The organism is Kocuria gwangalliensis (assembly GCF_039544365.1).
GTDB lineage: Bacteria > Actinomycetota > Actinomycetes > Actinomycetales > Micrococcaceae > Kocuria > Kocuria gwangalliensis.
The window spans coordinates 1-57,671 of record NZ_BAABLN010000010.1 but is presented as its reverse complement, the minus strand read 5'-3'; the positions used below and the strand labels follow the sequence as shown (position 1 = coordinate 57,671).

At 63.8% G+C, this 57,671-nt stretch carries 47 protein-coding genes, 1 pseudogene and 1 riboswitch (1 of these 49 running past the window's edge); of the genes and pseudogenes, 17 read left to right on the top strand and 31 right to left on the bottom strand.

The annotated features are described in order from the left end of the window. Nucleotides 1-697, bottom strand: partial view of a serine--tRNA ligase gene (serS, locus tag ABEA06_RS05285; protein ID WP_345310823.1) — the 5' portion only. The gene continues 608 nt to the left of window position 1, outside the view; the window shows 697 of its 1,305 coding nt (coding positions 1-697); its start codon is at nt 695-697; its stop codon lies off the left edge, out of view. 127 nt (nt 698-824) lie between these two features. On the opposite strand from serS, the gene ABEA06_RS05280 reads away from it, so the two are divergent. Beyond that, nucleotides 825-1,817, top strand: a complete 993-nt coding sequence (locus tag ABEA06_RS05280) for a diacylglycerol/lipid kinase family protein (RefSeq protein ID WP_303383204.1) — start codon at nt 825-827, stop codon at nt 1,815-1,817. Nucleotides 1,818-1,941: 124 nt separating this feature from the next. On the opposite strand, the gene ABEA06_RS05275 is transcribed toward ABEA06_RS05280, so the two are convergent. From ABEA06_RS05275 to ABEA06_RS05260, 4 genes are read right to left on the bottom strand one after another with little or no spacing between them, the layout of a single operon-like run. Then, nucleotides 1,942-3,336 carry a GntP family permease gene (locus ABEA06_RS05275; protein WP_345310822.1) on the bottom strand — a complete coding sequence of 465 codons (1,395 nt, stop codon included), beginning with the start codon at nt 3,334-3,336 and terminating at the stop codon, nt 1,942-1,944. Further along, nucleotides 3,326-4,345: a prephenate dehydratase gene (gene pheA / locus ABEA06_RS05270; protein ID WP_345310821.1), complete on the bottom strand. Its 1,020-nt coding sequence runs from the start codon at nt 4,343-4,345 to the stop codon at nt 3,326-3,328. Before pheA ends, ABEA06_RS05275 begins: the two co-directional genes overlap by 11 nt. Continuing rightward, nucleotides 4,342-4,677, bottom strand: coding sequence for a rhodanese-like domain-containing protein (locus tag ABEA06_RS05265; RefSeq protein WP_303383799.1), 336 nt, complete (start codon nt 4,675-4,677; stop codon nt 4,342-4,344). The genes pheA and ABEA06_RS05265 overlap by 4 nt, the downstream gene beginning before the upstream one ends. 43 nt (nt 4,678-4,720) lie before the next feature. Then, nucleotides 4,721-4,927 (bottom strand): hypothetical protein, encoded by a 207-nt coding sequence (locus ABEA06_RS05260; RefSeq protein ID WP_345310820.1) that lies wholly within the window; start codon nt 4,925-4,927, stop codon nt 4,721-4,723. A gap of 235 nt (nt 4,928-5,162) precedes the next feature. Between ABEA06_RS05260 and ABEA06_RS05255 the strand changes: the two genes are divergently transcribed. The 3 genes from ABEA06_RS05255 to ABEA06_RS05245 all read left to right on the top strand — a co-directional run bounded on the left by ABEA06_RS05255 (nt 5,163) and on the right by ABEA06_RS05245 (nt 10,303). Further along, on the top strand, nt 5,163-6,839 hold the full coding sequence (locus ABEA06_RS05255) for an amidohydrolase (RefSeq protein ID WP_345310819.1): 1,677 nt from the start codon (nt 5,163-5,165) through the stop codon (nt 6,837-6,839). 95 nt (nt 6,840-6,934) lie between these two features. Further along, nucleotides 6,935-8,581 (top strand): thiamine pyrophosphate-binding protein, encoded by a 1,647-nt coding sequence (locus ABEA06_RS05250; RefSeq protein ID WP_345310818.1) that lies wholly within the window; start codon nt 6,935-6,937, stop codon nt 8,579-8,581. Nucleotides 8,582-8,671: 90 nt separating this feature from the next. Next, nucleotides 8,672-10,303: an amidohydrolase gene (locus ABEA06_RS05245; protein ID WP_345310817.1), complete on the top strand. Its 1,632-nt coding sequence runs from the start codon at nt 8,672-8,674 to the stop codon at nt 10,301-10,303. Here the strand turns inward: ABEA06_RS05245 and ABEA06_RS05240 are convergent. Together ABEA06_RS05240 and ABEA06_RS05235 are read right to left on the bottom strand one after the other, a co-directional pair. Next, a complete protein-coding gene (locus tag ABEA06_RS05240) occupies nt 10,296-11,336 on the bottom strand; it encodes an Lrp/AsnC family transcriptional regulator (protein WP_345310816.1) in 1,041 nt (346 codons plus the stop codon). The genes ABEA06_RS05245 and ABEA06_RS05240 overlap by 8 nt on opposite strands. 133 nt (nt 11,337-11,469) lie before the next feature. Next, the gene (locus ABEA06_RS05235; RefSeq protein ID WP_345310815.1) at nt 11,470-12,849 is read right to left on the bottom strand and encodes an NAD-dependent succinate-semialdehyde dehydrogenase; all 1,380 of its coding nucleotides are present in this window, start codon (nt 12,847-12,849) and stop codon (nt 11,470-11,472) included. Between the two features lie 527 nt (nt 12,850-13,376). On the opposite strand from ABEA06_RS05235, the gene ABEA06_RS05230 reads away from it, so the two are divergent. The 6 genes from ABEA06_RS05230 to pgm all read left to right on the top strand — a co-directional run bounded on the left by ABEA06_RS05230 (nt 13,377) and on the right by pgm (nt 22,833). Continuing rightward, nucleotides 13,377-14,804, top strand: coding sequence for an APC family permease (locus ABEA06_RS05230; RefSeq protein ID WP_345310814.1), 1,428 nt, complete (start codon nt 13,377-13,379; stop codon nt 14,802-14,804). A 105-nt stretch (nt 14,805-14,909) separates the two neighbouring features. Then, entirely contained in the window at nt 14,910-16,385 is a 1,476-nt protein-coding gene (locus ABEA06_RS05225; RefSeq protein ID WP_345310813.1) for an NAD-dependent succinate-semialdehyde dehydrogenase, read from the top strand. 44 nt (nt 16,386-16,429) lie between these two features. After that, nucleotides 16,430-17,773 (top strand): 4-aminobutyrate--2-oxoglutarate transaminase, encoded by a 1,344-nt coding sequence (gene gabT, locus ABEA06_RS05220; protein WP_345310812.1) that lies wholly within the window; start codon nt 16,430-16,432, stop codon nt 17,771-17,773. 369 nt (nt 17,774-18,142) lie between these two features. After that, entirely contained in the window at nt 18,143-19,519 is a 1,377-nt protein-coding gene (locus tag ABEA06_RS05215) for an amino acid permease (RefSeq protein ID WP_345310811.1), read from the top strand. A 104-nt stretch (nt 19,520-19,623) separates the two neighbouring features. Beyond that, nucleotides 19,624-21,132 (top strand): amidase, encoded by a 1,509-nt coding sequence (locus ABEA06_RS05210; protein WP_345310810.1) that lies wholly within the window; start codon nt 19,624-19,626, stop codon nt 21,130-21,132. 66 nt (nt 21,133-21,198) lie between these two features. Then, nucleotides 21,199-22,833: a phosphoglucomutase (alpha-D-glucose-1,6-bisphosphate-dependent) gene (gene pgm, locus ABEA06_RS05205; protein WP_345310809.1), complete on the top strand. Its 1,635-nt coding sequence runs from the start codon at nt 21,199-21,201 to the stop codon at nt 22,831-22,833. 87 nt (nt 22,834-22,920) lie between these two features. On the opposite strand, the gene ABEA06_RS05200 is transcribed toward pgm, so the two are convergent. The 7 genes from ABEA06_RS05200 to ABEA06_RS05170 form a co-directional block, all read right to left on the bottom strand. After that, on the bottom strand, nt 22,921-23,463 hold the full coding sequence (locus ABEA06_RS05200; protein ID WP_345310808.1) for a hypothetical protein: 543 nt from the start codon (nt 23,461-23,463) through the stop codon (nt 22,921-22,923). 546 nt (nt 23,464-24,009) lie between these two features. Further along, nucleotides 24,010-24,969: an Abi family protein gene (locus tag ABEA06_RS05195; protein WP_345310807.1), complete on the bottom strand. Its 960-nt coding sequence runs from the start codon at nt 24,967-24,969 to the stop codon at nt 24,010-24,012. A 175-nt stretch (nt 24,970-25,144) separates the two neighbouring features. Beyond that, the gene (locus ABEA06_RS05190) at nt 25,145-29,236 is read right to left on the bottom strand and encodes a type ISP restriction/modification enzyme (protein ID WP_345310806.1); all 4,092 of its coding nucleotides are present in this window, start codon (nt 29,234-29,236) and stop codon (nt 25,145-25,147) included. Beyond that, on the bottom strand, nt 29,176-29,979 hold the full coding sequence (locus tag ABEA06_RS05185; protein ID WP_345310805.1) for a restriction endonuclease: 804 nt from the start codon (nt 29,977-29,979) through the stop codon (nt 29,176-29,178). The genes ABEA06_RS05190 and ABEA06_RS05185 overlap by 61 nt, the downstream gene beginning before the upstream one ends. A 61-nt stretch (nt 29,980-30,040) precedes the next feature. Further along, nucleotides 30,041-30,568 carry a DUF4411 family protein gene (locus tag ABEA06_RS05180; RefSeq protein WP_345310804.1) on the bottom strand — a complete coding sequence of 176 codons (528 nt, stop codon included), beginning with the start codon at nt 30,566-30,568 and terminating at the stop codon, nt 30,041-30,043. After that, nucleotides 30,569-31,732 carry an ImmA/IrrE family metallo-endopeptidase gene (locus tag ABEA06_RS05175; RefSeq protein WP_345310803.1) on the bottom strand — a complete coding sequence of 388 codons (1,164 nt, stop codon included), beginning with the start codon at nt 31,730-31,732 and terminating at the stop codon, nt 30,569-30,571. A gap of 242 nt (nt 31,733-31,974) precedes the next feature. Beyond that, a complete protein-coding gene (locus tag ABEA06_RS05170) occupies nt 31,975-32,655 on the bottom strand; it encodes a metal-dependent transcriptional regulator (RefSeq protein ID WP_345310802.1) in 681 nt (226 codons plus the stop codon). 171 nt (nt 32,656-32,826) lie between these two features. Here ABEA06_RS05170 and ABEA06_RS05165 point away from each other — a divergent pair, with 171 nt between their 5' ends. Continuing rightward, complete coding sequence (locus ABEA06_RS05165) at nt 32,827-34,140, top strand: uracil-xanthine permease family protein (protein WP_345310884.1); 1,314 nt, start codon at nt 32,827-32,829, stop codon at nt 34,138-34,140. Between the two features lie 62 nt (nt 34,141-34,202). Here ABEA06_RS05165 and ABEA06_RS05160 read toward each other — a convergent pair whose 3' ends face one another. The 12 genes from ABEA06_RS05160 to ABEA06_RS05105 all read right to left on the bottom strand — a co-directional run bounded on the left by ABEA06_RS05160 (nt 34,203) and on the right by ABEA06_RS05105 (nt 46,326). After that, nucleotides 34,203-34,676, bottom strand: a complete 474-nt coding sequence (locus ABEA06_RS05160) for a type II toxin-antitoxin system RelE family toxin (protein ID WP_345310801.1) — start codon at nt 34,674-34,676, stop codon at nt 34,203-34,205. A gap of 95 nt (nt 34,677-34,771) precedes the next feature. Then, nucleotides 34,772-35,080, bottom strand: a complete 309-nt coding sequence (locus ABEA06_RS05155; RefSeq protein WP_303383119.1) for a type II toxin-antitoxin system Phd/YefM family antitoxin — start codon at nt 35,078-35,080, stop codon at nt 34,772-34,774. A 62-nt stretch (nt 35,081-35,142) separates the two neighbouring features. Further along, nucleotides 35,143-36,183, bottom strand: a complete 1,041-nt coding sequence (locus ABEA06_RS05150) for an enoyl-CoA hydratase/isomerase family protein (RefSeq protein ID WP_345310800.1) — start codon at nt 36,181-36,183, stop codon at nt 35,143-35,145. Between the two features lie 34 nt (nt 36,184-36,217). Beyond that, on the bottom strand, nt 36,218-37,381 hold the full coding sequence (locus ABEA06_RS05145) for a serine hydrolase domain-containing protein (RefSeq protein WP_345310799.1): 1,164 nt from the start codon (nt 37,379-37,381) through the stop codon (nt 36,218-36,220). A 24-nt stretch (nt 37,382-37,405) separates the two neighbouring features. Continuing rightward, nucleotides 37,406-39,151, bottom strand: coding sequence for an ABC transporter ATP-binding protein (locus tag ABEA06_RS05140; RefSeq protein ID WP_345310798.1), 1,746 nt, complete (start codon nt 39,149-39,151; stop codon nt 37,406-37,408). Beyond that, the gene (locus ABEA06_RS05135) at nt 39,152-40,093 is read right to left on the bottom strand and encodes an ABC transporter permease (RefSeq protein WP_345310797.1); all 942 of its coding nucleotides are present in this window, start codon (nt 40,091-40,093) and stop codon (nt 39,152-39,154) included. Then, entirely contained in the window at nt 40,090-41,037 is a 948-nt protein-coding gene (locus tag ABEA06_RS05130; protein ID WP_425559498.1) for an ABC transporter permease, read from the bottom strand. Before ABEA06_RS05130 ends, ABEA06_RS05135 begins: the two co-directional genes overlap by 4 nt. Before the next feature lie 12 nt (nt 41,038-41,049). Beyond that, nucleotides 41,050-42,687, bottom strand: a complete 1,638-nt coding sequence (locus tag ABEA06_RS05125; RefSeq protein WP_345310795.1) for an ABC transporter substrate-binding protein — start codon at nt 42,685-42,687, stop codon at nt 41,050-41,052. Between the two features lie 329 nt (nt 42,688-43,016). After that, complete coding sequence (locus ABEA06_RS05120; protein WP_312396065.1) at nt 43,017-43,874, bottom strand: glycerophosphodiester phosphodiesterase family protein; 858 nt, start codon at nt 43,872-43,874, stop codon at nt 43,017-43,019. A 35-nt stretch (nt 43,875-43,909) separates the two neighbouring features. Next, nucleotides 43,910-44,704, bottom strand: a complete 795-nt coding sequence (locus ABEA06_RS05115; RefSeq protein WP_345310794.1) for an HAD family hydrolase — start codon at nt 44,702-44,704, stop codon at nt 43,910-43,912. 52 nt (nt 44,705-44,756) lie between these two features. Beyond that, complete coding sequence (locus ABEA06_RS05110; RefSeq protein ID WP_345310793.1) at nt 44,757-45,278, bottom strand: YbhB/YbcL family Raf kinase inhibitor-like protein; 522 nt, start codon at nt 45,276-45,278, stop codon at nt 44,757-44,759. A 118-nt stretch (nt 45,279-45,396) separates the two neighbouring features. After that, on the bottom strand, nt 45,397-46,326 hold the full coding sequence (locus ABEA06_RS05105; RefSeq protein ID WP_312396070.1) for a carbohydrate kinase family protein: 930 nt from the start codon (nt 46,324-46,326) through the stop codon (nt 45,397-45,399). A 214-nt stretch (nt 46,327-46,540) separates the two neighbouring features. On the opposite strand from ABEA06_RS05105, the gene ABEA06_RS05100 reads away from it, so the two are divergent. Continuing rightward, nucleotides 46,541-47,956 carry a glyceraldehyde-3-phosphate dehydrogenase gene (locus ABEA06_RS05100; protein ID WP_345310792.1) on the top strand — a complete coding sequence of 472 codons (1,416 nt, stop codon included), beginning with the start codon at nt 46,541-46,543 and terminating at the stop codon, nt 47,954-47,956. Here ABEA06_RS05100 and ABEA06_RS14550 read toward each other — a convergent pair. From ABEA06_RS14550 to ABEA06_RS05080, 5 genes are all read right to left on the bottom strand, one after another. Further along, complete coding sequence (locus ABEA06_RS14550; RefSeq protein ID WP_425559496.1) at nt 47,841-48,464, bottom strand: GNAT family N-acetyltransferase; 624 nt, start codon at nt 48,462-48,464, stop codon at nt 47,841-47,843. The two genes, ABEA06_RS05100 and ABEA06_RS14550, sit on opposite strands and share 116 nt — an antisense overlap. Nucleotides 48,465-48,621: 157 nt before the next feature. Then, entirely contained in the window at nt 48,622-49,905 is a 1,284-nt protein-coding gene (locus tag ABEA06_RS05095; RefSeq protein WP_303382544.1) for an acyl-CoA dehydrogenase family protein, read from the bottom strand. Nucleotides 49,906-50,007: 102 nt separating this feature from the next. Continuing rightward, a riboswitch (SAM riboswitch) is annotated at nt 50,008-50,099 on the bottom strand. A 52-nt stretch (nt 50,100-50,151) separates the two neighbouring features. Beyond that, on the bottom strand, nt 50,152-51,480 hold the full coding sequence (locus tag ABEA06_RS05090) for a M18 family aminopeptidase (RefSeq protein ID WP_303382543.1): 1,329 nt from the start codon (nt 51,478-51,480) through the stop codon (nt 50,152-50,154). Nucleotides 51,481-51,490: 10 nt separating this feature from the next. Beyond that, a complete protein-coding gene (locus tag ABEA06_RS05085) occupies nt 51,491-52,267 on the bottom strand; it encodes a CPBP family intramembrane glutamic endopeptidase (protein WP_425559497.1) in 777 nt (258 codons plus the stop codon). 394 nt (nt 52,268-52,661) lie between these two features. After that, on the bottom strand, nt 52,662-53,396 hold the full coding sequence (locus ABEA06_RS05080) for a glutamine amidotransferase (protein WP_345310790.1): 735 nt from the start codon (nt 53,394-53,396) through the stop codon (nt 52,662-52,664). A 199-nt stretch (nt 53,397-53,595) separates the two neighbouring features. Between ABEA06_RS05080 and uraD the strand changes: the two genes are divergently transcribed. From uraD to ABEA06_RS05055, 5 genes and pseudogenes are all read left to right on the top strand, one after another. Continuing rightward, nucleotides 53,596-54,090: a 2-oxo-4-hydroxy-4-carboxy-5-ureidoimidazoline decarboxylase gene (uraD, locus tag ABEA06_RS05075; protein ID WP_345310789.1), complete on the top strand. Its 495-nt coding sequence runs from the start codon at nt 53,596-53,598 to the stop codon at nt 54,088-54,090. Beyond that, nucleotides 54,087-54,413 carry a hydroxyisourate hydrolase gene (gene uraH, locus ABEA06_RS05070; RefSeq protein WP_259912729.1) on the top strand — a complete coding sequence of 109 codons (327 nt, stop codon included), beginning with the start codon at nt 54,087-54,089 and terminating at the stop codon, nt 54,411-54,413. Before uraD ends, uraH begins: the two co-directional genes overlap by 4 nt. Before the next feature lie 76 nt (nt 54,414-54,489). Beyond that, nucleotides 54,490-55,374, top strand: a complete 885-nt coding sequence (gene pucL, locus ABEA06_RS05065; protein WP_345310788.1) for a factor-independent urate hydroxylase — start codon at nt 54,490-54,492, stop codon at nt 55,372-55,374. An 86-nt stretch (nt 55,375-55,460) separates the two neighbouring features. Beyond that, nucleotides 55,461-57,011, top strand: coding sequence for a nucleobase:cation symporter-2 family protein (locus ABEA06_RS05060; RefSeq protein ID WP_345310787.1), 1,551 nt, complete (start codon nt 55,461-55,463; stop codon nt 57,009-57,011). Nucleotides 57,012-57,162: 151 nt separating this feature from the next. Further along, nucleotides 57,163-57,671 (top strand): annotated as a pseudogene (locus ABEA06_RS05055) (pyruvate dehydrogenase (acetyl-transferring), homodimeric type); the annotation flags it as partial.

Sequence of the window (57,671 nt, the reverse complement as noted above, 5' to 3'; positions counted from 1 at the left end):
CCTCGGAGGTGCCGACCAGGTACAGGTCGTCCTTCTCCACCCGGTAGATTTCGTCATCGTGTTCCACGTCGAAACCGGTGCCGCTCATGACCTCCGGACGCACCAGGTTGGGCGTGGTCATGGGAATGAAACCGTTGTCCAGAGCCAGGTCCTGGGCCGCGAGCAACAACGCGTTCTCCAAGCGGGCGATGTCACGCTTGAGGAAGTAGAACCGGGACCCGGAGACCTTGGCACCGCGTTCCATGTCGATCCCGTCGAGCAGTTCGGCGATTTCCAGATGGTCCTTGGGTTCGAAACCCTCGGCCCCGAAATCACGCGGCGTGCCCTCGGTCCGCAGCACCGTGAAGTCCTCCTCACCACCGGAAGGTACCCCCTCTTCCACCAGGTTGGGCAGCTGAGCGAGCAGTGCCTGCTGAGTCTGCTGGGCGGCGTCGGCGGTGGCCTGGGTGGCCTTCACATCCGCAGCGAGCTGCTTGACCTGGCTGAGCAATGCCTGCTTTTCCTCGCTCTGTGCCTTGGCGACCTTCTTGCCGAACGCATTTTGCTCCGCGCGGAGGTTCTCGAACTCGGTGATGGCCGTGCGGCGCTGGGCGTCGGCGTCGAGAATTCGATCCACCAGGCTCTCGTCCGCCTCTCGGGCTTTTTGGGAAGCACGGAACAGGTCGGGGTGGGCGCGCAGCTCATTGATATCGATCACCGTTCCAGGGTAGCGAACGGGGCAGACTAACGCGGAACCCGCTGCCGCACGTGGCTCACGTCAAGCTGGCGACCGTAGACTACCCCTGGTAAACAGGTGACCGTTCCTCCTACCGAGAAAGACTCCCGTGCGCACCAATTCTCTGGTGCCGCAGCGTGTTGCTGTGGTGCTCAACCCGATCAAGCTCCAAGCCGATGAGGCCCGCGACGCCGTGATCCTGGCGTGCCGCAAGGGTGGCTGGTCCGATCCCGAGTTCTATCTGACCGAAGTGGACGACTCGGGGTACTCCATGGCCCGGCGCGCCGTCGAGGACGGCGCGGACGTGGTCCTTGCCGCAGGCGGCGACGGCACCGTGCGAGCCGTGGCCGAAACGCTGGCCGGGACCGATACCGCCCTGGGGCTCGTTCCCCTAGGCACCGGCAACCTGCTGGCCCGCAACTTGGGTGCCAATTTGGCCGATCCGCGCCAGTGCGTGGACGTGGCCTTGTTCGGTTCCGAAAAATCCATCGACACGGTGTCCTTCAACGTGGAACGCGAGGACGGCACCACGGACAAGAACCGTTTCTTGGTCATGGGCGGCGGTGGCTTCGATGCACAGATCATGGCCGACACCAAGGACGACCTCAAGGACATGGTCGGCTGGATTGCCTATGGTGAGGCCGGCGCCCGCCACCTCTTCAACCGGCCCGGTTGGGCCCGCTTCCGGGTGGACGGCGGCGAATGGGAATCCGCGCGTTCTCGCTCGGTGATGGTGTGCAACTGCGGTGAGCTCACGGGTGGCATGGTGCTGGTTCCGGATGCCAAATTGGACGACGGTGTGCTGGACCTGGTGGTCATGAGCCCCCGCAGCATGCTCGGTTGGGCCCGGATGGCCGCCAAGGTGCTTCTGCGCCACACCCACGACCTGCCCGTCATCGACTTCCACCGCGGCAAGCACGTGCGCGCGGAATTCTGGGACGCCACAGAATCCCAGATCGACGGCGATTCCCTGGGCAAGATCACGGCTTTCGAGTCAGAGGTGTTCCCCAGCTCCCTGCGCGTGCGCGTGGCCCCCTCCATGGCCGACCTGGACGAACCCGAGGCCCCGGTCATCAACGCCGCGGATCCGGACAAGATCTAACGCTGCCGCTCCCGCGACTCGAACGTCACAATGGACGACGCCGCCGCATTCCCCACTTCTGGCACCCGGACCGGGGCTGTAAGAGTAAGGGACGCGGCGGCGTCGTCATCGGTGGGGCCGCAGGCTAGGCGGCTCCGGCCAGGCCGAAGATCACGGCGGCGATCGAGAAGCCCACCACACCGATGATGGTTTCCAGGACCGTCCAGGTCTTGAACGTGGTCTTGACATCCATTTCCAGGAAGCGGCCGACCAGCCAGAAGCCGGAGTCGTTCACGTGGGACAGCACCACGGAACCAGCGGCCACGGCAACCACCATGGCGGCCAGCTGCAAGGCGTTGTAGTCACCGGCAAGCACCGCGGGAGCCACCAGGCCGGCCGCGGTGGTCAATGCCACGGTGGCCGAGCCCTGGGCCACGCGCAAGACGGCGGCAATGACGAAGCCGGCCAGGATCACGGGGATACCCACATCGGACAGCACATTCTCCAGGGCGTCACCGATACCCGAGGTACGCAGCACCCCGCCGAACATGCCACCGGCGCCGGTGATCAGAATGACCGAGCAGACCGGGCCGAGTGCCGATTCGAAGGTCTTCTCAATGGCCGATCCGCTCATGCCGCGAACCTTGCCGATGGTCAGCGCGGCAATGATCAACGTGATCGTCAGCGCAATGGGAGTCTCACCCAGGGCACGCAGTAACTCGTACCAGCCCTGACCCGCGGTCTCTTCCGACACCGCCCCGGACTTGGCCAGGGTACCCAGGCCGGTGTTGAGGAAGATCAACAGCATGGGCAGCAACAGGAGCATGACGACCAGACCGACCGACGGCGGGTTCTTCACGTTCTCGGCCTCACCCAGGATGCTGGGTACCGGAAGGTTGATCTTGCGCCCCATGACCTTGCCGAACAAGTAAGACGAGAGGTACCAGGACGGGATGGCGCACACCAGGCCGACCAGGATGATGTACCCGACGTTCGCTTCGAAGAAGGTCGCGGCGGTCACCGGGCCCGGGTGGGGCGGCAGGAACACGTGCATCACAGAGAACGCACCCACGGCCGGCAGCGCGTAGGTCAACACGCTTCCGCCCAGCCGACGCGCCACGGAGAAGACCACCGGGAGCATGACCACCAGGCCGGCATCGAAAAAGATCGGGAAGCCGAACAGCAAGGACGCCACACCCAGGGCGAGCGGGGCACGCTTCTCACCGAAGATCCCGATGAGCTTGTCGGCGAGCACCTGAGCGCCCCCGGAGGTTTCGAGCAAACGGCCGAGCATGGCGCCCAGACCCACGAGCAGGGCCACGCTGGCCAGGGTGTTGCCAAAACCGTAGAGCAGCACCGGAACCACTTCACCGGTGGGGATTCCGGTGGCGAAAGCGGTCAGCGCGGAAATGATGATGAGTGCGAGGAACGCGTGAACTCGCAGTTTGATGATGAGCACCAACAACACGGCGATCGCCGCGGCCGCGATCAACAGCAATGGGCCCGCTGTGAGTGTTTGACTCCAGCCTTCAATTTCCACGGGGTAATTGTCCTCTCAAGTGGTCGACCCAGGAACGGGCCTGAATAAATGCGGCATCCGAGTGCTGTTTGGAAACCTCGATGACTCGCTGATCTGCTCGCGGATAGGAACCCAAGAACCGAGTGCGCGGGCACATGCGGCGCACTCCCATCAAGGCGTCTGCCACGCGGTCATCGTAAATATGACCGTCGACATCCACGCTGAAGAAGTAGTCACCCAGGTGGCTTCCGGTGGGCCGCGATTCGATGCGGGACAAGTTCACCCCGCGGGTGGCGAACTGCTCAAGGATCTCCATGAGCGCTCCAGCACGATCCTGCCACAGCGGAATCACCACGGAGGTCTTATCCGCGCCGGTGGGTTTGGGCATGGTGGCATCGGGGCTGGCCACCAAGATGAAACGAGTCACGGCATTGCGGTTGTCGCCGATGTTTTCGGCCAGAACGGCGAGTTCGGGGTGCCGGTCGACCACCACGGGTGAGCACACCGCGGCGTCGTAACCCACGCCTTCGGACCGGGTGCCGCCGTGACCGTCCAGAAACGCCACGGCGGAGGCCGCCGTGGAGGACGCGGCAACATATTCCACACCGGGGAGATTTTGTTCGACCCACCCGCGGATCTGCGCCCATGCGTGGCTATGGGTGGAGATGGCTTGAATTCGATTCAGCGGCAGCTCTCCCGGTGCCACCAGCGTGAACTGGATGGGGACCAGAATTTCTTGGAGGATACGGAGCTCGGAGCCCGACGCGACGTCGTCGAGTGTGGCCGTCACGCCGCCCTCGACCGAATTCTCGATGGGGACCACCGCGGCGTCCACGACGCCCTCGCGAACGGCCGCGAGAGCGGAGGGAACGGAGGCCATGGGGATCCGTTCGGACTCCCGCGCGCCGGGGACCTGCAACAGGGCCGCCTCGGTGAAGGTGCCCTCCGGACCCAGGAAAGCGAACCGACGCGGGTGTGGCCCCGAATCCGCAGTGGGACCCGAGGCCACGCCGGAGATTGCCGCGTTCACAGGACGCGGGGAGTTTCGCCGTTTTCGGAAATCAGGGGCTTGTCGGCATCTGCCCAAGCACCCATTCCGCCCAACACGTTGACGGGATCGAACCCGTACTGCGCGAGGTAGGCCGTGGCTTTCAGCGAGCGGCCACCGGAGCGGCAAATGACGTAGACATCCTCGTCCACCGGAACTTCACCGGTGCGCTCGGCCAGCTGGGACAGCGGCAGGTGCTGGGCGCCGTGGATGTGCCCGGCATCCCATTCGTCCTGCTCGCGGACGTCCAGGACGGGTGCGCCCTCGGGGATGTCGTCAATGGATGCGGACGGCAGATTGTTCACGTTGTCCATGGTTCCTCCTGGTTCAGAAGTGGAAATTCGGTCCGCTCCCACTTTAACGCTGCTGTTGGTCCAGCGGCTCTTCTTCGTGTGTTGCGGTCGGGCCGAGGTCGGGCAGGCCATTCTTGGCCACGTGACGTTCGGACACGCCGTAACCGATGATCGTGCCCACCACGAGCACCACGCCCGCAATCAGGCTGTAGTACCAGTGCGGGTTACTGAAGTCGAACATGATGTACAACGTCACAGCTGTCAGGAACACGCTCCTTCGGATCGAAGGCCATGAGCTTCTCCTGTTCGTGGGGTTATGCGTCATATTGTGCCCCGCAGGAGCATTAAAGGGCGGGCAAGTGACAGGTGGCCCCCGGCGGGAGACGATGGAACCGCCCCCGCCGCCATTCACGGCCGGCACGAGACGGTGAGCCAGGTTCCCGCGTCTTCCCACTTCGGGCGGTAGCGGACATGGCTCGCCTGAGAACAGGACGGTAAGAGACCTCATGGCTCTGGACGTGATCTTCACCAACGGCACAATCCATACCCAGGATCCGAATCATCCCATGGCGCACAGCCTGGGAGTGCACCAGGGGAAGGTCGTGAGCCTGGACGATCAGCTTTCCCCCGATCTTTTCGACCGCGTGGTGGACCTGAAGGGAGCCGCCGTGGTCCCCGGTTTCAACGATGCCCACTGCCATTTGAGCTTCCTGGGCGAGTCCCTGGTTCAGCTGGATCTTCGTCCGTCCGCGATCTCCACCATGGACGATCTGATTGGCGCGGTGCGTGACGCCGTCGCCGGTGCCGATCCCGGCGCATGGATCATGGGCCAGGGTTACGACCAGAACTACCTGGACGGTGTGCACCCCACCGCGGTCGCACTGGACGAGGTCAGCCCGCAGAATCCGGTGTGGCTGTGGCACAACTCGCGTCACATGGCCGTGGTGAACACCGCGGCGTTCGAGCGCGCCGGGTACCCCGGTCGACGGGGTTTCACGGTTCCCGTGGGTGGTGAGGTGCCCCTCGATGAGCACGGCGCCGCTCAGGGCCTGTTGTCGGAGACCGCTCGCGGCCTGGTCCAGGAGGCCCTCCCGGTCAAGACCACCGACGTCGTGGCGGACCAGATCGCGGCCGCGTGCGACGCCGCCCTGGCCGCCGGCATTACCTCCGTCACCGAGCCCGGCCTGGGTTCACCCGCGAACCTCGGGCAGTCCTTCACGGACATTGCCGCGTATCAACTGGCCAAGGATCAGGGCCGGTTGCGGGTGCGCGCCACCGTGATGCCCTACCTCACCACGCTGCACCCCATTGACCCCAGCGGCCAGGACGTGGCCAACGACTTCCCCGGGCAGGACCAGCCCTTCGGCCTGGATCTGGGAATCCGCTCGGGCCTGGGTGATGACTGGTTCCGGATCGGCGCGGTCAAAGTGCTCTCGGACGGTTCCCTGATCGGCCGTTCCGCCTTCATGACCGAGGGATACGCCGCTGATGCGGAGAACGGAGTGGAGAATGTCGGCCTCCTGCAATTCCCCCGGGAGTGGCTGGAGGGCCGTCTGCTGGCCGCGCACCAGAACGGTTGGCAGCTGGCCGTGCACGCGATCGGCGATGGCGCCGTGGACGTGGTGCTGGACATCTTCGAGAAAGCACACAACGAGTTCCCCCGCGAGGACGCCCGCCACCGCATCGAACACTTCGGTGTGGCCAGTGACGAGCAGGTGGCCCGCTGCGCACGGTTGGGTGTGGTTCCGGTGCCCCAGGGTCGCTTTGTCAATGAACTCGGCGACGGCATGGCCAGGGCACTCGGTGCGAAGCGCACCCGCCTGTGCTACCGCATGAAGTCCCTCCTCGATGCGGGCATGGTGACTCCGGCTTCCACGGACGCGCCGGTGGTGGATTACCCGCCGCTGTACAACATTCACGACATGGTCAACCGGCGCACCGCGTCGGGCGCCCAGTTCGTACCGGAAGAGTGCATCACGGTCGGCCAAGCGGTGCACGCCTACACCGTGGGCAGCGCCTACGCGTCCCATCAGGAGCACATGAAGGGCACGCTGAGCGCGGGCAAACTCGCGGACTTCGTGGTGCTCTCCGATGACATCTACGACGTCGACCCGCAGACCATTAAAGACGTGCAGGTCACGGCCACGGTGGTGGGTGGCGACATCATGCACGGAGACCTGTAACGGATCGTCAGCGCTTTCCGTGCGTTAACGCTTGTCGAATACAAGCCATCATACTTCCGGACCTTGCGAGTCCGGGGCCACACCAGGAGGTAGTAATGACCGAACAGTCAGCCGGCCATCTCATTGTTGAGTCGCTCAAGCACCACGGTGTGGAACGTGTGTTCTCCGTGCCCGGTGAAAGCTACTTGGACGTGCTCGACGGCCTGTACAACTCGGGAATCGAGAACGTGGTGTGCCGTCAGGAGGGCGGCGCCCTGTACATGGCGGAGGCAGTGGGCAAGGCCACCGGCCGCCCCGGTGTCGCCATGGTGACTCGCGGGCCCGGTGCGTCCAACGCATTCGTGGGGATCCACCTCGCGTGGCAGGACTCCACTCCCCTGGTGCTGTTCGTGGGGTTGATCCCGTTGGACCACCGTATGAAGGAAGCTTTCCAGGAGTTGGACCCGTACGCCTGGTTCGGCACCCAGACCAAGCGTGTGTTCGTGCTGGACAAGGCCGAGCGCGCCTCCGAGGTCGTGGCGGAGGCGTTCTTCGCCGCGACGTCGGGCCGTCCCGGACCCGTGGTGGTAGGCCTTCCCGAAGACGTCATCACCGACATGGTGGACCGGCCGGTGGTGCCGCGCATCCCCGTGACCGAGGGTTCCGTGAGCGATCAGGAACTGGCCGACCTCACGCACGCTTTCTCCACGGCGCAGCGCCCTGCGCTGCTGCTCGGCGGCCCCCGCTGGAATGCCGTGGCCTCCCAGCAGGTCACCGCGTTCGCCGAGAAGAACGGTATCCCGGTGATCTCCGATTGGCGCGCCGCGGACCGCATCCCGGGCAACTCCCCCGTCAACGCGGGCGAGCTCGGCTACCGTCGCACCGAGGAATCGGTGGCCGTCCTGAAAGATGCCGATCTGCTGGTTCTCGTGGGCGGCACCCTGTCCGACATCCCCACCGACGGGTTCACGGTCCGCCAGGAACCGGATGCCACCAACTGGATCGTCAACATCGACGCATCACTGCGTCAGCACTCCGGTGCGGTCACCCGCCAGATCCTGGCATCCCCCGTGGCCTTCGGCCACGCCGTGGCGGATCTCGATCTGGGCGAGCATCCCGACTGGTCCTCGTGGCGTGACCCCGCAGTGGCGGCGCACCAAGAGGTCTCCCGGATCCCCGACAACACCGGCACCAACGCGGAGGGCACCGCCGACATGACCCTGGTCATGGCAGAGGTCCTCAAGCGCATGCCCGAGGACACCCAGATCACATTCGGTTCCGGTAACCACACGGCGTGGGGCCACCGGTACTTCCCGAACTCCTTCTATCCGTCCCAGTTCTCCGTGCGCAACGGGACCATGGGCTACTCGGTTCCCGCCGCTGTGGCGCTGTCGCTGCAGGACAAGGATCGCTTTGTCTTCTCGATCGCCGGCGACGGCGAGTTCCTCATGAACAGCCAGGAACTGGCCACGGCCAAACAATTCGGTGCGCACCCGTTGATCCTGGTCATGGACAACTCTCAGTTCGGCACCATCCGGTCCCACCAGGAAACTCGCTACCCGGGCCGGATCTCCGGCACGCAGCTGGAGAACCCCGACTTCGGTGTCCTGGGCCAGGGCTACGGCGGGTACGGTGCCCGTCTGGACAACAACGGCGACATCGAGCGAGTCATTGGCGAAGCCATGACGGCCGTACAGGAGGACCGCGTCCCCGCCGTGGTGCACGTGGTGGTCGACCGCTCCAAGGTCATGCCGGACGGCTAAGCCCACACGGTGGGCCCGAGCTCCGCTCCGATAGGATCGGACATCGACCTTTGACCGCCACGTAACGGTTTGTCTCCAGGAGTCCCACGGATGTTTCGTTTGTTCCACAACGCCACAGTCCACGCGATGAATCCGGCCACGGGGTGGACGCCCCGGTCCACGTGGCTCGCCCGTGACATGCCCCACCCGGATGCCATCCTCACCTCCGAGGACCGCATCGTGGCCGTGGGTGATTATCGGAAACTCGCGGACATGGCGCCCGCGCGTACGGAGCGGATCAACCTCGAGGGTCGATACGTGATGCCGGGGATGGGCGACGGACACATTCATTCCGCGATTTACTCGCGGTCCATCACGGAACCGGATCTGCGGGCTTGCACGTCGCTGCAGGCTGCGCTGGAGCTGCTGAAACCGTTCGTGGACCGGGCCCGCCAGGACAAGACGAAGACGTGGATCTTCGGCGGTCAGTGGAATGCCAATGGCTGGGATGTTCCGGTGTTCCCGGACAAGCACAGTTTGGACAGCATTTGCCCGGACATCCCCATGGCCCTGGGGTCACTGGATTGGCACACGCTGTGGCTCAACTCCAAGGCCCTCGAGACCCTGGGGCTGGACCGCAACGTCAAGGACCCGGACGGCGGCACCTACGAGCGCGACGACCACGGGGAGCTGACCGGCATCATCCGTGAAGCCGCGGGCATTCCCATTCGTGACGGCCTGATGCAGTCGGATGTCTCCGGCAACATCGATGATTACCTGCCCGCGGGCCAGCATGAGTTGCTCAAGCGGGGCATCACCTCGATTCACGACATCGACGGCGCCGATTGCCTCTCCGCCTATCAAAAGCTCCGCGAGCGCGGTGAGCTCAATGTTCGTGTTCACAAAATACTGCGCCAGGAACAGATCCTGGACTTCATCAACCGCGGCATCCGCTCTACCTCGGGAGACGAATGGATTTCCATGGGCCCGCTCAAGCTCTTCGCGGACGGTGCCCTGGGTTCACACACGTGCCACATGTCGGATCCGTGGCCGGGCACGGAGGATCACGGCATGGCCGTGACCACCCGGGACGAACTGGACCATTGGATCCACCTGGCCGCAAGCGCCGGTATTGCCACCGCGGTGCATGCCATTGGTGACCAGGCCGCCACCGAGGTGTTGGACGCCTTCGAGACCCACCAGGCCATGTCCCGGGTGTTCGGGTTACGTCAGCGGATCGAGCACGCCCAGTACATCAAGCGCGGTGATGTACCGCGGTTCCGTCAGCTGGGTGTCACCGCGTCCATGCAGCCCATGCACTGCACCGCGGACCTTCCCATGAACGACTTCCTGGATGGTCGTGACCTGATTGCCTACGGCTGGAACAGTCTGCGAGCCGCCGGGGCGGAGCTCGTGTTCGGTTCGGACGCACCGGTCGAGGACCCCAACCCGTTCCAGGGCATCCACGCGGCCATCACGCGCACCCGCCACGGGGACGCGGCGGACGGCTGGCAGCCGCAGGAAACCGTGTCCCGCCCGGAGGCCGTGTACTACTACACCCACGCCGTGGCCCGCGCCTCCTACGAGGAGAACCTCAAGGGATGCTTGGCGCCGGGTTTGCTCGCGGACTTCGTGGTGGTGGACCGGGACGTGTTCTCGGAGGATGACCGCGCGGTCAAGGACACCGTGGTCGAAACCACCGTTGTGGGCGCCCAGATCCGCTACCGGCGCGAGGTCAGCTGAGGTGCAACCGGGGCGAGATGAATTTCTTACCCACGTGGGTCTCGGAATCCAGAACCCAGCCCATGCGTTTGATGGGGCGCAGCGAGACCACCGTTTCCTGAATCTCGATTCCTGAGACCGCGGACTGGATGGCCCGTTCGGCCTCCAGGATCTCCCCCACGGAATGCAGCCACATGACCACCATGAGGTTGGCGCGCCCCGTGATGGACGTGACCACGCGAGTGCGCGGATCCCGGGCAAGAGCCTCCGCAGCGGCTTCGTGCTGATTCGCGTCCAGGCGGGTGAACCACTGCGCGGTGATCGGTGTGGCGGAGAACCCCTGGATCAGGTCGCAGCGGATCGACAACAACCCGGAGGCCAGCACCTTGTGCAGGTAACGGCGGGCGGTGGCCGGGTGAAGTCCCGTGATGCGGGCGATCTCGGCCGCACTTGCACGACCGTCGAGCATGAGAGCCTCGATCACGGGACGGTGATCCTCGCTGAGCGGCGTACTGCTGACCGGCAATGATTCCTGTTCGGCCGCCACCCAGGCCTGCGCCGCCCGGCGTTGATCGTCACTGAGCCTGTCCAGACGCCACTTGTCGCCGGCACGGTGCAGTTTGGTGGAGATCATGTTGTGGATCTTCACGACACCCTGAACCCGGGAGATTTTCTCCTCGATGATGCGTGACAGCGAGGGCAGATCCCGGCTGACCACGGTGAGACCGAGGTCCGGTTCCCGGCCGAAGGCTTCCACGGAGAGCACCTCGGGCATGGCCACGAGTTCTTTGACGACATCGTTCCACTGTTGGGTGTTGCACGAGACCTCCTGAAAGGACAGGAGATTCCTGGGGTCGTTGAGATTGACCTGAGCGGTGATCCAGGCGGCCCCGGAGCTGCGCAGTTTCTCCCACCGCCCGGCCAGAGTGGTGGGATGGGCGTCCAAGATCTCGGCGGCTTCACCCCAGGTGATTCTGGGCGCCCACTGCAGCAGGCTGATGAGCTCCAGGTCCTGATCGGACAGCTCAGCCTTGGACTGGCCGTTGCTTGACATGGATCTCCCTCATTGTGCGGTGGCCGAAACATGAGTCTACAAAGGTTCTCGCGACAACGACGCCGCCCCCGCACCGTGGTGGGTGCGGGGGCGGTTGTCGTCTGTCCACCGTCCGGGAACGGTCAACCCTGCCTTACTTCTTGGCGGGGGTGTGCAGCAGCTTCTTGTTGGCGAACTCCTCGATACCGAAGGGGCCCAACTCGCGGCCCACACCGGAACGCTTGACGCCGCCGAAGGGCAGATCCGGGGCGGTACCGGTGGTCTCGTTGACGTACACCATGCCGGATTCCACGCGCTTGGCGATGTCCAGAGCGGCGGCCTCATCGGCACCGAAGACGGAGCCGCCCAGGCCGAAGGGCGAGGAGTTGGCGAGCTCGATGGCCTCGTCAGCGTCCTTGACCTTGTAGACCACGGCCACGGGGCCGAAGATCTCCTCGGCGTAGGCGCGCATCTCGGGGGTCACGTCAGCGAGCACGGTGGCTTCCATCCATGCGCCGTCGCGGTCGATCTTCTTACCACCGGCCAGTACGGAGGCACCCTTGTCGATAGCGTCCTGGACCTGCTCCATGATCTCGTCGCGAGCACCCACGGTGCTAATCGGGCCCAGGAAGGTGTTCTCGTCCGCGGGGTCACCGGCTTCGATGCCCTGAACTGCCTGCGAGAACTTCTCCACGAAGGACTCGTAGGCGTCCTCCAACACAATGAAGCGCTTGGAGTTGGTGCACGCCTGGCCGCTGTTGGACATGCGTCCCCTGACCGCGTGCTTCACGGTGCGGTCCAAGTTCTCCCCGTCCAGCACAATGAACGGGTCGGAACCACCGAGCTCCAGCACGACCTTCTTGAGGTGCTTACCCGCAGTGGCGGCCACGGAGGACCCTGCGCGCTCCGAACCGGTCAGCGACACACCCTGCACGACCGGATCCGGGATCACGATGTCCGCGATCTGATCACTGGACGCGAAGATGTTGATGTAAACATCCTCCGGGAAGCCCGCCTCGCGGAAGAGTTCTTCCTGCACCAGGGCGGACTGGGGAACGTTACCGGCGTGCTTGAGCAGGATGGTGTTACCCAGCATCACGTTGGGGGCTGCGAAACGAGCCACCTGGTAGTACGGGAAGTTCCAGGGCATGATGCCCAACAGGGAACCCGTGGATTCCAGGACCACGCGAGCCTGGCCACCCGTGGAGGGCTCCAGGGTGCGGCCCTCCATGAAGCCCTCGGCATTATCCGCGTAGTAGTCATAGATCGCGGCAACGAGCTTTACCTCACCGATGGCTTGGGCCTTGGGCTTGCCCATTTCTCCGGTCAGAATTTTTGCGAGCTCTTGCCTGCGCTCGCGATACAGCTCGGCCAGCTTGTGCATGAGCTGGGCGCGCTCCGAAACGGGGGTGTCGCGCCAGGACTTGTAAGCCTCACCCGAACGCTTCACGGCGTCCCGGATCTCCTGATCCGATGCGGTGGGGAACTCTTTTACGGTTTCGCCAGTGGCGGGATTAATTGTTGCGTAAGCCATACCCCTAGGTTATGCCTCCCACCGGTTTTGGCGAACAGAGTTCACCGAGGGCGAGAGTCATGGTTCCGCAGCGCAGCGAACCCCAGGAGTCTTGATATCGAGAGTCTCCTGCATCAGGATGATGCTATGACGACCGAGGTAACGGGGCCCCGTCCCCCTATTCGGACGCGGCGGACCTTTTCTTGGGCGTCCACCCACACACCAAGGAGCACCACCATGACCACTGCACCCCTTGACCAGTCCGTATGCAACTGCGAGAACTGCGGACCCAATTGCACGTGCGAGAACTGCACGTGTGAAAACTGCACCTGCGCACACTGCAATCACGCCGCCTGACAACAGAAGTGGCCGGAGACCTATTCTCTGACGGGGCACCGGTCCCCCGCGACGTCGCCAGCGGTGTCGCCGTCGGCGCGTAGCCGCGCGGTGCCGGGCACCACGCAATGTCACTGCTAGAAACACAGGTGAGCCTTTTGAACGACACAATGAGAAAGCCAACTTTGATACTCGTTCGATAGGACTCTTTTATGACGCACGCAGACCAGCGGGGATTCAAGAAAGTCCTTGGCCGGATAGACGCGATCGCCCTGGGGTTCGGAGCCATGATCGGCTTCGGCTGGGTGGTCCTGACCGGTGGCTGGCTCGACGACGCCGGAACGATGGGTGCCGCGCTGGCCATGGTGGCCGGCGGTGCCATCATGGCGGTGGTCGGACTGGTGTACGGCGAGCTCGTGGCCGCCATGCCGGCGGCCGGCGGTGAGCACAACTATCTGCTGCGCGGCATGGGTGCGCGCTGGGCATTCATCGGCTCGTGGGGAATCACGGTCGGTTACATCACCATTGTGGCGTTCGAGGCCGTGGCCGTCCCGCGAACAGTGGAGTACATCTTTCCGAACCTGAGCCAGATTCCGCTGTGGACCGTGGCCGGATTCGAGGTCAACCTCACCTGGGCCCTGCTCGGGTCTCTGTGCGCGGTGATCATCACGTGGATCAACATCCGCGGCGTGAAGCAGGCCTCGACCGTCCAGATCTTCGTGATCATCTTCCTGGCACTGGTAGGCCTCATGATGATTTTCGGCGCGTTCTCCGGCGGTTCCGCGCGCAACATGGAACCGTTCTTCGACAACGGCATCAGTGGATTCTTCTTGGTCCTGGTGGTCGTGCCGTTCTTGTTCGTCGGTTTCGATGTGATCCCGCAGGTGTCCGAGGAAATGAACTTGTCCCCCAAGAAACTGGGCGGCACCATCATCACGTCCGTTCTGCTCGCAACAGTGTGGTACGCAGCCGTTATTCTCGCCACGTCCGCATCTCTTCCCGTTGCGGAACTCGCGGTCGCGGACATCGCCGTGGCGGATGCCATGGGTGCCGTGTTCAACTCCCAGGCCATGGCCAACCTGCTCTTGGCCGGCGGTCTAGCGGGCATTCTGACGTCGTGGAACTCCCTGCTCATGGGTGCTTCACGGCTGCTGTGGGCGCTGGGCAACTCCCGCATGCTGCCCCGTTGGTTCGGCACGATCCATCCCCGACACGGAACGCCCGTCAACGCTCTGATCTTCGTGGGTGCTCTCTCCTTCATTGCACCGTTCTTCGGCGAGGAGATGCTGGGTTGGCTGGTGGATTCGGGCTCACCCTCCATTGTGATTGCCTACCTGCTGGTCTCGATCGTGTTCGTGATCCTGCGCAAACGCGAGCCTGACATGGAACGCCCCTTCCGCATTGGTGGTCGCGGCAACGGCGGGACAGCCATCGGCATTCTGTCGGTCGTGCTGTGCGCCGGGCTGGCAGTTCTGTACATCCCCGGCATGCCGGCCGGATTGGGGACCGCCCCCTACGTGATCTTTGCTTTCTGGTGGGTTCTCGGACTGGTCTTCATGGTCCGCATTCCGCGCGGTATCGAGCCCGGAGCTGACGCCGAACCCCGCCTCGTGGCGGCGGTCGAAGCCCGCCAGAAATAAGGCGAGTCACGACTTGCTCCGGGGCATACCATGGACCCAGGGACATGGCGTCCAAGCACCTTCGACTGCCCAGTTCTTCAGAGGGAACTGCGAGAGAGGCACAATATGACTAACCAAGAGAACATTTCTGCACTGCTTGAGGGTACTCCCACGGGTTTGTTGATCAATGGCGAATGGCGCGACGCCTCGGACGGCGGCACTTTCGATGTCGAAAACCCCGCCACCGGCGATGTCCTTGCCACCTTGGCCTCCGCCACCGAGGACGATTCCCGCGCGGCCATGGACGCCGCCGCAAACGCTCAGGAGTCCTGGGCCCGAACCTCCACCCGGGAGCGCTCGGACATTCTGATGCGCGCGTACGACTTGGTGAAGGAGCACACCGAGGAACTCGCCACGCTGATGACCCTGGAAATGGGTAAGCCGCTCAAGGAGTCCCGCGGTGAAGTTGCTTACGCCAATCAGTTCATGCGCTGGTTTGCCGAAGAAGCACCCCGCCACTACGGCCGGTACGCGGACACCCCCGAGGGCAACCTCAAGATGATCGTGACCCACAAGCCCGTGGGCCCGTGCCTCCTGATCACCCCGTGGAACTTCCCGCTGGCCATGGCCACCCGTAAGGTCGCCCCCGCCGTGGCAGCCGGTTGCACCATGATCCTCAAGCCCGCGCGCTTGACCCCGCTGACCTCCCAGTACTTCACCAAGTTGATGATCGAGGCCGGCATTCCCACAGGTGTCCTCAACGTGGTGTGTTCGGCCTCCGCCGCCAAGGTGTCCGGCCCCATCATGGATGATCCGCGCCTTCGCAAGGTTTCCTTCACCGGCTCCACCCCGGTGGGTAAGCAGCTCATGAAGACCGCCGCGGACCGCGTGCTGCGCACCTCCATGGAGCTGGGCGGCAACGGTCCGTTCATCGTCTTCGAGGATGCCGATCTAAACAAGGCCGTCGAGGGCGCCATGGCCGCCAAGATGCGCAACATGGGTGAGGCGTGCACCGCCGCCAACCGTTTCCTGGTGCACGAGTCCGTGGCCGAGGAGTTCTCCAAGAAGTTCGGGGAAAGGCTCGCGGCTCTCAAGACCGGTAACGGTTTGGAAGACGGCACGGACGTGGGCCCGCTGGTCGAGAAGAAAGCCCGCGACGGCGTCGCCGAACTGGTCGAGGACGCCAAAGAAAAGGGCGCGACCATTGCCGTGGGCGGCAAAGCCGTGGACGGCGCCGGCTACTTCTTCGAGCCCACGCTGATCACCGGCGTGACCGAGGACAGCCGCGTATTCACCGAGGAGATCTTCGGCCCCGTGGCTCCGGTCATCACCTTCAAGGACGAAGATCACGCCGTTCGGCTCGCCAACTCCACCGAGTACGGACTGGCGTCCTACGTGTTCACCGAGAACATTTCCCGCGCACTGCGCATTGGTGAGCGCCTTGAATATGGCCTGCTGGGCATGAACGTGGGCGTGATTTCCAACGCTGCGGCCCCCTTCGGTGGCGTCAAGGAATCCGGTCTGGGCCGCGAGGGCGGCGCCGAGGGCATCGCCGAGTACACCACCACCCAGTACATGGGTCTGCCTTCTCCCTGGGCCTGATCCGGCCTCCAATTTTTGACCTGTGAAAGGACAGCAACGCAACTATGGCTGACATCGAATACACGCTGGAGCAGAAGCGTGACCTGAGGACCGCCGTCCCGGGCCCCAAGTCCCGGGAACTGGCGGAGCGTCGCGGCAATGCAATTGCTTCCGGCGTGGCATCCTCCGTGCCCGCGTACGCGGACAAGCTGGACGGTGGCGTGATCCTGGATGTCGACGGCAACCAGCTGATCGACCTGGGCTCCGGCATCGCCGTGACCTCCGTGGGCGCTTCGGCACCCAAGGTTGTGGAGAACGTCAAGAACGCGGTGGAGAAGTTCACCCACACGTGCTTCATGGTCACCCCCTACGAGGGCTACGTGGAGCTCGGCGAGAAGATCGCCGAGCTGACTCCAGGCTCCTTCGACAAGCGTGCGGCCCTGTTCAACTCGGGTTCCGAGGCAGTGGAGAACGCGGTCAAGCTCGCCCGCACGTACACCAAGCGCACCGCGGTGGTCGTCTTCGACCACGCGTACCACGGTCGCACCAACCTGACGCTGGCCATGACCTCCAAGGTCATGCCCTACAAGCAGGGCTTCGGGCCGTTCGCATCCGATGTGTACCGCGTTCCCATGTCCTACCCGTTCCGCGACGCTGACGGCATGACCGGTCAGGAAGCGGCCGAGCGCGCGCTGCTGCTGATCGAGAAGCAGGTCGGTGCGGAGAACGTTGCCGCAGTGGTCATCGAGCCCATCCAGGGTGAGGGTGGCTTCATCGTCCCCGCCGAGGGCTTCCTGCCGGCCCTGACCAAGTGGTGTCAGGACAACGGCGCCGTGTTCGTGGCCGACGAGGTCCAGGCCGGCGTAGCACGCACCGGCAAGTGGTTCTCCTCCGAGTGGGATGGCATCGAGCCCGACCTGGTGACCTTCGCCAAGGGCATCGCCGGCGGTATGCCGCTGTCCGGCGTGGTCGGTCGCGCGGAGATCATGAACTCCGTGCACGGCGGCGGGTTGGGTGGCACCTACGGCGGCAACCCCGTCGCGTGTGCGGCAGCCCTGGGCGCCCTTGAGACCATTAAAAAGTGGGGCCTGAAGGAGCGCGCCTTGGAGATCGAGAAGATCATCAAGGAAGAGCTGGGCGACCTTGCCGAGTCCTCGCCCATCGTGGGCGAGCTGCGCGGGCGCGGCGCCATGATGGCGCTCGAGTTCGTGGAGCCCGGTTCTAAGAAGCCCAACGCTGACGCGGCGAAAGAGATCGCCGCCAAGTGCCTCGAGCAGGGTGTTGTCATCCTGACCTGCGGCACCTTTGGCAACAATGTGCGTCTGCTGCCGCCGCTGGTCATCGACTTCGACCTGTTGCGCGACGGCCTGCGGGTATTCGCCAAAGCCATTGAAGAGGTCGGCGCCTGATTCGAACTGATCCAGCGCTCTGACGACGGGCGGTCACAGGTGATCCGGTGGCCGCCCGTTCCTGCTCCCCGCCCCGCCGACGGCGCCGATTGGTCATCTGGGCACGTCAGCCACGGAGGTTGCATGTCGCGATTATTACGGGCGCGCAGAAAGCTGTGGTAAAACTCACTCAGTTAATTCCACCAAACAGGCGCCGCAGCTTCTTCTGTTAAAGGGCACCACATGTCTGACGAAAGCTCACTGCACCGATCATCACCCCCCGGCAGCTCGGGATCGAGCCCATGGGGCGAGCATCGGTCACCGGCGACGGGTGGTAGTGATGATGCCCCGGCCATCACCCACAAGGTTCTTCGCAACCGCCACGTCACGATGATCACCCTCGGTGGCATCATCGGAGCCAGCCTGTTCGTCGGTTCCGGAAACGTGATCCGTATGGTGGGGCCGGCCGCGGTGCTCTCGTATCTGCTGGGCGGAATATTGGTCTTCTTCGCCATGAGGATGCTCGGGGAGATGGCCGCCGCACGCCCCACCGTGGGCTCCTTCATGGAATACGCGCGAGTGGGCCTGGGTGATTGGGCGGGATACTTCGTCGGCTGGCTCGACTGGTATTTCTGGGTGGGCGTCATCGCCTTCGAAGCCGTCGTGGGCGGTTCCATTCTGAGCGGGTGGTTCCCCGGGATCCCGCTCTGGCTCATGTCGTTCATTCTCATCATGATTTTCACGGCCACGAACCTCATTTCGGTTCGGTCCTTCGGCGAAGTGGAATTCTGGCTCGCCAGCGTGAAGGTTGCGGTGATCATCGTCTTCCTCGTGGTGGGAGCGATGTTCGCGTTCGGTTTGTGGCCCAACGCGGACTTCTCCCTTCCGAACCTGTGGCAGCACGGCGGTTTCGCCCCGCAGGGTGCTGGTGCGGTCATTGCCGGTGTCGCCGTGGTGATTTTCGCCTACTTCGGAACCGAGATCGCCGTCATGGCAGCCGCTGAGTCCGAGAACCCCTCGAAGGGAATCCGGCAGGCCACCGTGACGATTATTTGGCGCATCTTGCTGTTCTTCGTGGGTTCCATCTTCTTGGTCGTGGCGATCGTTCCCTGGAACGAGCTGCCCGACCCCGAGGTCACGGCGCCCTTCGCCTATGTCTTCGGCCTGTTCGGCTTACCCGGTGCCGATCTGATCATGAGCATTGTGATCTTCACGGCGGTGTGTTCCGTTCTCAATTCCGGGTTGTACTCCGCGGCCCGCATGTTCTCCGCGCTGGCCGGCGAGGGCCTTGCGCCACGCATCGTTGCACGTAAATCCAAGAACGGCGTACCCGTCGTGGCGGTTATCGCATCCACGTTGGGCGGCTACGCAGCGGTGATCGTGAACTTCGTGGCACCGGATTCCGGAATTCTCGATTTCATCATGAACTCGGCGGGCCTGGTCGCGCTGTTCGTTTACGTGTTCGTGGCCATTACGCAGATGCGGCTCCGGTCGAGGATGAGCCCGGAAGAAGTGTCCAATCTCAAACTCAAAATGTGGCTGCATCCCTGGCTCGGGGTCTCTGTCGTCGTGGCGGTGGTGGCCATCGTGGTGGTGATGTTGTTCTCCGGTGACTCCAGCAGAACCCAGGTGTGGACGAGCCTGGTTGCCGTGGCCGTCCTCGCCGTCTTCTGGCCCCTGGTTCGCCGTAACCTCACGCTCAGGAAGCGCGCCACACCCGCCACGGTTTCCGGCGAACGCACGGAGACGCCGCGCTCCACCCTGTGATCCCCCTCGCCGCACCCCGTTTCCCCGGGGACAGGAACCTTTCCCAGTGGTTATTGCTGTGAAAAGGTGAAGGCTGAGAGTACGACAACCCGCCGAGGAGCACCGTGGCGCACTATCCGACACTCACCGAGACCGTCCTGGCATTGCGTAACGGCCAGGTCAGTAGCGAGGACACCGTGAGGTCCTCACTCGAACGCATCGATGAACTCAATGAGTCCCTGGGGATGTTCATTCACGTTAACAGCGAAGGCGCCCTGGAACGGGCTCGTGAGGCGGATGAACAACTGGCCGCGGCGGCGTCGGCCTCGTCGGACCGGTCCGAGCTTCCCACGTTACTGGGCGTGCCCACGGCCCTGAAGGACGGGCACGACGTGGCGGGCATGCCCACGACATTCGGGAGTCTCATCAGCCGTGACGATGACGGCGAGTTCCCGATCGCCACGGACTCCGAGCCCCTCGCGCAGACCCTGGAGGCCGCCGGGGCGGTGCTGCTGGGTAAAACGCAGGTGCCGGAGTTACTGCTCAATTGTTATTCCGAGAACAGGATATTTCCGCCGGCGCGCAATCCACATTCACCGCGGCACAGCCCGGGAGGGTCGTCGGGAGGTCAGGCGGCGGCGGTGGCCTCCGGGGTGCTGTCCGGTGCCATAGGCTCCGACGGCGGCGGTTCAATCCGGATTCCGGCGGCCGCGTGCGGCCTGATCGGGCTCAAGCCCAATCGCGGACGCGTACCGAGCAACGACGCCCTGAGCAACGTGGGGCAGCTGGGTGTCAACGGCCCCATTACGCGCACCGCCTTGGACGCAGCCCTTCTCATGGACGTGCTGTGTTCCACACCGGGTCACACCGCAATCCATCGGCCGGTGACGGCCGTACCGGAGCGCTCCTTCACGTCCGTGGTCAGCCGCGCGCTGGCAGGGGACGACCCGTGGGGTGACCGACCGCTGCGGATCGGAGTGTCGACGGCGTCTCCTTTCGAGGGCACCTACGACATCAAGGTGTCGCCCGAGGCGCAGCTGGCACTGGCCGAGGGAGTTCGTCAGCTGCGGGCGTTGGGGCACCACGTTGAGGATGCCGACACCAGCTACGCACCGGGTTACGCGGACTCGTTCTTCAAGCTGTGGACGACAGCGGTGGGGCAGGTCCCCTTGGCGGAAGGGCAGGACTCTCAGCTCACCGGTCTGGCTCGGCACTTCCGCGCCGCGGCGCTGGATCGCTCGGCGGTGGATTTGGCGGACGCCGTGAGCGCCATCCGGGTCTTCGAGGCGGACACCATTGCCCAATATGCCCCGTACGACATGATTCTCACCCCCGCCCTGGCCATGCCACCGCGGCCCATTGGATGGTTCTTCGAGGGCTACGACATGACCGACCCCGAAGGTGCAGAGTTCGACTACATGCGGCAGTGTCAGTACACCCCGTACACCTCGTTCGTCAACGTCGTGGGGCTCCCGGCAATCACCGTTCCCACCGTGTGGACGCAACCGGAATCCGGTGACTACCCCGGCGAGGTACCCATGGGTGTGCAACTGGTGGGAGCGGCGTCGTCGGAGGCGTGGCTGCTGGCCCTGGCCGCGCAACTGAACCCGCCCACGGACCCGCCGTCCGCGTGAGCGCCATCGAACGGAACATTGCGTCGTGTCACTGACGGGCGGGGGTTTCCCGAGTAGGTTTGGGGTATGGCGAACCGTGCGGGCACCGTAGCCCAACCCAGTGACCTTGTGGACATCGATCAGCTGATCGCGGCGTATTTCGACCGCGTACCTGACACCGGTGATCCCGATCAGCGAGTGGCGTTCGGTACGTCCGGGCACCGCGGATCCTCACTCAAGACCTCTTTCAACGACACGCATATCGCGGCCATCACGCAGGCGATCGTGGAGTACCGCGCGGGGCAGGGCATTACCGGCCCGCTGTTCATGGGCAAGGACACGCATGCGTTGTCCGGGCCCGCGCAGGACACCGCGCTCGAGGTGCTCGCGGCCAACGAAGTGGCCGTGCTGCTGGATTCACGCGAGGGTTTCACGCCCACCCCGGCGCTGTCCCACGCGATCATCAAGTACAACGCGTCCGGGGCGGACGAGCAGGCGGACGGCATCGTCATCACCCCGTCCCACAACCCGCCGGCCGACGGCGGCTTCAAGTACAACCCCCCGCACGGCGGCCCCGCGGATTCGGATGCCACCGAGTGGATCGCCGCGCGCGCCAATGAGCTCATGGAGGCCGGGCTCGACGGCGTGCAGCGCGTCTCGCACGAGGCCGCCCAAGCCGCGGCGACCACCGGCAGCTACGATTTCTTGGACTCCTACGTCTCGGATCTACCGTCCATCATCGACCTGGACGTGATCGCGGAATCCGGTCTGCACATTGGCGCGGATCCCATGGGTTCCGCCTCCGTGGCGTACTGGGAGGAGATCAGCAAGCGTTTCGGGCTGAACCTCACCGTGGTCAACCCCGAGGTGGACCCCCAGTGGGCGTTCATGACTCTGGACTGGGACGAGAAGATCCGCATGGACTGCTCCTCCCCCAACGCCATGGCCTCGTTGATCGGTAACCGCGACAAGTACGACATTGCGACCGGTAATGACGCGGACACGGACCGGCACGGCATTGTGACCCCGGATGCAGGGCTCATGAATCCGAACCATTACCTGGCCGTGGCGATCGATTACTTGTACCGCAACCGTTCGGGCTGGTCCTCAGATGCGGGGATCGGCAAGACTTTGGTGTCGTCGTCGATCATCGACCGCGTGGCTGAGTCGCTGGGGCGGCGACTCGTTGAGGTGCCGGTGGGCTTCAAATGGTTTGTCCCGGGTCTGATGGACGGCTCCATTGGCTTCGGTGGCGAGGAGTCCGCGGGCGCATCCTTCCTGCGGATGGACGGGTCCACGTGGACCACCGACAAGGACGGCATCATCCTGGCTTTACTGGCGGCGGAGATCACGGCGCGCACGGGCAAGACGCCGTCGCAGCGCTACGCGGAGTTGACCGAAGAATTCGGCGATCCGGTGTACGAGCGCATCGACGCCCCCGCCAACCGCGAGCAAAAAGCCGCCTTGAAAAAGCTCTCCGCCGAGCAGGTCACCGCGGACACCTTGGCCGGTGAGCCCATCACCGCCAAGCTGACCGAGGCCCCGGGCAACGGCGCGGCCATCGGCGGTTTGAAGGTCACCACCGAGAGCGCCTGGTTCGCCGCCCGGCCCTCCGGCACCGAGGACGTGTACAAGATCTACGCCGAGTCCTTCAAGGGCGCCGAGCACCTGGCGCAGGTGCAGCAGGAGGCCAAGGCGCTGGTGGATTCGGTGATTGGGTAAAAGTTTCTGCCTCTCATGACATGCAGGGCAGGGGATCACGGGTGCCGACTCGATCCCCTGCCCATTGTCTTGAAGCAGCGGGGGTGATCACCGGCGGTTGAAGATGCCATCCACCAAATTGCTGGGGCGCTGCTGCTCACCCTGCTGGGCGCCCAGCACGACCACCGTGCCGCTTGCCGCGGGAATCAACCACTGCACCACCTTGAGCTGCTTCTGGGCCTTCTTCAGCTCCTCAGACGCACCGGCTCGCGGTTCAGTGACGCCTTCGGCTCCCTGATCGGCCAGCTCTCCCACCTTCTTGCCCAGCACGCCCGCGTACAGCGTCAGACCCATACCGGCCAGGGTGACGGCGGTCTTGACGGCCGTATTGCTGCTCGCGCCCTTCTGCTTGGCCAGGCGGGCCTTGTTGCCGAGAATCAGTCCGACGCCGCCGATCGTGTGCGCCATCAAGGCGCCGGTCTGCACGGGGGTCCATTTCGCCCAGCCGATGGTGGACAGCCGGGTACGTTCCTTCGGGTCCTTAGCGGCCGCGGCCGCCCCATTGAGGCCGACGGCGCCCATCAGCGAGCCACCGAACCAGGCAGCTGCGCCTAGGTCGTGCGCGGAGCGGGAAAAGAGATTGTTGGCCACGAGGAACTCCTTCTGAATACTTCGAACATTGGGACTGCCCATATTAGACAGCTGCCTTATGACCGGTCTAGCCCCCGGCAGAACTGATCCACCCGCCTCGGGTCCCGCGGCTTCACCGTTGATGCTCTACGGCGGTATCTCATTCATGTCGGCGAGGAACCCGCCCAGGGTAACTTCGAAGATCATTCCGCGGGCCCGGCTCTCATGCGCAGCAGAAGGCGCCCCATGGGCCTGCTGGGGCCGGCGTGAGGTCATCGCGGATCTACGTGCTCGACACGGGTCCGGCCCTTGGGAGGCCGATTACGGATCGCAGTCCATGATTTACGACTTCTGGTGGCACCAGGACGCCCAGGTGCTTGAGCTCAGGACGTCACACGATCCGACGCAGACGTTCGGTTTTGCCGGGGTGGTGATCGACGTCAGCGGCCCGATACGTCCTCGGCTGAAGAGCATCGTGAAGGGCCGGGTCTCTCCACGGCGGCACCACCCTTCACCCCCAGGTCCAGCTCGCCGGCGCACTCCCCACCCCCACCTCCCCACATCAACTCACGCAAAAAGTGGATGGGTGTTCCAACCGTTTGGAACCCCCATCCGTGAGATTGGTACGATTTTCACGTCCGGATACGATCTCATAACCGCAGGAATAAGTCTTGAATCACCCACCTTCAGTTGCGTTAACAAGAACTGGATCAAGGCGAGCTGCGCGAACGTGCGATTTTTCAAGGATTCAAGAGAGGCCAGCTCCGGCTTTCTACCACTCTCCGGCAATTTAGGTTTCAAGGCGTAGACGCGGTTGAACATCCTTCCGTGGTGAGCCGCATAGTTGCGCACGATATTCAGGCTTTTGAGCCAAGAATCTAGTTGAGCCGCAGTCAGATCAACCTCAGCAGCAATGGCGTCCCGAACTGCGTTCGGTGACAAGCCATACAGGTGCGTCATCTTTCCCCAGTCCAGGATTTCGACAGCCACCCAAACCGGCAGTTGGCCCCCGTACCTTTCTCGATGATGCTTTACAAAATCTTCTTGAGAACGATTTAGCTCGTTTTCGTATTTTTGAGACCAATTCGTGAATCTGGACGAAGCTGTGGCCGTACCTGATTTCCGCGCCGTCGGCCCCAGCAATTCCGGCCGAAAATGCACTTGCGGATCTATTCTTCCCAGCTCGTGGCCAAGAAGGGCCCGGATGCTCAGTTCAATGGGTGCAAGGGAGGTGAAAACCACTGCTCGCAACCTGACATCGAAGTCGTAGAGCGCCAGGACATCCCCGAATGTGGTGCCAGCCTTGAAGGTGTCCCCGCGGCCAGAGCCATCGAGTTTGAACTCCCGGAACGAGTACCAGTAACCGCTCAACCGGTAATAGCTGACGCGTCGCAGTACTTTGATGGCCCAATCGGCATCTTCCACCACCATGCCGCGAGACTCGAGAAGCTCAACTTGCTCCTCGTACGTCCTGAACAGCTTGCCGGGAAGGAACCCTTCACTGGGGGCACCGGTTGACTTTTTCATCCGCGCATCCTCACTGGGAGCAGCTCCGGGACAAAATGAGGACCGGCCCTGGACCCAATGGGCGGAACCGGTCGTGATGCCTTTGAGTATACCCGAATTCGACCCCTGGGGGACATGTTGTCCCGTCGGGTATTACAGACAGAACAGAAGACCGCATCGTTGAGCAGCCCCGGCTTCACCCCAGCTCCAACTCCGGTAGGCCCGCCACAATCCCCATGGTCTCCACGCTCACAGTGGTCACACGCTTGATGAGGTTCACGATGTAACGCGGGTCCTCGTGCTCCGCAGCCCAGTCGTTGGGATCGTTCACGATTCCCGACGCCTTGTCCGTCTTCACCCGGTACCGATCGATGATCCAGTCCAGGCCCGAGCGCGCCCCGAGCATGTACTCGTGTGCCTCGTCCGGGATGCCGCGCAGCGTCACGTTCGCGTTGTACACGATCGTCGACAGGTCCTTCGAGCGGGCGTTGCCGCCGTACCGCGGCTTGGTCACACGGTAGAAGTCCGGATCGGACTCATCATTCGTGCTGTGCTCCTCGACCAGCGGATACGGCTCGACGGACTCGTAATCGACGTGCAGCCCCATGAGCCTGCGCCCCGCCTCCGCGAACGCCCGGAAATCCTCCGCCGACCCCGGCAACGGAATCCGCGGCAACTGCCGCTTCAGATCCGCCGCAAACGTCTCCCGGTACTGCGGCGAATGCAGTAGCGCGTACACGCTCGCGAAGATGTCGTCCTTGCTCACGCCCTCCCCGAACGCCTCCCGGTAACGCGCCAACGCATCGTCACTCACGTTGTCGATCCTGCGATACCCGCCGACGACGTCGCCCCCCTCCCCCTTCAGCCCCAGGTCCAGTTCCCCGGGGCTTGCGTCCCCGAGCGGTTCGTAGGTGTAGCGGGAGAAGAACTGACCACTGCTACTGCCCCACATTGCAAGGTCAGGGATGGTATCTGTTGCAAGCAGCGAAAACGGCTTGTCGGACCCAGCACCTACGACGTAAAACCCGTAGTTCTCGTGCTGCGAAGTCGGGAACATGGACGGTAACTGGCTGCGCTCATGGTTGTAGCCGGGTGCGAAGTAAAGATTCTGCTTCGAAAATGGGCGATAGATACCCGTCCGCAAAGCTTGAGGTGAAAGTTCAAGCGCTCGATCTTTGGCTGCGAGCTGCCGCAGGGACCGCGACCAGGATAATTTCGTGGGGTCAGCAGACTGCGGATCAGCTTTGAGCCAATAAGCAACATCTTCTTGGGAGCGTTTTACTCGAGGAGCAGCAGCATATGCATTTCGGGCGTAGTCATACCTCTGGGTCATCAACTCGATGTCATTGTTTAGGCGCGTATTGGAGTAGTTATAGGCCCACGCGTCACGGCCCGATTCCAAGCCGCGTGTGAAGGTATTGAAGATGGCCTTTTGCGACAGACGTTTTCCTTTGTCCCCCAACGGCGCGAACTCCTGGAACGCAGAGGAGGACTGGTTAAGCCACTCCCCCTTCTTATTCGGAGTGATGGTCTGCCAATCATCGCCGTTCAATCCCGCGGAGTCGATGATTTCCAACTTCTGCCCGCGTGAGAGGTAGTCCCCGATGTCCCGGTAATGCAGCTCGCAGTCACCGGTGTGGGCGGGGTCCTTGACCGCGAGCAGCACGGCCACCGTCGTACGGCTTCCTCCCCCGAAGACGTTGCCCGCTTCTTTCTTGCGGAGATCACCAGCCCCGCGCGCATTGCCGCGGGTGTTGAACACGTACAGATGATCGAAGTCCTTAACCAGCGACTTCCGAATACCGTCGGCAGAGTTGCCATTGATGTACCCGCCGTTGGTCACGTACGCCAGCACGCCGCGATCACCGATCCGGTCGGTGCCCCAGCGCATGGCGCGCACGTAGGAGTCGTACAGGCTGTTCTTGTTCTGCCCGCTGCCGAGCTTCGCGTAGGTATCCCGGATCCGCCCGTCCAGGGACGGATACGCCAGGTTTGCGTTGTTGTCGTTCGCGCTCGTCTGACCCACCGAGTACGGCGGGTTGCCCACGATCACGCGGATATCGCTGCCCAGCTGTTTCTGTGCCCGGGTGTTGTTCCCGACGAACACCGCAGAGTCGATGACGTCCTTGTCCTCGGACATCTGGAACGTGTCGCCCAGCACAATACCCTCGAACGGCACGTAGTACCCGCCCTGCACGCCGTGGTAGGTGGCCTCGATGTTGATCGCCGCAATGTAATAGGCCAGCAGCATGATCTCGGTGGCGTGCAGTTCCTCGGCGTACTTCCGGGCCAGGTCGTGGGGAGTGATGATCCCGGATTGCAGCAACCGCACGATGAATGTGCCGGTCCCCGTGAAGGGGTCCAGCACGTGCACGCCTTCATCGGTGAGCCCGGCCCCGAAGTGCTGGCGGGCCAGCTCGTCCACCGAGCGCAGGATGAAGTCCACGATCTCCACGGGCGTGTACACGATGCCCATCGCGTCGGCCTGTTTGGGGAAGGCTTTCGTGAAGAAGTTCTCGTAGAGCTCGGTGATGATCCGCTGCTTGCTATCTGCGTTGTCGATCCCCGAAGCGCGGCGCCGCACGCTGTCGTAGAAGCCGGCCAGCACGGCCGTCTCCGACTCCAGGTTGTTGCCCTCCAGCGTGTCGAGCATGTGCTGCATGACCTGGGAGACCGGGTTGTGCGCGGCGAAGTCGTAGCCCTCGAACAGCGCGTCGAATACCGGTTTGGTGATCAGGTGCTGGGACAACATCGAGATCGCATCCGACTCCGTGATCCCGTCATTCAGATTCGCCTTCAGGGCGGTCACGAAGCGCGCGAACTCCCGCTCGACCTCCGGCGCCGGGTCCTGCCGCACGAGCGCGGCGATCCGCTCGGTGTGCTTGGCCGCGACCTCGGCAATGGTTCCCGCCCAGTTCTCCCAGTACTCGCGGTCGCCCACCTTTTGCACGATCTTTGCGTAAATCGCGTCCCGCCACTCATGCACCCCGCCGAAGTCCAGGTCCAGCGTCCCCTGCTCCCCCTGCTCGGGACCGGGCACCCGGACCACGGAGTCGTCGTCCACGGTGACGGGAATGATCTCCAGCCGATCGTCCCGGTTTTGATTCAAATCGATTTGGTTGACCATGGCCTCGAAGCGGTCGTCATGCGAGCGCAGCGCGTTGAGCACGGACCAGATGACCTTGTACTTCTTGTTGTCCTTGAGCGCGACCTCCGGGGTGGCCCCCGCGGGGATCCCCACCGGCAGGATGATGTAGCCGTAGTCCTTGTTCTTGGCCCGGCGCATCACCCGGCCCACCGACTGCACCACGTCCACCTGCGAGTTGCGCGGGTTCAGGAACAGCACGGCGTCCAGGCTGGGCACGTCCACGCCCTCAGACAAGCAGCGCGCGTTGGTGAGGATCCGGCAGGTCTTCGTCTCCGGTTCCGCTTCGAGCCAGCGCAGCTTGCTACTGCGCTGCGCGACGTTCATCGTGCCGTCCACGTGTTCGGCGGCCAGCAGCAACTCCTCCGGGTTGTCCTCGGTGAGCTGTTCGCTCACCCGCTCGAACATCCGCGCGAGCCGCTGCGATTCCAGGATGTTCGCCGCAAAGGCCACCGCCCGTTGCATCGGCTCGACGCCGCCGCGGGGCGACGCCGCGGCGTCGTCGTCCTGACCCTCGCGGCCGGTGCCGCGCGTGGAGAGGCCCTGCCAGCACCCGACCATGCGGGCGACGTCGTCGATGTTGAGCTGGCCGTCCTCGTCGGTGAGCAGGCCCTGGAACTGGCGCGTGATGGCGGCCTCGTCCACAGCGAGCACCAGGACCTTGTAATCGCTGAGCAGCCCGCCCTCCACGGCCTCACCGAAGCCCAGGCGGTGGAACTCGGGGCCGAACAGCGCCTCGTCGTCCATGGAGGCGACCACCACCGAGTTCTCCTGGGCCTTGCGCTTGCTGCTCTCGTCGAACACGCGCGGGGTGGCGGTCATGTACAGCCGCTTGGCGCCGCGCAGGAAGGACTGGTCGTGCACGCTCACGAACGCGGACTCGTCGGTGCCGGCAAGGGTGGCGCCGGTGGTGCGGTGGGCCTCGTCGCAGACGATGAGGTCGAAGTCCGGGAAGCCGAGCGCCTGGGCCAGGGAGAGCACCTCGATGGACTGGTAGGTGGAGAAGACCACGGTGCGGCCCTCGAATCCGGGAGCGGCGCGCAGCTGGGTCATGAGGCGCTCGGCGTTGGTGGTCGCGGGGATCACGAGGTCGGTTGTGGAGATGTCGTCGTCCGTGTTCTTGCCGACCTGACGTCCGAGCACACGGCGAACGCGCGGAAGTCTTCGTCCGCGTCACGTTTCCACTCGGTGAGGGACTGGGCGAGCAGGGAGATGGACGGAACCAGGAATAGCACCGTTGCATCCGGAGGGGTCTGCTGCTGCATGATCTGCAGCGAGGTGTACGTCTTGCCCGTGCCACAGGCCATGATGAGCTTGCCGCGGTCATGTTCCGTGAAGCCGGCGGCCACGTCCGCAATAGCTTTGATTTGATGGGGACGCGGTGCCTTCTTGTCGTCCGTGCGGACCATGTGATCGGGCTGATCCAGGCTGAACTGAGACCAGTCGATGGGCGCGTCAGCCAGCTGCTCCAGACCCAGTGTGATCATGGGCGGGTCCAGCCGCTCGATAGTATCTCGGGCGTTCTTGCCCATCTCCTGCAGGGAGGTGGAGACCAACATGCGATCAGAGAACTCACCCGTGGCCGAGGCGGAGATGAAGCCATCGATATCTGACTTACCGATCTTCTCCTGGGGGTCCTTGAACTTGCACTGGATAGCGACTTTCTCACCGGTGGCTGACCTGAGTCCCACCAGATCCACACCCGTATCCGTGCGGTTGCCCTTGTCCGGGTACTCGTCCCACATCCACACGTTACTGAACGAGTAAGCCCGATCCACCAACAGGTACGACCGTACGAGCCGTTCGAACTTGGTCCCTTGGTCTCGCTTGTCCAGCGCACCGTAGTACAAAGTATCGAGCAACTGTCCGAATGCGTCCTGGGTCATGGTCCCCATTATTCATGCGTGTGCACCGGAATCGGGGCAGGTTACCCAGTGGTTTCGCCGGCTACTTCGGACAGCTCATAGAGCCGAACAAGGAAGCATCCGATTCCGGTGCGAGAACAAATTTCGCTCCGCACCTCTCGAGCATGGTGAACGGATCGGTCCACTGCACGCCCATTGCATCGCACGCGTCAGGGATAAGGACCCTTTTTCTTGAACCAGGCTGCGGTCTTTCTTCGGTCACCACCGTTGCTCCAAGAGCAAGAGCCTGAGCTACGAGCTCGAAGTCAGCGGCGGCTAAAAACTGATGTTGCGCGACTTGGGTATACTCCCCCTTTACAACCCACTGAGCCAGTTCCGTGGAACTTTCAACAAACTTCCGTGCGGGGATTTCGAATAGGGACTTGTGATGTTTCACCCATTCAGTTAGGTCGTCTCCGCCAGCTTCCAACTCTTTTTGTACGCTCACAACACTCGCGACTTCACGGCTCATATTTGCTTGGTGGAGCCAATCCCAGAAACCCGGCACCACTTTAAATCGATAAAAACGTCGCTTCGCTGATATGAAGACATTCGCGTCCAGAAGGTACATCTACATGATCCCCAAGTCCCGGCCCAGTCTGTCGAAAATGTCGCTTCTTTTTGTATCTAGCAAATGATAGGCCGTCCCATACAGTGTACGTCCCCGCAGAGTATCGTTGATGAGCGCCGAGGCAAATTTGCGACTCACCCTTAATGGCTTGACATTGTAATAATTTCCACCGGAACGAGACTTTTTTCTGCCCAGGAGTCCCCCGATCCGCTCCACCTCACGGCTATATGCGGATCTAAACGAATCCCATTCCACCAATCCACCATCGTGAAGCCTGTTGAGGACCACCAACGTGCTGACCATATAAAGACCGGCCAACCGTTCGAGATCTAACACATCGAGAGAACCGTGGAACTCATGCCGAAGCGATTCCAACGGCACGAGCACTTCGCCGGCAACCCTGTTGCACCACCGCTCGATGGTATTTTTAGACGGACCTTGCGGCCGCAGAAAGCTGTCGCTGACTCCGCTTTCTCCGAGAAATACATGGCAAATTTCGTGGACAAGCGTAAAAATTCTGGCCGCCTGAGTATCCGCACCGTTGATAAAGATCAGAGGTGCGCGATCATCAACCAATGCAAATCCTCGAAACTCAACCGGATCTAAAAGACGGTGTGTGTAGTCACCAACCATCCCGCTCATCATCACCAAGATTCCCTGGTCTTCGGTTATCCGTGTAAGATAACGGAGCGCTTCACGCTGATCGCGAAACATTTCGCGACTGGCTAGGGAATAATCAAGAAAATTTCGAACATCTTGCGCGGCATCACTAATGGATTGACCAATAGATGCGGAACCCACGAAGTTCAATGGATTCATCTCTTGAGAAATTAAGTACTGCCGATACCAATCCTGACGTTCCTGACAAATGTATATGACGTCCAACAGGCCCGAACTAGGTGGGCCTACATCGCCATTGCCCATAGTCCGAAAATCGGGAATAGGCATACTTTCCGCAGGTGGTTCTTCTAGAAAAAAGGATCCAAACGGCGTGTGTGTGAAAGAGGCAAAAGCATGTAGCTCTTCATATGTCGGTGCCGCAGCTCCCCGCTCCCATTGGTTCAACTGCGGGAATCTGCTTTCGACCTCGCCCTGAGGTACGTCCGACCTTCTTGCGGCCCAACGCAAAACAGAGCCAGCAACGGGTACTTGCGGATGCTGCATGGCTCTCCTCTCAGGTGATGAAGCCCTCATGTCGTGTGAGTCATAACGCTACTTGGTTGGCACCATCAAAACCATGATCTGTCACTCACCTGTAAGTCCATCATGCTGAAAGTCGGCCGCTACGAGCTCATAACCATGGGCCGCTACGAGATCGCCTAAGTCTGCAATGACATTCCGGTCCGCAAAACTGCTTCTGTGCGGCCCTGGAATGCATTTTTCGGGACTGGGATGTTGGGGTGGCGCTAGACTCGCGTCACCCACACCGCTTCCGCGGCGAGCACGCCTATCCTGACCACGGATGCCGCGGTGGCTGCCACTATCGACACCGCAACCATCCCCGGCAACCCCGAATCCGGCAGCACCCGTAACCTTGTACCCGGCACCACGCCCACACCGGCCAAATAGCGCAACGTTGCGGGATCGTCATCGGAGACCCGCACCACCTCAACGGCCACGGGCCCCCGCACGTCCGCCAGCTGCACGGCAGTGGGCGCGGCGATCTCTCCGGCCGGTGACGGAATCACATCCCCGTGCGGATCCGCAGCCGGATGCCCCAGCAACGCATCGATCCGATCCAGGAACTTCTCCGATACTGCGTGCTCGAGGACCTCGGCCTCGTCGTGAATTTCATCCCACGCGTAGCCGAGCTTGGTGGTCAAAAACGTCTCCAAGAGGCGATGCCTGCGCACCATTTTCACCGCAATGGCTTGCCCCTCATCGGTCAGCTCGACCACACCGTAGGACGGTCGCGTGACCATGCCCTGCTCGGTCAGCTTCTTGAGCGCCTCGGACACCGTGGACGCCGCCAGCCCCATGCGAGAGGCCAGGGTTGTGGTGGTGACCTTTTGCGGGGACCACTCCCCCAATTGCCAAATGGTCTTCAGATAGTCCTGGGTGGCGGAACTGAGTTCTGCTGGTTGCACGTGTCCAGGGTATCGGTCGACCCGGATTAGAATTTGGCGGGCGGTACTCATTTTCGGCCGCCCGTCAGACGCCACGCGCCGCTGTCAGGAGCCATCATGAGTTCGTCACCGTCCACTCCTCCTCCCACCACGAGCGACGCCGCTTCGCCCGGTCTCCCACAACGCCTCGGGATGGGTTGGCGGCTCCACGGGGACGGACGGACCGTGGCCCCCGGCGACGTCGTCACCCCGCGCGAGCGGCTCGTGTGGCCCCGCACCATCTCGATCGGTGCGCAACACGTGGTCGCCATGTTCGGTGCGACCTTCCTGGTGCCCCTGCTGACGGGGTTCCCGCCGGCCACCACGCTGTTCTTCTCGGGCATCGGAACCATCCTGTTCCTGGTCCTGACCGCGGGTCGTGTGCCCTCGTACCTGGGCTCGTCCTTCGCGTTCATTGCCCCAATTACGGCCGCAATGAACCAGTACGGTCCGGGTGGCGCACTCGGTGGTGTGGTCATGGCCGGTGTGGCGTTGGCAATCATCGGCGTGATCGTGCAGCTGGCCGGCACCGGATGGCTGCAGAAGCTCATGCCGCCCCTGGTCACCGGCACCATTGTGGCGCTGATCGGCTTCAATCTGGCGCCCTCGGCCAAGGCGAACTTCATGGAAGCCCCGGTCACCGCCCTGGTGACCCTCGGGTCCATCATTTTGATCTCGGTGCTGTTCCGCGGGCTGATCGGGCGACTGTCCATCCTGCTGGGCGTGGCCATCGGCTACATCACCGCCGTAGTCCGCGGCGAGGTCGATTTCACCGCGATCAACGCCGCGTGGCAGGAACAGGGGCTGTTCGGGCTGCCGCAGTTCCACACCCCCGAATTCCATTTGAGCCTGGCGGGCCTGTTCATTCCCGTGATCCTGGTGCTCGTGGCCGAGAACATCGGGCACGTGAAGTCCGTGGCGCTCATGACCGGTGACGACCTCGACCCCTATGCCGGGCGCGCCATCATGGCCGACGGCCTGGCCACCATCATTGCCGGCTCCGGCGGCGGCTCGGGTACCACCACGTACGCGGAAAATATTGGCGTCATGGCCGCCACCCGCGTCTACTCCACGGCCGCGTACTGGGTGGCGGCGATCGTTGCGATCCTGCTCAGCGTCATGCCCGTGTTCGGCGCCGCCGTGGCCACCGTTCCCCCAGGTGTGCTGGGCGGTGCGGCCACGGTGCTGTACGGCATGATCGGCATGCTGGGCGTGCGTATCTGGGTGCAGAACCGCGTGGACTTCTCCAACCCGGTCAATCTCACCACCGCCGCCGTGGCCATGATCGTAGGCATCGCCGACTACACGTGGTCGGTGTTCGGCCTGGACTTCGCGGGCATCGCCCTGGGCACCGCCGCAACCCTGGTGGTCTATCACCTCATGGCGTTCATTGCCCGCGTTCGCGGCTCCGTGGGCTCCGACCCGCTGACCCCGGACACGTCCAAGACCCCGTCGCCGCTGGGGTGATCCAGAGCACGGCAACAGATAAGGGGCGGCTGCTCATCAACGATGCGCAGCCGCCCCCCATCTCAGTACTCAGGCCCCTGGCCGCTCCATTTAGCCATGATGAGTTGCTTGGCTTCGGATTCGGACAACCCGTCGATCTGCTCGTCGCTCAGTCTTAATTCCTCGCTCAGTGCGCGTTTGAGCCACGCAGGAAGCGAGCTGGGCGGTGAATGTTCTTCACTCACCGAGATGTCTTGAAAAAGTCGCCCCGTGCTACTGATAACGTCCGCCAGGGGCTTTGTCTCCGGCCCGCCGCCGGTTCGAAGTTGGGCGATCCGTTCCTTCATTTCTTCGTAGACCTCGGAATCTGAACGGACTCCTACCGCCCAGACTTCCGAAATTTCGAGAACTGTAGATCCCCCCGGCTCCTCCTTGACTCGCCACACAATTCTGTAGTGCCGATCACCGACCACGAGTTTTCGAAAGCCCACCAGAGCCCCAAGAAGTGGTTCCCCCGCCAATGGCGAGCGTTCCAGTAGGAGCATCTTCTTGAACACTGCACGAAGGATCGACGGATCCTTCCTTTTCATGCGGAACAGATCAGTGACTGCGTCTTCGGTTAGCCGTACTACACAGCGTGAAGCTGGAAGGTTCACGACCGTGTTGAGCTGACGTCAGCAGCCAGCTCTGCTTCGAGCTCCTCGCGTGTAAAGCCGAAAGCCTCCAGAGCTTGGTCCAAGTCCGTACGAACCCCCGAATCCGTAGCGAAGCGAGCCATGACCAATGCCGCATCTCGGAGAGTATCCCGATCGCGACGAAGTTCCTCCATCTCGTCCGCAGAAACTACCTCGGCCACAACCCGCCCGTGCCGCGCCAAAGCAACATCGTGACCTTGTTCAGCTGAAGAAACCAAAGCAGATACGCCCGCGCGCGAAGCATCCGAAATCGACAAAGTACTCATGCGTCAAATATACACATATTTCTACATAGAATAAGCGTTCGGGGCAGCCGGGGAGCGAGTGCTCAGAACGGCAGCTCGATCTTGCGCTCCACCACCCGGCGGATCTCCTCGGAGTCCACTTCCGCCACCGTGGCCGGGGACCATTGCGGGTTCTTGTCCTTGTCCACCATCAGGGCGCGCACACCCTCCAGGAATTCTTCGGACTGCGCGGCCGCCGTGGCCATGCTGAGCTCGCGCTCGAGGCAGGAGCGCACGTCGTCGTCCTGGGCGCCCGCGTTGAGCAGCTCGAACACGCGAACCAGCGCCGTGGGGCTCATGCCGTCCAGGTCGCTCCCGGCGCGCTCGACGATCGCCTCGAGGGAATCACCGCCGTAGCTTTCCCGAACCTCATCCCACTTGGCGATGATCTCCGAGGCCGGCGGTTTCTGACCGAACCTGGCGACCGCGGTGTCCACGCCGTCGGAAACGGTCAGCTTCACGAAAGCCTCAGCATCGGACGAGGAGATGTAGGTGTCCGCCAGACCCAGGGCAATGGCGTCGGCGCCGTTGAACCGGGCACCGGACAATCCCAGGTACCGGCCGAATTCCAGCGAGGTCTCGCGAGCGCCGTCGGCGGTCTCCCGGGAGACGCGCGGCAGGAAGTAGCTGGCACCGATGTCCGTGAAGAAGCCGATGGCCGTCTCGGGCATGGCCATCTGGGTGGTGTCGGAGACAATGCGGTGCGAGCCGTGGACCGAGATGCCCATGCCGCCGCCCATCACAATGCCGTTCATCATGGCCACGTACGGCTTGGGGTACTCGGCAATCAGGTTGTCCATGGCGTACTCGGTGCCGAAGGTGTCCGCGACCTCGTCCGAGCGGCCATCCAGAGCGGCTTCGCGGACCTCCTTGATGTCACCGCCGGCGCACAGGGCCTTGGGCAGCGTGGACTGCATGACCACCTGCGTGATGGCCGGGTCCTTGGCCCAATCCTGAAGGGCCCCGGCGATCTGGTGGTACATGGAACGGCTCAGCGCATTGAGTGCTTTCTCGCGCGTGAGCGTGAGCACTCCGGTGCCGCCCACGATTTCTGCCCGGACAAAATTCTCCTGAGATGTGGTCATGGTCACCACCCTATCGAGACCGGCCTCGGAGAACTCAGGATTCAAGTGCTTTACGCAGCGCGCCTAACAAGTCTTTGGCGCGGCGGTCCACGTTCTCCGCAATCATCTCGTTGGTGTGGAACGAGAACCCGATTCCGTAGTCCGGCCACGCACCGTGCAGGCACCCACCCGCCCCGGAATGCCCGTAGGCGCGCTCCACAGGACCGTACGTGTGGATGGGATCCTGCAGTTCGTACCCCAGGCCGAAACGCAGGGGGCGGTCGTTGACGGCATCCAGGCCTTCGGACCATGTGCGGGTGAACACCTCGCGCGTGGGTGCGGAAACCAACGCACCGGACTCAACGAGCGAATACGCCCGGGCAATCGAATCGGCCCCGCCGATCGCACCTCCGGACGCCAAACCGGCCGCGTGGAAGGCCCGCGAGTTGGCGGGAAGCTCATCCCCCATCAGGGCGTCGCCGTACATCCGATCCACGATCGCGCGGCGCTCTGGGTCACGCAAGAACGTGCTGATCGCGTAGCCGGGCGCGCGGAACACGGGCGCCACGCGAGGCTCCAGGGATTCCGGCAGCCCCAGGTAAAGATCCAGCCCGTAGGGTTCCACGATCCGCTCGGCCAGCAGTTGCCCCGCTCGCTTGCCGGTGATGCGCAGCACAACGGCCTCCAGCAGGTACCCGAACGTCACGGCGTGATAAGCCACCTTGGATCCGGGCTCCCACACCGGCTTCTGCCGCGCCAGGATCTCGGAATGGGCGGTCAGGTCGAAAAAACTGTCCGTGGGATCCGGGTCCGTGTAAATCAAACCCACGGTGTGGTTGAGCACCTGCGCAACCGTGACGTTCTCCTTGCCCGCCGCGGCGAACTCGGGCCAGTACCGGGCCACGGGCGCGTTCACGTCCAACACACCATCGTCCACGAGCATGGCCGCCACCGTGGCAACCAGCCCCTTGGTTCCGGAGAACATCACGGCCAGGGTCTCGTCGGTCCACGGAGTCTCCACCGGGTCATCGGCAGACGCGCGCCGTTCCTGCGAACCGCCGTGCAGCCGCACCAGCGGCTCGCCGCCGCGGTACACACTGAACGACATGCCGCCGCACGCATTCCCCAAATGCTGCTCGAAGATTTCGCGGATCACCCGCCCCGTGGTACCGGGCAAGTGGGTTTCGGCAACCACGGCGTGTGCGCTTCCGGTGGTCATCGTGACACTTCCTTCCCGCTCGCGCTACAGCGTGGGCACGTGCTCCAGCAGCGACTTGGTGTAGTCGTGGCGCGGGTTACGCAGCACGTGATCCGTGGGCCCGTAATCCACCAGCCGTCCCTTCTCCAACACCGCGAGTTTATGCGCCACGTGCCGCGCCAGAGCGATGTTGTGCGTCACGAACAGCATGGCCAGCCCCCGATCGCGCTGTAGTTCCCGCAACAGTTCGATCACGGAAGCCTGCACGGACACGTCCAGCGCCGAGGTGATCTCATCGCAAATCAGCACCGAGGGCGCATTCACCAGCGCTCGCGCCACGGCCGCACGTTGCCGCTCACCACCGGAGAGTTCACCGGGCCTGCGGTTGATGTAGCTGCGCCCCAGCCGCACCGCATCCAGCGCGTCGGCCACGGCGGCGCGCCGCTGCTTCCGGGACATTCCGCCGCTCATTTCCAGCGGCACTTCGAGCGAGTCACCAATGCTGCGACGCGGGTTCAGCGATGAGAACGGCGACTGGAAAATGTACTGAATCCGGCGGCGGTCCTCGTTGCTGCGCTTGCGCGTTCCGTTCGCGAGCACCTGACCGTCCAAGCGCACCTCGCCCGTGTACGCGCCGTTGAGGCCCGCAATACTGCGCGAGAGCGTGGTCTTACCCGAACCCGATTCACCCAGCAGCATGGTCGTCTGGCCTTCGAGCAGGTCCAGATCGACACCGTCCAGGATCACCGCCGGCCCGTACGCCAGCCGCAGGTCACGCACGGCGACCAACGGTTCGTTGCCGGGTTTCTTGGCGGTCGACGACGTCGCACGGTCCCGTTCGCCGCGCGCCTCACCCGGCCGCGCGACGTCGTCGTCAGCCCTGTTGTCCCACGGAGCGCGAATCGTGGCGCCGGGACTCACGGGCGGGCTCCCGCCCATGTCGCGCTCACCCTTGAGGTCCGGGACCGCGGCCAGAAGCGTCTTGGTGTACTCGTGGTCCGGGCGATAGAGAACCTTCTCGGCCGGGCCGCGTTCAACGATCTCACCGCGGAGCATGACCGCCACGCTGTTGGCGACCTGGGCGACCACGGCGAGGTCGTGGGTGATGTAGAGCCCGGCCACATCATGCTTGGTGGTCAACTCGTAGATCGTCTTGAGCACGAGGTCCTGGGTGGCCACGTCCAATCCGGTGGTGGGCTCATCCAGGATGATCACGGCGGGTCGGCACGCGAAGGCCATGGCAATGCCGATCCGCTGCTGCTGACCGCCCGACAGCTGATGGGGGTAGCGGCGCTGGTACTTCTTGGTGCTGGGCAGGCCGACTTCTTCGAGCACCTCGGCCACCCGTGCCTCGCGTTGCTTATTGTTGCGCCCGAACTCGTGGATGCGCAGCACCTCGTGGATCTGCTCCCCCACGCGCAGGGCACCGTTGAGTGAGAGCGCCGGATCCTGTGGGACGTAGGCGATCGTGCCGCCGCGCAACCTGCGCACCTGCTTTTCGGACAACGTCAGCAGGTCCATGTTCTGGTCGAAGAACCGGGAGGCGCCTTGATGGAGCTGAACCGAGCCACCACGCAGTTCCAAACCGGAACGCAAGTGGTTCATGCACGCCAGCGCGGCGGTGGTCTTACCGGAACCGGACTCACCGACCAGAGCGAGAATGCGCCCGGGCATGAGGTCGAAGTTGACGTCCTTGAGAATCAGCTCCCCGCCGTGGACGCCCAGGCTCAAATCGCGCACGGAAATGGCCGTGGCCACCGTGGCCTTGGGAACGGTCAGTGTGGTGGCCATTTACTTGTCCTTTCGCGCGGAACCGTTGGCGCGGCCCGCGGAGGCACCCGACACGGCGTCGGCAATGAGGTTGGTGCCCACGGTGAGAACGGCGATCGCGACGACCGGCAGGATCACACCCCACGGCTGGAGCGAGAGCGCAATGCGGTTCTCGTTGATCATCAGGCCCCAGTCCGCGGTGGGTGGCTGCATGCCCAGGCCCAGGAACGACAGGGACGCCACTGCGCCAATGGAGTAGGTCATGCGTAGGCCCATCTCGACCATGAGCGGGCCCATGATGTTGGGGACCACGTCCCGGCCCAGGATCTTCCACTGCGGCACCGCATACATCTGGGAGGCGAGCACATAGTCCTCCGCGACCACACCGGAGGTGGCCGAGCGAATCACGCGAGCCACACGCGGGGCGTGGGTGATGCCGATCACCACCACGAGCACCCAGCCCTGCGGGCCGAGCACGGTAATGGCGAGCATGGCGAAGACCAGCTGCGGGATGGCCAACAGCACGTCACCGGTGCGCATGATGGCCGAATCCAACCAACCACCGCTGAAGGCAGCGAGCATGCCGAGGACGGCCCCCAGTCCCACGCCCAGCAGCGTGGCCAGGGCCGAGTACAGCAGCAGCCGCCAACCACCCTCGAGGAACCGGGAGAGCACGTCGCGACCCAGGTTGTCCGTGCCGAAAATGTCGTACTGGAACGGTTTGCCCGCGTAGGAAGTGGGGCCGTGACCGGTCCACGCGGGCACCACGAACGGTCCCACAATGGCCACCAGGAGCACCAGCCCGGTCAGCACCAGGCCGAACTTGGCCTCCGGTTGGGAAAGGAACCGACGGAAGAAGGAGACCGGACGAGTATCCCCGCGCGAGCCTGCCGGTTCGAAACTCGCCGCGGATGGGGTGACGGGGGTTTCCGGCGTCACCGGTTGCTGGTTCTGCGCGCTCATTTGTTGGACTCCGTCCGCAGCTTGGGATTGGCCAGGATGCCGATCACATCCGCAATGAGGTTCACGATCACGTAGAACGCGGCAATGATCATGGACAGTGCTTGGACCACCTGCACGTCACGGATCTGGACCGCGTCCACCATGGCCTGGCCCAGACCGGGATAGCGGAAGAGGAACTCGACCACCACAATGCCCCCGGCCAGCCACGCCAGTTGCATGGCCACGACCTGGGCGACCGGGCCGATCGCGTGGGGCAGCGCGTGCCTCATGATCACCTGGCGTTCGGGAACACCCTTGAGCCGAGCCAATTCCACATAACCGGAATCGAGCACGTCCAGCATGGTGGTCCGGGTCATGCGGATCATGTACGGGACCACCACGAGCACCAGGGTCAGCGCGGGAAGGACCAACTGCAGCGGATAATCCCACACCCGGGTTCCCGGGGCCGCCATGGTCACGGAGGGCAGCAGCTGGAACACCGTGGTGGACAACAGCGTGGTCAGCGCAATACCGATCACGAACTCGGGCAACGCCGCCAACACGAGGGAGAAACCCGTCAGCGCGTGGTCGGTGGTGCGGCCGCGGCGCATGGCGGACCAGGTGCCGAGCAGCAGACCCACCGGGATGGAGATGAGCGCGGCAATGATCATCAGCAGCACCGAGGCCGAGACCTTCTGCCCCAGCAGCTCATTGACCGAACCGCCCGTGGCCGCCGAGGTTCCCAGATCACCCACGAGCAGGCCACCCAGCCACGTGAAATACCGCTCGTACCAAGGGTCGTTGAGGTTGAGCTGTTCGCGCAGTGCCGCGAGGCGTTCCGGTGTGGCCTGTTGACCGAGGATCGCCTGCGCCGGATCCCCGGGTAGCAGCAGGGTGAAGATGAAAACGAGCACGGAGACCGCAAGCAGCACGAAGATCGAGATGCCCAGGCGTTTGAGAATCATTCGTCCCACGGGTTACTCGCTTTCCTCGGAGATCCAGAGCAGACGGAACTGGAACCCGCTCACGGGCATGCCCGCGCGGTGTTCGATCGCCCCGCCCACGTACTTCTGGTACGCGTCTGCCTGATTGAAGAATCCCCACACGATGTAGCCGCCGTCATTGTGGAGCGTTTCCTGCGCCTGTGCCACCAGTCGGTTGCGTTCATCGTCGTCCAGGGTGGCGCGCGCCTGGTTGTACAGGGCGATGAATTCCGGATCCGCCCAGTGCGTCTCGTTGAAGGGCGCGTCCGGGACCGTGCCATTGGCGGTCTGGGGCAGGAAATTTCGGGTGTACCAAAAGTCCTGGGAGAAGGGGTACTGCAAATAGCCGTCACCGAAGAACGTGGTGGTGTCCACGCGGCGCAGGCTCACGTTGATGCCCGCCTCCGAGGCCTGTTCCGCAAAGACCTGAGCGGATTCCACGGCTCCGGCCTGGATGGGTGCGGTGACCAGTTCCACGTCCAGACCGTCCGGGTAGCCGGCATCGGCCAGCAGTTGCTTGGCCCTCTCGATGTTTCGGGTGCGCTGCGGCAGCTGCGGAGTTCCGGGGTCGAACGGTGCGTACATGTCATTACCCACCGTGCCGTGTCCGGAGAAGACCTGCTCCACCATTTGTTCGCGGTCCACCACGAGCTTGAACGCCTCGCGCACGCGGGGGTCGTCGAAGGGCTCCACATCCACGCGCATGGTGAACGGCAACCAGCTACCGGTTTCGGACATGACGGTGAAAATGCGGGGGTCGGTTCCCACCACGTCCACGAGCGCCAACGGAAGCTGACCCACCACGTCCACCTGCGTGGAGAGCAGCGCGTTGACCAAGGCGTCCTCGTCGTTGAAGTTCACCAAGTGCACCTCGTCCAGCAGGGGCGCGTCTCGCCAATAGTTCCGGTTGGCCTTGAGGACCGTGATCTGACCCGGTTCGAACAGTCCCAAGCTGAACGCGCCGGTTCCGACCGGGTTAGCCGGGTTGTAGTTCGCGGGCACGATACCCATGGAATACTGCGCCGTGGAGTCGATGAACATGGAGTCCGGCTCGGAGAGTTCAAAGCGCACGGTGTAATCGTCCACGGCCACGGACCTGGCGAGACTGGCCAGACCGGAGGCACCGGACTTGGGATCGGCGGGATCCGTCACGCGGTCGTAGGTGAACACGACGTCCGCCGCCGTCAGCGGTCTTCCGTCGTGGAACGTGACATCGGTGCGCAGTTTGAAGATCCACGCTCGACCGTCCTGGACGGGCTCCGCGCTTTCGGCCAGCGCCGGGACGGGTTCGTACTCCTCGTTGAACTCGTAGAGCGTGTCGTAGAGGTTGAGCACGCGTCCGGCATCGGCAGTGCCCACGGGGATGTGGGCGTCCACGGTGTCCGCGGCGCCGCCGCCCGCGAGCCCCACCCGAAGAATTCCGCCCGGTTCGGGGGCGCCCGTGGCTTCCGTTCCCGAGAAGGCCTGCTGGGTGTTACTTCCGCAGCCGGCCAGGGCGAACACCGCGGCCGTGGCTCCCACGCCCAGGAAACCACGCCGGGACAGCGCACGACGCCGTTCGACCGAGTTCCGGGTCTCCCGTTGCCGTCCGTGGTGGTCCGGAGCCGGATGTGGATAGGGTTTTGCGCTCATATTTCCTCGCTGTTGAGACACGACGTTGTGAGACTCCTGGCGAGCGCTCAATGGGTGGAGCGTGCCGGGCGCAACCGAACACGGGGCGCCTGTGGGAAAGGGATAAGCAGCTACGGGATCTTACGGAGGCAGCCGATCCACCGCGAACGGATCAAGCCCACCGGTTGACGAACCGGACCGCGGGCAGAGTGAGTGTGCTGCATCTGCGCCTCCGATCAGTTGTGGGCTACGCGACCCGGAGCGGAGCTCACGGGTCGGTATCACCGCGTGTTTCGCGTACCTATGACATTAGGAAATTCACAGGTGTGAGTCAAAGATCACACGCGCAATTACGCGGAGTGCGGTGGCCACTGTCCACGGTCCGCCAACACCCGGGTGAGCACATCCCCGCGGTCGGTCACAATCCCGTCTGCACCGATATCCAACAATTGGCGCATTTCGTCGGCGTCGTTAATGGTCCACACGTGCACGGCCACACCCACGCGGTGGGCCACCTCCACGAACTTGGGGTCCACCACCGAGACCGGAAGTTTCCGCCCGCCCGGCAGGGAGAGGTCGTACGTCACGGGCAGTTGGACGGCAGTGAAGTCCGCAACCTTGACCGCCCAGGCCTTGGTCAACAGCGACCAGATGAGGCTCGCGATCCTGGGGGAGGCCTTGTCCGTCACGCGGGCCGTTTTGGAGAGGATCGTGAGCCCTGCGCAGCCAATGGTTCCCGCCGAGGTGAGCGGGCGCTTGCCGGTGAGCCGGGCGATGTTCTCGAGCGTGCGGCGTCGGCGGTCTTCGGAGAATGAGGTCACCCGCACGCGGTCCACGGCACCCTCCTGGGCAAGCACGCGCGGCAGCGCCATGACCGAGGATTCGTCCTTGACGTCGATATTGAAGTGCAGGTCCGGTAGCTCACGCAGCAGTTCGGACAGGGTCGCCAACGGTTCCGTACTGCCGATGCGCACGTCCTGCAGCTCGGACCAGGGGAGATCACAGACGTCACCGGATGTATTGGTCACCCGATCCAGTGTGGGGTCGTGGAATGCCAGCACCACGCCGTCCGAGGTGGTGTTCACATCCGTCTCGACCCATACGAATCCTAGGTCCGCGGCGGCACGAAACGCTCGAAGGGTGTTCTCATGACCGTCCAGTGAGAAACCACGGTGGGCCAGGGCGGCAGGTTGATCGGCAACTGACATGTACTAAACAGTAACTTGTCCGTCACCGTTTCTGGTCAGGCATGATCCAAATAGTTCTCAATGACCTGGGCCACGCCATCCTCGGTGAAGGGCGGTGCCGTACGACCCACCGCGGTGACGACCCCCGGATGTCCGTCCGCCATGGCGTACCCGTGACCGGCCCACGTGAGCATTTCCAGGTCATTGGGCATGTCACCGAAGGCCATCACGTGCTGACTCGTGATCCCGCGCTCAGCGGCGTACCGCTCCAGCGTGCGGGCCTTGGTCAGCCCTCGCTGCCCGATTTCCACCAGCGGGGCTGCGGCCACGGAATGGGTGACGGCAAGCCGCCCGTCCACCAGGTCACGCACGTGCTCGAAATACTCGTTGGGTACGGCGCCATCCAGTTTGGCCAGCAGCTTGACCACACCGATCCCCCGGGGCAGACACTCCCTGATGGGTGCCTCCTCCACGGGGAAGATTTCCATGCGGTCGCTGCGGGACCATCCGGGATCGGTGAAGACCCGATCCAGGGTTTCGGCGGCATAGAGCGTGCGGGGGAACAGCTCGCTGATCTCCCCCATGATCCCGAAGGCCTCACGCACGTGGAACAGGCTGGTCTCAATGACGCGTTCGGTGGGCACGTCGTACACCACGGCCCCGTTGGAACAAATGACCACCCCCACGTCCTCCAGCTGTTCGTGGAGCGGGTGGAGCCACCGTTTGGGACGCCCGGTCACGAACACCACGTGAATCCCGGCATCCCGTGCGGCGGTAATGGCCTCGACGGTGCGCGGCCGGAAGCGAAAATCGGGTCCCAGAACCGTCCCGTCCAGATCGCTCGCGATCATTCGGACGGGCTGGTGGGGTTCCTCCTCGAAACTTCCGCGCACCACTGGAGCGTTACTTGACTTCGTACACGGGGGTCAAGAAGGCGCGGGCGATCCCGTGGAAGAACAGGTTGAAGTTCACCACGGCGGGGCTGGCGTTCTCGTCCACGTCCAGTTCAGCCACGTCCACGGCGGTCACGCACAGGATGTAGCGGTGCGCACCGTGTCCCTCGGGCGGAGCCGCCCCCACGAACTCGTCGGTGCCGCCGTCGTTGCGGTGCTTCACGGCACCCTCCGGCGGGTTCAACGCCGCCCCGGTCGCCAGTTCCGTGACGGAGGCCGGGATATTGGACACGCACCAGTGCCAGAACCCACTGGGGGTGGGCGCATCGGGGTCGAACATAGTCACCACGTAGGACTTGGTGCCCTCGGGCGCCCCCGACCAGGACAGTTGCGGGGAAATGTCCTCACCGCCGGCGCCCATGATTGCGGAGACCTGTGCGGTGGCCATGGTCTCACCCTCGGCGACATCCGTTGAGGTCAGAGTGAACGTGGGAAGGTCGGGCAGGTCTGCGTAGGGTTCGCGGTCGAACATCGGTATTCCTTTCGTTGAACGGTTCGTACTCACGGACACGTCCTTGCCGACGGCGCCCGCCACCTTCACGGCGGGGGCTTGTCGTGGCGGCCGGCCGCGCAGGAGCGGCCGGCACGCGTCAGTTCTTCGGCAGATCATCCTTGGTCGGCAGGTCCGCCCCGGAACGGGAAACGGTCACACCCGCGGCGGCTGCGGCGTAGCGCAGGATTTGCCGTACCTCGTCCTTGTCCAACGCGTCCAAGTCACGGCGAGCATCGGCTCCGGTGAGACCGCGGTCGGTCAAAGTGGAGATCAGGGCGGCCATGAACGAATCCCCCGCACCCACCGTGTCCACCACGTCCACTCGGGCCGCTGCGGTGTCCACACCTTCGCGTCCCGTGCCGCGGCTTACCGCCCAGGGGCCCAGTGGCCCGCGAGTCACGATCACCAAGTGTGCACCCGCTTGCAACCACGCCCGGGCGCTGTCCTCGATGGAGCGGTTCGGATAGAGCCACAGCAGATCTTCGTCAGAGGCCTTCACGATGTCCGCGGACGCCACAATGGCCTCCGCCCGAGCGCGGGCATCCGAAGAATCCGGAATGATGGTGGGTCGGCAATTGGGATCGTATGAGATCAGGGCGTGGCCATGGGCACGCTCCACAGCCTTGCGGACCAGGGTCGCGCCGGGTTCGAGCATGGCACCGATGGAGCCCACGTGCAGCAGGCCGGTATTGCTGAGGAGCTGATCGATCTGGTCGTCGGAGACGTCCAAGGACCAATCCAACTGAAAGGCATAGGTTGCGGCGCCGGCCTGATCCAGCGTGGCCTGCGCTACCGAGGTGGGCTTGGAATCCGGGCTGAACGGCAGGCTCACCTTGTTGTCCCGCAGGTGCGCGGCCACTTGCTCGCCGTACTCGTCCTGACCGTAGCGGCCCAGGAACTGCACCGACTGACCCAGGCGGGCAAGGCCTACGGCCACATTCATGGGGCTTCCGCCCACGTGCGCTCGAGGTGCTTCACCCTTGCGCGAGACCACATCCACGAGAGCTTCACCGATCACCGTCAACATGGCACCACGGTAGCAAAGGCGACCGCCAAGAAGACGGCGCCGCGGCGGCGTCGTCACCTAAAGGGATACGCACACGAGGGGTGCGCGAGCCACGTAGACTGACGTACGACGAGCCGCCCCATTCCTACGGGGCGCCATCACGCTAGACCGCACAACGAAGCGCGGCACAACACGGCCCTCACGACGAAGTCCGGGTCGAGGAAGAAGGATGCTGATGAGCACCACCTGGTCCGATCGCGAAGCACTTGCCGAGGCACTGGTCCCCCTGGTGGGCCGTTTGCACCGCGAGAACAAGGTGGTCACCACCGTATTCGGCCGGTCGCTGGTTCACAAGTCCGTCACCGAAATCATCAAGGCGCACCGCTTCACCCGCCGCATCCTGGGAGAAGAGCTGCCGCTGAAGGACACCCTCGACATCGTCGAGACGCTGACCAAGCTCCAGCTGGGTACGTGCAACATCGACGTGGCCAAGCTGGCTCAGGGCTACCAGGAATCCGCCGGCACCGACCTCGAGGCGTACTTGCGTGAGCGGCTGGCTTCCGTGGTCGAGCACCAGGGTGAGAACGAACCCGAGTCCCAGGATGTGGTGCTGTACGGCTTCGGTCGCATCGGCCGTCTGCTGGCCCGCATCCTCATCAACCGCAACGACGGAACCGGCCTGAACCTGCGCGCCGTGGTGGTCCGCAAGAAGCCGGGCAACGACCTGGTCAAGCGCGCTTCCCTGCTGCGCCGTGACTCCGTGCACGGCCCGTTCGACGGCACCATCACCGTGGACGAAGCGAAGAACATCATCACCGCCAACGGTGTGGACATTCAGTTCATTTACGCGGGTTCCCCGGCCGAGGTGGACTACACCGAGTACGGCATCGACAACGCCTTGGTGGTCGACAACACCGGCGCGTGGCGCGATGAAGAGGGACTTTCCCAGCACCTTCAGTCGAAGGGGGTCGCCAAGGTCCTGCTGACCGCTCCCGGTAAGGGCGAGCTCAAGAACATTGTGTGCGGCGTGAACGACAAGGACATCGTGGCCGAGGACAAGATCCTTTCCGCGGCGTCCTGCACGACCAACGCCATCACCCCGGTCGTGAAGGTCCTCAACGACCAGTACGGCATCAAGCAGGGCCACGTCGAGACCGTTCACTCGTACACCAACGACCAGAACCTCATTGACAACTGGCACAAGGGTGACCGCCGCGGCCGCTCCGCAGCGCTGAACATGGTCATCACCGAAACCGGTGCCGCCAAGGCCGTGGCCAAGGCTCTGCCCGAGATGCAGGGCAAGCTCACCGGCAACGCCATCCGCGTGCCAACCCCGGACGTCTCCATGGCCATCCTCAACCTGCAGTTGGAGAATGCCCCCGAGAGCGCCGACGAGGTCAACGCGTTCCTCGAGGGCATCTCCTTGAACTCGCCCCTGCGCAAGCAGATCGACTACGTGGACTCCCCGGACGTGGTCTCCACCGACCTGGTCGGTTCCCGCCGCGCCGGCGTGGTGGACGGCCTGGCCACCATTGTCAACAACAGCTCCCTGGTGCTGTACGTCTGGTACGACAACGAGTTCGGTTACTCCTGTCAGGTGGTGCGCGTTCTGGCACGCATGGCCGACATCGCCATGCCGCAGCTCCCGTAAGTTCCCCGGCCACGACGACGCCGCCCCGGTGACCTTTCGCGCGAAAGGTGACCGGGGCGGCGTCGTCGTCGGTGGGAGCGCACAGCTCAGGGGCCGCTGGAACCCTGCCGCGCACCTGATGCCCCGTTAGAACCCTTCTGGGCTCACCCAAGGGCCCCAACGACACATGAGGTGTACACGACCTCGTTTTTCCGTAGCCGCGCCCCCACCACCGGGAGCCGATCACCCAGGCGAGATCCGCGGACCGTTGAGTTCGCCGGATCGTGGCCTGCACATACCCGATGGCTTGCGTGGTGGCCACTGATCCCACGATCCAGTTACGCCATTCTTCGGCTCCGTCCGGTGAGGCTCCCCCGATCTGGTGCGCGTACCGTGCGGTGAGTTCGTCAAGCGTGGGTGACTCGCCACCCGTGAACTCGTAGAGTGCCGGGTCACCGAGTACCTCGACCATTTCTGAGGCGTGATCGACGCGCAGCGGTTCCAACGTTATGCAAGCGGCACATCTCATGGCTCGTGAGAACCTCTCTTTGCAGGTGGTGCGTCGTTGGGGCCCTTGTGGCCCGCGCCCAGGGTTCTAACCACGCAGGAGATGGGTGCGAAGGCCCGGGCGGTACCTGTGATGCGTTCGCGGCACTGCCGAGAGTGCGCCAAAGGCCTAACAGCGTTCAGCCCTGTTTCGTTGTGGGTTCGCCGGACGGGTTGACCTCACCAATGGCGTTGAGGCCGAACATCGGGGTGCCGTTGACGCGGTGGTCGCCCACGATCCGCGCCTTGTACATGGTGGGATTGTGGGTGGCCACCGTGCGCGCGTTGCGCCAAAAGCGGTCCAGGGACTTGGATTTACCCACGGCGGAGGCGCCGAGCAGATCAAAGATCCCGTCGGTGACGTCGCGCACCAGGTCCGGGACAACCACCTGCGCGTGCGCCACCGGCACCTCGCACGCGTTGGTCAACTCCTGAGGGTTCTCGAGCAGGGGATCGCCGCCGAGAACGCCGATGGCGGCGTCGAGCTCGCGGGCCGCCTGAAGAACGATTGCCCGCGCGGCGCCAGCCTTGGCGCTGAGCTCACCCACGCGCTGCAGGATCTGCGGGTCCTCACGCGCGACCGATCCCGTGCCGGTGTTGAAGCCGCGGGTGCGTGAACGCACCAGGTGAACACCCTCGTCGATCGCGGCCCTGGCAATGCCGGCCTCGACAGCGAGCAGCACGAGCTGGAACACGGCGGTCTCCTGGGTTGCCCGGCCGTCTCGATTGCGCACATGGGACGCCGGAACCTTGACCGCGCGGAAGTGGCTGGTGCCCGTTCCGGTGAGTTGCTGGCCGAAGCCGTCCCAGTCATCGACCAGTTCGATGCCGTCCCACGAGCTCTTCACCAGCGCGTGCGAGCGCTCCTCGTGACCGGGGATCTGGGCGGTGACCTGGATCCAGTCGGAGAAAATGGAACCGGTGGAGTAGTACTTGGTGCCGTTGAGTTCCCACTCGCCGTCGCCGGTCCGGGTGAGTGTGGTGGCGGCGGTGCCCAGGGCTGCACCGGAACGCTCGGTCGCGGCATTACCCACGGTTTCACCGGCGGCAATACGCGGGAACCAGACCTCGGACTCGTCGGAGCCCAGGCTCGCAATGAATCCCAGGTGTGAGCGGTACACGTGCGCCACGTTGGAGTCGGCGGCGGCCAGGGCGATCAGCAACTCGGCAACCTGCTCCAGGGTGGCACCGTAGCCGCCCCGCGGGCGCGGGACCGTGAGCGCGCCGAAGCGCCGCTCATTGAGCCACGCGAACTGCTCGAACGGGAGGATCCGCCGTTGTTCGCGCTCCACGGCCCCGCCGGCAATGCGCTCGAACACCGGTTGAAACACGTCGAAAAGGTCGCGGGTGCTCAGCGGCTCCGCGGCGTGCGGTTGATGTTTGGTGGTGGCCAACTGTTCTGTGGTTCGGGTGTCGGTGCTCATGTTCTCGGTGGTCCCTCGCGTTCTGTCGCGATGCTCCGCACCATCGACCGGGAGCAGCCCGGCGCACGGGCGTGAGCGTGCGAACCGCAGGAGCCGAAAAGCTGTCCATCGGTCGTGGCGGAAGCACCGTCCCGGTATCCGGGTGGTTGCTGCGGCGTTAACGAGCCACGTCTCTCGGCCGCTCTTGATGGCGTTACGGGTTCAGGTCATCACGGGCTCGGAGTGACTGTCAACACGCGTGACGCTCTATGACCGCCAGAACGCCCCGGTCACCCGGGACAGCGCATGCAGGTCATCCACGTGGGCGAGTTCGCGGGCGGAGTGCATCGAGAGCAGTCCCACGCCCACGTCCAGCGTGCGCATGCCCAGCCGGGTGGCCGTGATGGGTCCGATGGTGGAACCGCACGGCACGTTGTTGTTGGAGACGAACTCCTGGTAACTGATTCCGGCGCGCTCGCACGCGTCCGCCCACAGCCCCGCGCCCACGGCGTCGGTGGTGTACCGCTGATTGGCGTTGATCTTGAGCAGCGGCCCGGCACCGGGCTCCGGAGTGTTCACGGGGTCGTGGTGCCCCCGGTAATTGGGGTGCACCAGGTGCCCGGCGTCCGCGGACAGGCACACCGATGCGGACAGGGAGCGCCGATAATCGTCCTGCGATTCGCCCCGGGCCGCACTGATCCGGACCAGGACGTCCTCCAGGAACGGACCGGCCGCGCCCGAGCGCGTGGCGGAACCGACCTCCTCGTGGTCGAACGCGGCCAGCATCGAGATCTGCGACGCGGACTCGAGGTCATCCGCGTGCTCGACCAGTGCGTGCAACCCGGCGTACACGGAGGACAGGTTGTCCAACCGCCCACTCGCGAGCAGCTGCCGCCGCTGCCCGATCAGCTCCGGTTTTTGGGTGTCCGCGAGCACCACGTCGAAGCCCACAATGCGCTCCGGAGTCACCGACGCCTCGACCATGTCCGCGAGCAACCCCAACACATCAGCGTCCTGAACCGACCCGGTCCCCCAGATGGGCTGCACGTGCTGCTGCTTGTCGAGCGTGAGACCCTCGTTGGCTGAGCGATCCAAATGGATGGCAAGTTGTGGAATGCGCGCAATGGCCTCGGTCGAGCACAGGTGCTGTGAGAGTTCACCGTTCTCACCGCGCACCACGAGCCGCCCGGCCAGGCGCAGGTCACGGTCCAGCCACGAGTTCAACAACACCCCGCCGTAAACCTCCACCCCGGCCTGGTACCAGCCGTGGGACACCGTGGTGGGTTTGGGCTTGAGCTTGAACCCGGGTGAATCCGTGTGGGCGCCCAGGATCCGGTAGCCGGTGCCCGCGCGAAGATCGCGCGGGGCCACCCAGGCGATCAGAGCGCCGTCGCGAATCGTGAAGTGCCGCCCGGCGACGTCGCTCCACGCCTCGGTTTCGTTCAGTTGCGTGAATCCCGCCCCGCGCAGCAGACCCGCCGCGGCCTCGACCGCGTGGTACGAACTGGGCGATGCCATGACGTAATCACCCAGTGCGCGGGCGTAGCCGAACGGGGCACGGTGAGAATCCAAGTCGGACACGCTGTGAGGGGCCATGCAGGACAGTCTAGGGAGTGCGCTCGGGATCGGCGGCCGAACCGGTCCGCCGCACATCCAGTAGACCCACCGGGCGCCCCTGGCCGTCCCGGACCGTGTACGGACCGTACTGCTCGGGCAGGGAGAGGTAGTTCTGGGTGCGGGGATCCACCACGAATGCCGCGAGTTCGGAGCCGTTCTGGCTGACCACGCGAGGCCGCTGAGCGAGCGAGGGCAACCGCGGCGGGGGCGGCAGGATGATGGTGCGGGAGGTGGCGATCCGCGTCTTGCGCGCCATCCGGAACACGACCACAAGGAATATCCCGTTGATCGCGAGGGTGAACAGCACCTCGAGAGGCCCGCCACTCGTATCGTTGAGGTCCGCCAACCCGACTACGGCCATGAGTGTGACCGTGCAGTTGTTGACCACGTGGAGGGCGACCGCCGCTTCCAGCCCACCCGTGCGCCATGTGAGCACACCCATGGTGATCGCCATGNCCGGCAAGAGAATGGCCCACGCCGGGTGCTTCAGCCACCGGCCGACCGTCTGCATTAGATAACCGCGGAAGATCAGTTCCTCCGCAAAACACTGGATGGGCACCAACAGCACCACCATGAGCAGCAACCAACCCCATTGGGGTGCCACGGTGAATTCGATCGCCTCGCCGCCGGCCAAGAGGTCCAACAGGATGGACAGGCCGTTGACGACCACGAAAATGGCCAACGCCGCGAGCCCGCACTGAAGCAGCCACTTCCAGCGCAGCCGCCCCGTCACCGAGTGAAGCAGCCCCAGCGGCCGCGGGCCCATGATCATTCTGGCCACATACGCGGCCGGTGCCATCAGCGCAATGGAACCGAACAGGAAGAAAAAGGTCAGCGGATCCAGCTGGTTCATGGTGTCCAGGTTTTCCACGTCCATGGGGTTGTCCATGAACAGGATGACCGGGATGGCGAACAACACCGACAGGACGATGAACAAGAACAACAGGATGGCGCCCTCAACGAGCGGCTTCCACCATGCGTGGTTCCGATCCGCCAAACCCAACCGGTGGTATGCCAGCGTGCGTAGCTGCTCGGGCGGTATCGGGGACGGCGCGGGCGGCTTGCTCCAAGGCGCGGGATGCTGGCTCATGGTCCCACGCTATCGGTCGCTGGACCGCGGTGCGGTCATTGTGGTGGGCGTGTGCAGCGGATGTGCGCCCTCACACCGCGTAGCGGTCCACGAACGCCGCGAGGATCTTCTTGGGCTGGCCCACCTCGGGACCGTCCTTGACCCGGTCGATCACGGTCTGGGTGTCTCCCGGGCGGAAGTACCCCAGATCCTTGTAGGCGATCACCCGATTGATCAGCCCCTGCGGATCGAGCTCCGGGTGGAATTGAGTGGCGTAGAGATTCTCCTTGATCCGGTACATCTGCACCTCGCACACGGTTCCGCTGGCCAGCAACACCGCATTGGCGGGCAGTGATCGAGTGCCTTCCTTGTGCCCCACGTACGCGGTGAACTCCCCCGGCAACTGGGACAACAACGGGTCTGTGGCGCCCTCAGCGGTGACCGTGACGGTGATGGGCCCCACCTCTTCGCTGCGGGTGCGATCCACCACCGCGCCCTGGTGGGTTCCCAACGTGCCCACTCCGTAGCAGGCACCCAGGAACGGGAAGTCCCGGGCCACCACCTCGTCCAGGAGTGCGCTGATCCACTCCTCGGCCCGGCGCTGCGTGGCCGTTTTCTCCTCCGCGGGATCCGATGAGTTGAAGGGCGAGCCGCCCACGATGATTCCGCTGTACCTGTCCAGCTCCAACGGCGGAACCGGGCCCTTCTCCAGTCGCACGTGTTCGAGCTGGGATTCCTGCAGGCCACCAAAACGCCGAACGGCGTGATATTCCTCCAGGGCCACATCGTCTTCGGGCCGGGTGGCCAGCAGTACAAACGGTTTCATGGCCTCATCGTAGGCACCGTTCCGGCACCCGCCGTGCGCGTGCCGGTGTGCGTCACGCCACGTCACGCATGACGGTCCAATGACACGTTGTTTCGGTTCTGAAAACTCCGGCTCGACCCCCTTGACTTCCGCCGTGTGATCCAGTTCACTATCTTCATATGGAATTTAGATTTCACATAGCGAAAACGCAGGGGACGCAATGACGCTCAATGAGTTCAACGACCTGGATCGGCACGCGGCGGTGGAGACCGTTCGCCCCGCTCTGGACATCCAGCGCTGGGTCGACGACGTCGTGGACGGCCGGCCGTACGAAACCACCGACGACGCACTGGCCACCGCACGCAATGCCGCTCACCCTTTCACGGACGCAGAGCTCGACCAGGCTCTGTCGCACCACCCCAAGATCGGCGAGCGCGCCGCCGGAAAGTCCAAGGAAGCCGATCTCTCCCGCAACGAGCAGGCCGGGCTGGGTGAGTCCACGGAAGACATCAAGACCGAACTCGCCCGGGGCAACACCGAGTACGAGGAGCGCTTCGGCCAGGTATTCCTGATCCGCGCCGCCGGCCGTTCCGTGCCCGAGATTTTGACAGAACTGCAGCGCCGCCTGCAGAACACCCCGGAAGACGAGCGCACCGAAGTTGCCGAGCAACTTCGTCAGATTGCACTCCTCCGCATCGAAGGGATCCTGTCATGAGCTTCATGTCCGCACACGTCCTTGATTCCGTGCACGGCTGCCCAGCCCAAGGAATTGACGTCACACTCCTCACCGGTGAGGGCCAAGAACTTGGCACTGCCACCACCAACGAGGACGGCCGAGTCACCGAACTCGGCCCGGAGACCCTGGAGTCCGGCCATTACCGGATCATTTTCGCAACCGAGCCGTACTTTGCCGGGCGCGAGCTCGAGACGTTCTACCCGTTCGTCTCAGTGGATTTCTCGGTGCGACAGGAGCAGGGCCACTACCACGTGCCCTTGCTGCTGAGCCCGTTTGCGTATTCCACGTACCGCGGCAGTTGACCCAGGAGCCGACCCAGTCGACGATTGCCGATCCACTCGGACAGCACACCCATTTTCTACACAGGAGTAACTCACGATGACCGAAGTAGTGCTCGGAAAAAACCAGTACGGCAAGGCGCAGAACCACGTGGTGCGCATCAACCGTGACAACGACCGTCACATCATCCGCGACCTGGTGGTCACCTCCCAGTTGCGCGGTGACCTCACCGAGGTGCACACCAAGGGCGACAACGCCCACTGTGTCCCCACCGACACCCAGAAGAACACCGTGTTCGCGTTTGCCCAGCGGTACGGCATCAAGTCCCCGGAGGACCTGATCCTCAAGCTCTCCGACCACTTCACGGGCGAGTTCGACTGGATCACCGGCGGCCGTTGGGCGGCGGACGAGTACCGCTGGGATCGCATCAACGACAACAACCACTGTTTTGTCCAGAACAAGCAGGAAGTCCGCACCTCCGTGCTCGTCACGGACGGCGACAAGAAGACCGTGATCTCCGGCTTCAGGAACCTCACCATCCTGAAGTCCACCGAGTCCGGCTTCGAAGGGTACCCCAAGGACCAGTACACGACCCTGCAGGAAACCACGGACCGCATCATGTCCACGGACGTGGCGACCCGCTGGCGGTACAACACCACCGATGTCGACTTCGACGCCGTGTACGAGGACGTCAAGAACATCATCCTCACCAAGTTCACCGACCACTACTCCCGCGCACTGCAGGAGACCCTGTACCTCATGGGCAAGGCCGTGATCGAGGCGCACCCGGAGATCGACGAAATCAAATTCTCGTGCCCCAACAAGCACCACTTCGTCTACGACTTGAGCTTCTGCGACCTGGGCAACAACAACGAAACCCATTACGCCGCGGACCGTCCGTTCGGGCTGATCGAGGCCACCGTACAGCGCAAGGACGCAACCCAGGACGAGCACGCCTGGATGGGCATCACCGGCTTTTGCTGAGCCATCTGCTTCACCACCGAGATGTCCCCGTCTCTTGAGGCCGAGGCGGGGACACACCGGCTCATTCATTCCGGGAAAGGCTTCCCATGTCACAAACCGCTACGACCGAGGTCAAGCGGCCCGAGGACCAGTACCTCGGCGCGGGTCCGAACTTGGGCTACGGATTCCAGCACGTTCTCACCATGTACGGCGGGATCATCGCTCCGCCGTTGATCGTGGGTGGCGCAGCCGGTCTGTCCACCAATGAGCAAGCGCTCCTGGTCGCTTGCTGTCTGTTCGTCGGCGGCCTGGCAACCATGCTTCAGTCCTTCGGCATCAAGTTCTTCGGCTCCCAGTTGCCCTTGGTCCAGGGCACCTCGTTCGCCGGGGTGGCCACCATGACCGCGATCGTCAACGGTGACGGCGGGATCCAAGCGGTCTTCGGTGCGGTCATGGCATCGGCGGCCATTGGCTTCCTGATTGCACCGTTCTTCGCGCGCATCATCAGGCTCTTCCCGCCGGTGGTCACCGGCGTGGTCATCACGACCATTGGCCTGTCCCTGTTCCCCGTGTCCGCGCAGTGGGCCATGGGCGGCGCCGCCGTCGCAAATGCCGGGGACGAGAACGCGATCTTCAAGAACGTCTGTCTGGCCGGCGCCACGTTGGTGATCATCATGCTCCTGTCCAAGATGCGCAGCGCAATCATCTCGCGGCTGTCCATCCTGTTGGGCATCGTCCTGGGCACACTCTTTGCGCTGGCCATCGGCATGGCCGACTTCTCCAAGGTCATGGACGGCGCGATCTTCGCCTTTCCCGAGCCCCTCGCGTTCGGCCCGCCCACCTTCCAGCCCGCGGCCATCATCTCGATGACCATTGTGGTGCTGGTGATCCTCACGGAAACCACCGCGGACATCATTGCCGTGGGCGAGATCGTGGACACCAAGGTGGACCGCCGTCGGATCGCCAACGGCCTGCGCGCAGACATGGGTGCTTCCTTCCTGGCCCCGCTGTTCAACGGCTTCACCCAGTCCGCGTTCGCGCAAAATGTTGGTCTGGTCGCCATCACGGGAGTGAAGAGCCGATTCGTGGTCACGGCCGGCGGTCTGATCATGCTGATCCTGGGCCTGCTGCCCATCCTGGGTCGCGTGGTCGCAGCGGTTCCCATGCCGGTCCTGGGTGGCGCAGGGATCGTGCTCTTCGGCACCGTGGCCGCTTCCGGTATCCGCACCCTGGGCAAGGTCAAGTACCAGGGCACCCCCAACCTGGTCATCGTCTCGACCGCCATCGGTATCGGCATGCTCCCAATTGCCGCCCCGAACATCTACAGCGGCTTCCCCGCGTGGTTCGAGACCATCTTCCACTCCGGCATTTCCTCCGCCGCCGTGGCCGCCGTGCTGCTGAACATCCTGTTCAATGAGATCAAGCTGGGTAACCCGCCCAAGGGTCAAGGATCGGTCTTCACCGCGGCACCACCCCGCTACGTTCGACTTGAGTCGCTCGAGCACCTGCAGGGATCCCTGCGGGAGGGGGACACCATCAAGAACGGCAAGCTCGTGGACTCCGAGGGCACGGAAGTTCCCGCCATCACGGCGTCGGGCGAGATCGTTCAGGCCCCGGTCGTGGAAAAACACTCCGGGTCCACGGACAGCGGCCACTAGCCAGGCCGACGACGCCGCTCGCGACCCTCGTGCGCGAGGGCACCGAGCGCCGTCGTCGCCTTGAAAAGAACTCGCGGCTGCCAGGCCCCCACCGGAGCCTGGCAGCCGCTCTGCCACATCGGTGAACCACCGTGACACTGCAGGAGAAACTGTGCAGCCTTTAAGCAACCGCCATATTTTGAGCGGGTTGACCAACAACCTCAAAGACGCCAACTCCGAGGAAACCCAGGAGTGGATCGAGTCCTTCGACGGGCTGATCGAGACTCAGGGCACCGAGCGCGCGCAGTACATCATGCGCGCCATGTTGCAGTACGCGGGTGCGCATTCCGTGGGCGTACCGATGGTGACCACCTCGGACTACGTGAACACCATTCCCGTGGACCAGGAACCGGAATTCCCCGGCGACGAGGAGATCGAGCGTCGGTACCGCGCGTTCATTCGCTGGAACGCTGCGGTCATGGTCCACCGCGCCCAGCGCCCCGAAATTGGGGTGGGCGGTCATATTTCCTCCTACGCCGGCGTGGCCACCCTCTACGAAGTGGGCTTGAACCACTTCTTCCGCGGACCCGAGCATCCCGGTGGTGGTGACCAGATCTTCTGGCAGGGCCACTCCTCCCCCGGCAACTACGCGCGGGCCTACTTGGAAGGCCGCCTCACCGA

What these genes read in the sequence shown, in the direction of transcription:
- ABEA06_RS05245 (WP_345310817.1), top strand. Translation starts at nt 8,672, where the DNA reads ATGTTTCGTTTGTTCCACAACGCCACAGTCCACGCGATGAATCCGGCC.
- ABEA06_RS05180 (WP_345310804.1), bottom strand. Translation starts at nt 30,568, where the DNA reads ATGTACCTTCTGGACGCGAATGTCTTCATATCAGCGAAGCGACGTTTT.
- ABEA06_RS05240 (WP_345310816.1), bottom strand. Translation starts at nt 11,336, where the DNA reads ATGTCAAGCAACGGCCAGTCCAAGGCTGAGCTGTCCGATCAGGACCTG.
- ABEA06_RS05215 (WP_345310811.1), top strand. Translation starts at nt 18,143, where the DNA reads ATGATCACCCTCGGTGGCATCATCGGAGCCAGCCTGTTCGTCGGTTCC.
- pgm (WP_345310809.1), top strand. Translation starts at nt 21,199, where the DNA reads ATGGCGAACCGTGCGGGCACCGTAGCCCAACCCAGTGACCTTGTGGAC.
- ABEA06_RS05230 (WP_345310814.1), top strand. Translation starts at nt 13,377, where the DNA reads ATGACGCACGCAGACCAGCGGGGATTCAAGAAAGTCCTTGGCCGGATA.
- ABEA06_RS05175 (WP_345310803.1), bottom strand. Translation starts at nt 31,732, where the DNA reads ATGCAGCATCCGCAAGTACCCGTTGCTGGCTCTGTTTTGCGTTGGGCC.
- ABEA06_RS05105 (WP_312396070.1), bottom strand. Translation starts at nt 46,326, where the DNA reads ATGTTGACGGTGATCGGTGAAGCTCTCGTGGATGTGGTCTCGCGCAAG.
- ABEA06_RS05095 (WP_303382544.1), bottom strand. Translation starts at nt 49,905, where the DNA reads ATGAGCACCGACACCCGAACCACAGAACAGTTGGCCACCACCAAACAT.
- ABEA06_RS05140 (WP_345310798.1), bottom strand. Translation starts at nt 39,151, where the DNA reads ATGGCCACCACACTGACCGTTCCCAAGGCCACGGTGGCCACGGCCATT.
- ABEA06_RS05080 (WP_345310790.1), bottom strand. Translation starts at nt 53,396, where the DNA reads ATGAAACCGTTTGTACTGCTGGCCACCCGGCCCGAAGACGATGTGGCC.
- ABEA06_RS05225 (WP_345310813.1), top strand. Translation starts at nt 14,910, where the DNA reads ATGACTAACCAAGAGAACATTTCTGCACTGCTTGAGGGTACTCCCACG.
- uraH (WP_259912729.1), top strand. Translation starts at nt 54,087, where the DNA reads ATGAGCTTCATGTCCGCACACGTCCTTGATTCCGTGCACGGCTGCCCA.
- ABEA06_RS05120 (WP_312396065.1), bottom strand. Translation starts at nt 43,874, where the DNA reads ATGTCAGTTGCCGATCAACCTGCCGCCCTGGCCCACCGTGGTTTCTCA.
- ABEA06_RS05090 (WP_303382543.1), bottom strand. Translation starts at nt 51,480, where the DNA reads ATGGCCCCTCACAGCGTGTCCGACTTGGATTCTCACCGTGCCCCGTTC.
- ABEA06_RS05185 (WP_345310805.1), bottom strand. Translation starts at nt 29,979, where the DNA reads ATGACCCAGGACGCATTCGGACAGTTGCTCGATACTTTGTACTACGGT.
- ABEA06_RS05195 (WP_345310807.1), bottom strand. Translation starts at nt 24,969, where the DNA reads ATGAAAAAGTCAACCGGTGCCCCCAGTGAAGGGTTCCTTCCCGGCAAG.
- ABEA06_RS05150 (WP_345310800.1), bottom strand. Translation starts at nt 36,183, where the DNA reads ATGACCACATCTCAGGAGAATTTTGTCCGGGCAGAAATCGTGGGCGGC.
- ABEA06_RS05130 (WP_425559498.1), bottom strand. Translation starts at nt 41,037, where the DNA reads ATGATTCTCAAACGCCTGGGCATCTCGATCTTCGTGCTGCTTGCGGTC.
- ABEA06_RS05100 (WP_345310792.1), top strand. Translation starts at nt 46,541, where the DNA reads ATGAGCACCACCTGGTCCGATCGCGAAGCACTTGCCGAGGCACTGGTC.
- gabT (WP_345310812.1), top strand. Translation starts at nt 16,430, where the DNA reads ATGGCTGACATCGAATACACGCTGGAGCAGAAGCGTGACCTGAGGACC.
- ABEA06_RS05255 (WP_345310819.1), top strand. Translation starts at nt 5,163, where the DNA reads ATGGCTCTGGACGTGATCTTCACCAACGGCACAATCCATACCCAGGAT.
- ABEA06_RS05250 (WP_345310818.1), top strand. Translation starts at nt 6,935, where the DNA reads ATGACCGAACAGTCAGCCGGCCATCTCATTGTTGAGTCGCTCAAGCAC.
- uraD (WP_345310789.1), top strand. Translation starts at nt 53,596, where the DNA reads ATGACGCTCAATGAGTTCAACGACCTGGATCGGCACGCGGCGGTGGAG.
- ABEA06_RS05235 (WP_345310815.1), bottom strand. Translation starts at nt 12,849, where the DNA reads ATGGCTTACGCAACAATTAATCCCGCCACTGGCGAAACCGTAAAAGAG.
- pucL (WP_345310788.1), top strand. Translation starts at nt 54,490, where the DNA reads ATGACCGAAGTAGTGCTCGGAAAAAACCAGTACGGCAAGGCGCAGAAC.
- ABEA06_RS05060 (WP_345310787.1), top strand. Translation starts at nt 55,461, where the DNA reads ATGTCACAAACCGCTACGACCGAGGTCAAGCGGCCCGAGGACCAGTAC.
- ABEA06_RS05265 (WP_303383799.1), bottom strand. Translation starts at nt 4,677, where the DNA reads ATGGACAACGTGAACAATCTGCCGTCCGCATCCATTGACGACATCCCC.
- ABEA06_RS05115 (WP_345310794.1), bottom strand. Translation starts at nt 44,704, where the DNA reads ATGATCGCGAGCGATCTGGACGGGACGGTTCTGGGACCCGATTTTCGC.
- ABEA06_RS05135 (WP_345310797.1), bottom strand. Translation starts at nt 40,093, where the DNA reads ATGAGCGCGCAGAACCAGCAACCGGTGACGCCGGAAACCCCCGTCACC.
- ABEA06_RS05145 (WP_345310799.1), bottom strand. Translation starts at nt 37,381, where the DNA reads ATGACCACCGGAAGCGCACACGCCGTGGTTGCCGAAACCCACTTGCCC.
- ABEA06_RS05165 (WP_345310884.1), top strand. Translation starts at nt 32,827, where the DNA reads ATGGGTTGGCGGCTCCACGGGGACGGACGGACCGTGGCCCCCGGCGAC.
- ABEA06_RS14550 (WP_425559496.1), bottom strand. Translation starts at nt 48,464, where the DNA reads ATGAGATGTGCCGCTTGCATAACGTTGGAACCGCTGCGCGTCGATCAC.
- ABEA06_RS05125 (WP_345310795.1), bottom strand. Translation starts at nt 42,687, where the DNA reads ATGAGCGCAAAACCCTATCCACATCCGGCTCCGGACCACCACGGACGG.
- ABEA06_RS05155 (WP_303383119.1), bottom strand. Translation starts at nt 35,080, where the DNA reads ATGAGTACTTTGTCGATTTCGGATGCTTCGCGCGCGGGCGTATCTGCT.
- ABEA06_RS05110 (WP_345310793.1), bottom strand. Translation starts at nt 45,278, where the DNA reads ATGTTCGACCGCGAACCCTACGCAGACCTGCCCGACCTTCCCACGTTC.